Below are 57,671 nucleotides of genomic sequence, written 5' to 3' on the forward strand. Positions count from 1 at the left end.
AAGGGTTGGTAAATCTATTAATGTCGAAGAGGGTTAGCCAATTGATGCGTGGACCAACTGTTACCTGAAATGATTCTGTAATAGGAAAGGAGTAGTATAAATCAAAGACTGTTAACCTATCAAGTTGGGTACCAGCAAGAAAATCTCCTAAAGGCAATCCTAAAGTACTAATTCCGCCAGAGCCGTACTCGGTAGTGACAGGGGTTCTAGAATTACCAGCAGCAAGTTGCAGTACTAGAGAGTCTTTACCAGTAAAAGATGTGTTAAGTCCCAGAACTGTTTGATAACTGAAAGTGATATTAGGTTTACTGTTAACTAGTTCTACCTCAGGTATGCCACCCACACGACGCCCAGTTTCTCTTTTCACAGAACCATTGGTGGTGGCTCCAACAATATTAAACGAAACCAAACCATTCAGTTTAGTTGTTGTGGAGAATTCATTGGCCTCTAGTTCAGCAATATGAGTTTCTAAAGTATCAACTCGACCCCGTAGTGTAGTTAATTCAGCAGTAAACTCCTCTTGCAGTCTTCGCAGAGTTTCTAAATCTTCTGTTGTAACTTTGTCAGATGTACCAGCAGGAATAAATTCCTTAATACGATCAAGCACAGCATTTAAACTTGCAGCAAATTCATAGCGTGTTAGCGCCTGATTACCTCTAAACGTGTTATCTGAATATCCAGCGATTCCGCCGTAGCGTTCAATCAAAGACTGTAGGGCAGTGTATGCCCAATCACTGGGTTGTACATCAGATAGTTCAGAGACATCAGTTATCTGAGTCATTAGAGCATGAATATTTCCTTGCTGTTTGGATTGAATTGAACGATCCAGATTCAAATCATAATCACCAATTTGAGAATTTGCTGCCGATGTTGTTGTTAGTTCTGTGGTATCTAGTTTATCTGGAATTAGAGTTGTAGCGTTTGATGATTTATTTACTTCTGGTGCTGCTAAAACAGAGGAAAAACCTGTTGCAATCCAACTAAAATTACCAGAAATCAAGGTGAAAAATATTATCTGCTTAAAAGGGAAACGTGATTTCACTGCTCTCTCCTTGATCGCACCACTCATATAGCTAAAAACAGGTGTTTTACCTTAATTCACATACTTTAACTTTTGCCAACGTATATTAGTAGACTGGCTCTCCAGCAGCCCAGTACTCATTAGTAACAAAGCGAAAAATATATTTAGGTTCAACAAAGTTTTCCATATCTGGCATAACTTTATCTTGATACTCTGGCGACTTCATCATTTTTTCAATTGCCTGCGTGTCGTCAAACCAAATTTGCTCAACACCGTCAAAACTAGATTCACCAATTGCATAAAAATAATCTTGTACATGGCATTGAACATAACGTCGTATACCAGGTAGATTCAGTACAAGGGAGCTATGAGTTTCCAGCCAATATTGGCGAAATTCAGCCAATGACATACCAGGTTTACGCTTCAGTAGAATAAACATTTTGACTAAGCTAGATTCTTGTTTGAGTGCGTCTTTTTCCTTCAGTACATAATCTTTTGTATCCAAAACGAATATTTGCCAGAATGCAACAAAGTTAGGTTCATCGGGTCTAGCTCCTTGTATATACTCTTTAGACTGAATTGCCTCTAGCATTGCATTCTCATTTTCAAACCAACTTTCACTTACTCCACCACTAAAAAGATCATTTCCTTGGTCTTCTAAAAAGGGAATTTTAAAAGAGATAAGGTAAGGCTTTAGGTGAGGCATTTTTATTGCTAGAGGTACATGATTTTCCTTCCAGTGACGTTGAAATTCTTCTTCGGTTATTCCTGGCTTAGGAGGAACAAAAATCATTCGATGAATCATAATATGGTTTCCTTATTAAGTAAATTGTTGCTATTTCAGAATAATTAATGATGTCAATAGATACTCATTTCAAGTCAAAAATGATGCATTTATGCGTCTGAATGCGGATTTTCGGCTTTTGGAATTTGTTTGATATTCTTTTAAGAGGATCAACAAAGATAAGAACACTTAGACTTACAGCACTTCCGTTAGCTATGAGGTACATCCTAAAATCTGAAAGCTTTGATAGGAGAGGACAAGAAGAAAAACCGTATTGCATAATAGCCGGAAGCGCTGTAAATAAGGTTTGTACTTTTGTTATTAGAAATAGCAAACAAGCTTTATAATCCAATCTAAGTTAGCAAAAGCACCTTTTTAAACATAAGTGATTTTTCTAAAATGACACATAATTTTACTCTGAACGTTTTAAATTTTAGAGAGCAAAAAGCACCACTACAAGGGTAAATATTTAGGGTCAAGTTTGGATTTTTTCGATATTAAAATTAGATTGATTACACGCCGGAGTAAAAAAAACTATAAAATCTATTGAAGATATATTTGTTTGCAATAGGTCTCGTTGTTTTGGAATTAGCTTACCAATGACAAAATTTACTAGAGAAAATTAGATTAGCAGACTACTAGCAAAAGAATACAAACTATTTATGAAATATCCACCCTTGTTATAATGCTTGGTGCTTATTAAACTTATAGCGTTTCCCTCTTCTAAGAAACAAGGCAGGAGGCAGGAGGTCACTGAGCGTAGCCGAAGTGAGGCAGAAGGCAAGAGGATTAGACTTGTTTCTTCCATCCATAACGGAAGCGAGCGCGTCCGTAAACAGCTTTTGTCAAAGTGGAAAAACCCAATCGCTAAAAGCTTTTCGCAGCTTTACTTTTCACCTTTTGGCTATAGATTTTAATTTATATTAGAAAATAAAGCCTCAAACCTTTGTGAAATAAAAGTTCCAGAGCCTGATTTAGATTATTGTTTTCTGAAAGTGACAGAAGCTGTTTACGAGCGATCGCCCGTAATGGATGTAAAGAAACAGAAATATTTCTTAGAAAAGGGATATTCATCAATAGTCAGCCTTTAGAGCTTTGTCTATGCTCAGAAAAGCTACCAAAAAAAGTTAGGAAATTAGTCAGTTGGAGGTAACTGTGTGAATATTGGCATTATCGGTTCAGGAAATATCGGAGGCAGTCTAGGTAATATCTGGGCAAAGAAGGGTCACAAAGTTATGTTTAGCGGCTCGCGCGATCGGCAGAAACTGCAAGAGGTAGCCAAGTCTGCCGGTGAAAATGCCAGCATAGGTAGTGTGGCAGAAGCGGCACAGTTTGGCGAAGTAATTCTCCTTGCTGTACCCTGGCTCGCAGTTGAAGACGCTCTTGCTTGTACCGGGACAATTGAAGGGAAAATCCTGATCGACAGCACGAACCCAATTGAGTCAAATTGTAGCGGTCTTTTGGTGGGATGGACAAATTCTGGCGGCGAAGAGGTAGCCAAGCATGTAAAAGGTGCTCGGGTTGTCAAGGCTTTCAACATTGTTGCAGCCAGCATATTTCAGAGCGAATCCCGGCTGTTTGGCTCGGAGCGAGCAGTCCTCTTCTACTGCGGTGACGACAAAGTAGCTAAGATCGTAGTCGCTTCTTTGATTGAAGACGTTGGGTTTGAGCCGATGGATGTAGGACCACTGAGCAGTGCACGGTTTTTAGAACCAATGGAACAATTGTATGAGCAAATTGTGAAGTCAGGTGTCACGAAGGAATTTGCGTTCACGTTAGCCCGTCGTTGAAGAATTGATACTCCCCTCCTTGAAAGGGTATTTGTCAATCAAAAACTGCCATTGCTGTGCTAAATAGTGATTTTTTGTGATTGGACAACTCTTAACTTAAGGCTTCACCACTTACTAGCAAGACAGCCTAAAAATAGAAAATACTGACAGCATCTTGAAGGAGATAACTTATGAAGGCATATGTAATTAAAGACACATTTGGCATAGATTCTCTCATCTTTACAGAGCGACCTGAGCCAATTCCTGGCCCTAATCAATTGCTCATCAAGTTGCGGGCAGTTTCACTGAACGCCCGTGACTTGATGGTTGTGAAAGGCGTATACACTCCTATTAAACCCTTACCTCTGATTCCTGTCTCTGATGGTGTTGGAGAAGTGATTGCAGTTGGAGAAGGTGTTACGCGTGTAAAGATCGGAGATCGGGTGGCTAGCATCTTCATGCAGAAGTGGCTTGCTGGTAAATTGACAGCAGAAAAGGCTCAGTCTGACTTGGGCGGATCGCAAGATGGGATGTTAGTGGAGTATGCGGTACTGCATGAGGATGGTGTTGTGCATGTACCTGAACATCTGTCAGATGAGGAAGCTGCTACACTACCTTGTGCAGGAGTTACAGCTTGGCACGCCCTGATTACAGAGGGTGACGTGAAAGCAGGAGAAACTGTACTCTTGCAAGGCACGGGAGGCGTCTCTATGTTCGCCTTGCAGTTTGCCAAAATTGCAGGTGCACGTGTAATTGTGACATCAAGTAGCGACGAAAAGTTGGAGCGAGTACGTCAGTTGGGAGCTTCCGATGAGATTAACTACAAGCGGACACCGAACTGGGATGAAAAAGCCCGGGAACTTACCGGAGGCGTCGGTCTAGACCACATCATGGAAGTAGGCGGTGCTGGAACTTTTGCAAAGTCTCTGCGTGCAGTTCGTCTTGGTGGTCAGATTAGCTTGATCGGTGTTCTCACGGGTATGGCGGCAGATTTAAATATCGTCCCAATTGTTCAGCAGAACGTGCGGGTTCAGGGAATACACGTCGGTCATCGTGATATGTTCGAGGATATGAATCGGGCGATCGCACAGCATCAGTTACGACCGATAGTAGATCGAGTATTTTCCTTTGATGAGACACCTGAAGCATTTGAGTATATGGAAAAAGGTGCACACTTCGGCAAAATTTGTATCCGCTTTTAATGTCTTGAAAGAGTGTCGTTGTAGCGGTGGGTGAGGGCGCAATGGCGGTTCCATTTATCTACAGGACTTACGCACAGGTCACGGAAAATCAAACCACAGAGAACGCAGATAACACAGAGGAATAAGAGTTAGAGAGGTTTTTTGCGTAAGTCCTAATCTATTTTAGCAAGATTTAAGCATGATAGACTTACAAAGTTTACGCCAGGTGTCCCTCTTTGCGCAGTTAAATGATCAGGATCTCCACTGGTTAGCAGAACACGGTAGCGACCTATGGCTAGAACCAGGTAAGAAATTCCCAAAAGAAGGAGAGCGTGCTGATTATTTTTACGTCCTTTTAGAAGGCAAGCTTCGGATCACGAAAAATTTCGGCGGTCACGAGATGTATTTGGCTACTTACGAACCTGGAACCCCCTTTGGTGAGGTTCCTTTGTTTACAAACAAGCCTTACCTTGCTAGTGCTTGTGCTTTGCAGGAAAGCCATCTCTTCCGATTGAACAAAGACGCTTTTTGGGAAATGCTTACCAATCTTCCTTCGATTACCCGTAATCTTCTGAACATCATGGGGGAACGAATGCAAGTCCTAGAGTCAACCTCACAACAACGTGAAAAACTTGTTGCACTTGGCACGTTGGCGGCTGGTCTTGCCCATGAAATGAATAATCCTGCTGCTGCTAGTTGTCGAGCTGCCGAGCAATTACAAGAAACCCTTGAAAGGTTGTCATCATTCGCACTCAAGCTCAGTCAACAGCCGATAACTAAAGAGCAAATGGCGTATATTGTGAACTTACAGCACCACACGATCAAGCGTGCCACACCAGCGCCTTACATTGATTCACTAACACAGAGCGACCTAGAAAACGAGGTTGCAGACTGGCTAAAGACGCACAGCGTAGATGATGTATGGAAACTCACTCCAGCCCTAGTACAAGCTGGGCTAAACACTGAATGGCTAGACACTTTTGTAGAACATGTAACTGCCGACTTGTTAAGCGATGCCCTGAAATGGCTTGAGGCAACACTAACAGGAGTTGAACTTTTAAACGAAATCGAGCAAAGCACGACACGCATTTCTAAGCTAATCAAGGCGGTTAAGGATTACTCGTATATGGATCAGGCTCCACTACAGCAAGTGGATGTGCATGAGGGGCTGCAAAGTACGCTGGCAATTCTCGGTTACAAGCTTAAAAGAAGCGTGGTTGTAACCCGCCAGTACGATCTAAGCTTGCCCAGGATCTATGCTTATGGCAGTCAACTCAACCAAGTATGGACTAACCTAATTGACAATGCCATCAATGCGATCCAAGGAAATGGGCAGATTTGGATACGCACATCAAGAGAAAATGACAGCTTGCTAGTGGAGATTACCGACAATGGAGCCGGAATTCCGCCTGAGATTCATTCACGCATTTTCGAGCCATTTTTCACAACTAAGGGAGTAGGAGAAGGCACAGGTTTGGGTCTGCATATCGCCTACCGCATTGTTGTTACACACCATCAAGGTGACATCAGCTTCATTTCCCAACCTGGATGTACTTGTTTTCAGGTTCGCTTACCTATAGAACAATCACACTAGTAGTCTGCCAACCCAAAAATGTGCTTGTGAGGACTGGGAAAAGGGTAAGGGATTTAAACCCTTTCCCCCTTCCCCTTTACCCTTTACCCCGCCAAGTGAACTTGCCAGACTACTAGAACCACTGGCGCGATCGCTTATCAAATATCCAAAGTTTTATACTTCTGGAATAGCACCACAAAATACAACCTTGTCCCAAAAAATTGTCCCTTGTAACTATGTTTCATAACTTGTAGACTGAACGCATAGTCATGGCAAACGGATCTTAACTTAGAAACGCCCAATCATTAAGGATTGTAGACCTGAAAATATTTATCCTCATCTACCAATGTTTGAAGGGAGCAGTCTGAGCATTGCGATGGTTTATGTGACAACTTCCAACAAAAAAGAAGAGTTTGCCAGTGAGGATGAGCGCTTCTTTTTAGGTAATAACAGCATAAAGGAAGTTCTTGGTGGAAGCTTATAGCAGTTAGCAGTCAGTATTCAGCCTTAAACAAGCTGTTTGTCAGGTTGCAATGTATTTTTTTGAACTACGAAGAAAATTTCTGACACACAAAAAGGAGCAAGTTGAAAATGAAAGCATATGAAGTTCAAAATGTCGCTGGAGTGAATCAATTTAAGCGGACTGAATTACCACAACCAAGCCCCGGTTGTAGACAAGTCCTAATCAAAGTAAAGGCAGTTTCTATCAATGACCGAGATCGGATGATTGCCAAAGGTGTATATCCGTTCGCTTTAAGTTTGCCATTAATTCCTCTAAGCGATGGAGTGGGAGAAGTCGTAGCCTTGGGCGATGGTGTGACACGGGTAAAACTAGGCGATCGCGTCTGTGGAAACTTTGTCCAAAAATGGGTTTCTGGAGAACTAAGCGAGTGGATGACCAAGTTTACCCTTGGTTCGATATTACCGGGCTTGTTGGCAGAATATGCTGTTTTAGATGAAGAATCACTAGTGCAAGTACCAGAACACCTCACCGACGAAGAAGCTGCTACGCTACCCTCTGCTGCTCTCACCGCGTGGCACTCACTCTTGACAGAAGGGGGACTACAAGCTGGTGATACAGTTCTTTTACAAGGCACATCTGCTGTTTCACTGTTTGCTTTGCAATTTGCCCATTTTGCGGGTGCAAGAGTCATTATCACCTCCAGTAGTGACGCCAAACTGTCACGTGTCAAGGAGTTGGGCGCATCAGATGTCATCAACTACAAACAAACCCCTGATTGGGAGGAGCAGGTATTGCAGTTAACTCAAGGACGTGGTGTTGATTACGTAGTTGAAATGAGTGGTGGTGCTTCCTTGGCTAAGTCAATGCAAGTGGTACGTTTAGGTGGAACGATTCTCATGGTAGGAGCACAAGCGGTTTCAGATGCCGGAATTAATGCATTACAATTCATTCTCGGCCGCATCCGATTACGTGGCATTTTGACTCCTGGACATCGTGAATCTTTTGAAGCTATGAACCGTGCTATTAGCATCGCTAAACTCCGTCCTATCGTCGATAGTGTCTTTGAGTTTGAGCAAGCCCAAGAAGCGTTTGATTACATGAATCAAGGCAAGTACTTTGGCAAGATTAGCATTAGAGTGTAGGAAGTATAGCGGTTACTTCGGATTACTGCAAAAAACTGGGATGCTCCTGTGTTACTTAACTTTTTCATAAAAACCAAATTGGCATTATGATAAGAACCTCTGCACTATTTTCTAATCATTTAATTGGTGGTTGATATATTCTTCTAGTCTAAAAAGCAGAAATAAACTCATGAATGCTTTCAAAAATTGGAAAACCCTTAACTGGTCTGAATATGGTGCAGAGTTGGTGGGAACTGCTTTTAATCTCTTGATTGGATTCAGTATCATCACCTTCAATTTTGGCAAAGGCTTACCTATGGAGCATCTCATCCCGGCAGTGAGTCCTCGTTTATTAATTAATGGTGTGATCTTTGCTGGAAGTGGTGCATTATTTAGTATTTCACCTTTAGGTAAACTTAGTGGGGCGCACCTCAACCCATGTTTATCATTAGCGTTCTGGTTGCAAGGCAAAATGCATAAACATGACTTAATTGGATATATTTTTGGTCAATTTATTGGCGCTATTCTGGGCACATCTTTAGCATTAGCTTTGTGGAAAAATTATCTGGTCAGCGTCAATTATTGTATCACTTCACCTGGAATAGGTTATCCATTGTGGTATGTATTTCTAGCTGAAGTTTTCATGACATTTCTGTTAGTTCTGTCTATCTTTATCTTCTTGAGTCATCATCATTTATTGCGCTGGACACCTTTAATGGTATGGCTTCTAGTGGCAACTATGGTGTGGCTGGGAGCGCCCATTTCTGGTACTAGTTTGAATACAGCACGCAGCATTGGCCCTGCTTTATTAGCATGGTCTTGGCAAAACCAATGGCTTTATTGTATTGCATCTCCATTAGGAGCATTAGTTGCCGTAAAAATTTTTGACCTAATAGCTATGGGTGAACGCGAAGTCCTGACAGGGAAACTTTTTCATGTTCCCAACTATCGTTGTATTTTTAAAAATGTTAAAGTACCACATCTACCAAAGCATGGGTAAATTTAACCTAGAAACAACAAACTTGGTATCAAAGCTTGACTAGCAAAAAATCTGGCAGATATCCCTCTTCTATTACTTTCAACAGAGAATAATCTATAAGCTTGATTGGTTTCTACTTTCGTAACAAATAAGTCACAATTATACGATGCTGCAAAGCAGCTAGCGCGATCGCACAATTCCTCACTATATCTGAGGCTCACTAAAGGGAGGTATTTTTTCTCCTTCGAGTGACAAAACAGGGATATAGAAGAATTTAGTAGTCAAAAGTCAAAATTTGTAAAGAATCTAGTCAGATTGATAGATTCATTCAGCAAATATTTTCCTGATTCTTAAACTATTTTGACTTTTGAATTCTGACAAATATTCTTTTAGTTGAAAGTCATTTATCAACCTTAGAAAACATCAAAATACTCTAAAAGGAGAAAGTCAATGAAGAAACTAGAAGGTAAGGTAGCTTTAGTAACAGGTAGTAGCGGAGGAATTGGTCAAGCTATTGCTGTACATCTCGCTGAACAAGGTGCAGATGTTGTGATTGATTACCGCTCTCATCCTGAAGGCGCTCAAGAAACTCTGTCGAAGGTAGAAGCAGCTGGTAGCAAAGGTTTAACTGTTAAAGCTGATTTAAGTGTAATTAGTGATATTCGTCAACTTATAGACCAGGGTATTCAATACTTTGGCAAGTTAGACATTCTTGTGAACAATGCTGGTATTGATGGTAGAAATGCTGATTTCTGGAACATCACCGAAGCCGACTATGATGCAGTCATCGATCTCAACCTCAAAGGTACATTTTTTGCCACTCAAGCGATAGTGCAGCACTTCATAGAAACCAAGCGAACTGGCAAAATCATTAATATTAGCTCCACTCATGAGGAAATAGCATTTCCCCACTTCACCGGCTATTGTGCCAGTAAAGGTGGCGTAAAAATGATGATGCGTAACCTAGCCGTTGAGCTTGGGCCTTTGGGAATTACAATTAACAACGTGGCTCCTGGAGCAATTGAGACACCAATCAATAGTAAGCTGTTAAATGACCCCGAAAAATTAGCAGCACTGTTAAAAAACATTCCCTTGGGTCGCTTAGGTAAGCCAGAAGATATCGCACCTATAGTTAGCTTCTTAGCCTCAGCCGATGCTGATTACATCACAGGCGCAACCTTCTATGTAGATGGAGGATTGAGCCGGAACTATCATGAGCAATAGGTAAGCTAGAACACTAGTAGTCTGTCAACCCAAAAATGTTAGGTGGAGGTTGGGTAAAGGTTAAAGGGAAAAGGGTAAGGGATAAAAAACCTTTTTCCTTTCCCCTTCCCCATGAATTACGAATTACGAATTACGAATTGGTATTACCTCCCACGGTATACGCAGTCTTGACCCCAATCACCTACAATATCAAGGTTACTATGGTGGAGATCAGCTTCAGCGAGATAGTGTTTATCACCAGGGAACGATTTGGGGCTGGCTGATTGGGCAATTTGTTTTAGCCCACCTACGTGTTTTCAATGATCCAGCCCAAGCTCGGAGTCTACTTGAGCCAATGGCTAATCATCTATGCGATCGCGGCGTAAGTAGTCTCAGCGAAATTTTTGATGGCGATGAGCCACTCACTCCACGAGGTTGTATTGCTCAAGCCTGGACGGTGGCGGAAGTTCTTAGCGACTAGATAGCAACACAACCTACCACAGAAAATTTTGAGTTTTAAGTTTTGCAGTCAGAGAAAAAGTATTATTTAAGACATTCAAAACAACCTTGTGCTAAAGATTTTTAATCCAAAATCCAAAATCCCTATGACTCAAGAAGAAGCAAGATTAGCAGCAGATCGCGATCGCACCGCTTATTGGAAACGATGGGGTTCTTACCTGAGTGAACGGCAGTGGGGAACAGTGCGCGAAGACTATAGCCCTAATGGTACCGCCTGGGAATTCTTTCCCCACGACCATGCCCGCTCCCGCGCCTATCGCTGGGGAGAAGATGGAATTGCGGGAATTTCCGATAATCATCAGCGACTATGTTTTGCGATCGCTCTCTGGAATGGTGAGGATGAAATTCTCAAAGAGAGGCTTTTCGGTCTCACAGGAAATCAGGGGAATCACGGGGAAGATGTTAAAGAATACTACTTCTATCTGGATAATACCCCGACTCATTCCTATATGAAATATCTTTATAAATATCCCCAAGCAGCTTTCCCATACAGTCAGCTCGTAGAAGAAAATCGGTGCAGAGGTCGCCAAAACTCGGAGTTTGAATTAATCAACACAGGTATATTTGACCAAGACCGTTATTTTGATGTATTTGTTGAATACGCCAAGGCTTCACCCGACGACATTTTGATTCAAATCACTGTGATTAACCGAGGACCGGAAGCAAAAACGTTGCATTTATTACCAACGCTTTGGTTTCGCAACACCTGGTCTTGGACTGGTAATCAACAAGAAAAGCCGTGGTTAAAAATTAGCCAATCTAACTCTGACCTCAGCACCATCGAAGCTTATCACCCCTCTTTAGAAACTCGATGGCTGTACTGTAATGAAACTCCAGAACTACTATTTACAGAAAATGAGACTAATAATCAAAGATTGTTTGGGGTCAACAATGCTTCGCCATACGTTAAAGATGGAATAAATAATTATGTAGTGAATGAGGAAAAAACAGGGGTCAATCCCAATCGGATCGGCACTAAATTTGCAGCTCGTTACCAATTAGAAATTGGTGCAGGCGAAACCAAGACAGTGCGATTACGATTAAGTGACGCGCAAAATTTAATTGCACCATTCGGTACGGAATTTGATACAGTTTGGCAAGAGCGCCAGCGCGAGGCAGATGAATTTTATCAGCGAATTTGTCCGTTGCCGATGTTAGAAGACAGGCGGAATGTGCAGCGGCAAGCATTTGCTGGAATGTTATGGAGCAAACAATTTTACTACTATGTAGCCGACCAATGGCTAAAAGGCGATCCAGCTGGGCCGACGCCGCCAGCATCACGGCTCAATGGCAGAAACCATGAATGGTTTCATGTATTTAACGACGATGTACTTTCCATGCCCGACAAATGGGAATATCCTTGGTTTGCGGCTTGGGATTTAGCTTTTCATGTAATTCCGCTCTCGATGATTGATCCCGACTTTGCCAAGCTGCAACTGAGTCGCTTGACACGAGAGTGGTATATGCATCCTAACGGCCAGCTACCGGCTTATGAATGGGCTTTTGGTGATGTCAATCCGCCCGTTCATGCCTGGGCAGCATGGCAAGTTTATCAGATTGAGCAAAAAATCTATGGTCGTGCAGATAAAAAATTTCTGGAGAGCGTCTTTCAAAAATTACTGCTGAACTTTACTTGGTGGGTTAACCGGAAAGATTTTGAGGGTAAGAATATCTTTCAGGGTGGCTTTCTAGGCATGGATAATATTGGTGTCTTTGATCGCAGTGTTCAACTACCAACTGGTGGATATCTGCAACAAGCAGATGGTACAAGTTGGATGGCGATGTATTCTCTGAATATGCTAACGATCGCCTTAGAATTAGCAAAAGAAAATTCTGCCTATGAAGATATCGCCAGCAAGTTTTTCGAGCATTTCTTGTACATTGCTGATGCGATGAACGGCGTTGGTGATGCCGAAATAGCGCTATGGGATGAAACTGATGGTTTTTACTACGATGCTCTACATTTACCAGATAGTCATCAATTCCCGATGAAAGTGCGATCGCTGGTGGGGCTAATTCCATTATGTGCCGTGAGCATTTTAGAATCAGAAACCTTAGATCAGCTCCCAGGCTTTAGAGAGCGGACGCAATGGTTTCTGAAAAATCGCCCCGATCTGACCCGAAATATTGCTTGTATGCAGAAAGAAGGTATCGGTGAGCGCCGACTGCTAGCGATCGCCTATCCAGATAAACTCCGTCGCATCCTAGAAAAAATGTTAGATGCAACAGAATTTTTCGGACCTTATGGTATTCGCTCTGTTTCTAAAGTTCATGCATCCGATCCTTACGTTTTAACAGTAGATGGCCGGGAGTATCGAGTTGATTATGAACCTGCTGAGTCTAGTACAGGGATGTTTGGCGGTAATTCCAACTGGCGTGGGCCAATTTGGTTTCCCATTAATTATCTACTCCTAGAATCACTACAAAAGTTCTATCGCTACTTTGGAGACGATTTCAAAGTTGAGTGTCCCACCAGTTCAGGTCAAATGATGACGCTCAAGGAAGTATCAATTGAATTAGCTCAAAGACTAATCCAAATTTTTCTCACAGATGCTTCTGGTAAACGACCTTTTTATGGTGGAACAGATAAATTTCAAACTGACCCAAATTGGCGTGACCTGATTCTGTTCAATGAATACTTTCATGGAGATAATGGCGCTGGTATTGGTGCTAGTCATCAAACTGGTTGGACAGGTTTAATCGCCAAATTAATCCAGCAATGTGCAGAACAGGTTTTGTCAGAATAAAACTTCGTTGTAATATCATGTCCGCTTGATTGCTTATTAAACCCGAAGAACCCCACCTCGCCAAAGCTGCGCTTTGTCTCCCCTCCCCGCCTGCGGGGAGGGGGTTGAGTTATTTTATTATGGGTAATTTGGCGGACATTATATCACTCAATGCAGTTCAGATACAGCACTTTGCAAGTAAATGAAGTATACCCCTCCCCCACCCTCTCCTTGCAAAGGCTACGGTGTATACACAAGTCCTAAAAACTTTGACTTTCCTCGTTCCCAGGCTCCGCCTGGGAATGCATTCATTGAGTCTCTGATATCATGTCCGCATAATTAGTTATGCTAACCACAGTCATTGCACCCCACACGCCAGTCGCTCATGGGGGAAACCCCCAAGACCGCGCTGGCTCCCCTTAATCCCCTCCCCGCAAGCGGGGAGGGGAGACAAAGCGTAGCTTTGGCGGGGGTGGGGTTCTTCGGGTTTAATAAGCAATCAAGCGGACATGATATGACTCAATAATGGAAAATCAAGCTTTTTCTACTTGTGTGTACACCGTAGCCTTGCCATATTTAATATTTGAAAATGCTAGTCTTTACCTACTTATTTATTATCTAAAAAATACAAACATATCCCCAAAATTTAACCCTTGAAACTATACTATACACTCATTAATATTAACTCTTGTAAAGCAATTAATAGGCAATTAAATTTCCAGAATAGTTAGATTGGTGACTTATTTTTTCGCCAAGTTTACTCAACAATTACTTAAACCTAATCAAGAAAAAGATGGAAGAGTAGATAATACAAGCTACAAGCATGTTTGAAGGCAATATTGTAATGAAAATTTCATGAGTTATTTAACATAAAAATAGCCATTAATAAATTGCTAAACACATCATTGCAAAACACAATAAAGAATTTTTTAGTGGCTAAAATAGTGCTAAATGACTCATCAGTAAAATACTGTCAGGACAGAAAGACAAATGACTTTAACTACAGATAGATATCAGGTTGAACTAGCAATACCTGATTACCAGTTAGAATCGGGATGTTCACATCCTTTCGGTGCAGTACCAGACAAAGATGGAGTAAACTTTTCCCTCTTTTCAGAACATGCTACCTCTGTGGAACTCTTATTGTTTGATCGGGATGATGCTCCGCAGCCAACAAAAATTATTCAGTTAAACCCAAAGATTAATAAAACCTTCCACTTTTGGCATATCTATGTTAGAGGGTTAAAAGCGGGCGCTCACTATGCTTATCGAGTTAATGGTAATCCTGATTTACACCGAGCAGGACACCGCTTTAATAAGAATAAGGTACTACTTGACCCTTATGCTAGAGGAAACACCAACACTCTTTGGCAGCGCAACGATGCTTTAGGGACAAAAGATAACGTGACTACATCTATGCGTAGTGTAGTTATTGATATATCTGATTATGACTGGGAAGGCGATCGCCCGCTCAATCGCTCAATGAGTGACACCATCATTTATGAGGTACATGTTGGCGGATTTACCAAATCATCATCTTCCGGCTGCAAACACCCCGGCACTTTTTCTGGGATCATAGAGAAAATCCCTTACCTCAAAGAGTTAGGAATTACAGCGGTTGAACTCCTGCCAATATTTGACTTTGACGAAAAGAACATTCTTCGAGAAGTCAACGGTAAGGAACTAAAAGACTACTGGGGATATAACCCCCACAGTTACTTTGCTCCAGAAGCTTCATATTGTGCTTTTCCTGATGTTGGAAATCATATCAGAGAGTTTCGAGATTTGGTTAAGGCTTTACACAAAGAAGGAATTGAAGTCATTCTAGATGTAGTCTTTAACCACACCGACGAAGGCAACCATGAAGGCCCAACCATCAGTTTCAAAGGACTTTTTAATGATATCTTTTATCACCTAGTGCATGGGGATAAGCAGTACTACATGGACTACTCCGGGTGTGGCAATACTGTTAATTGCAACCATCCCATAGTAGAAAAGTTAATTGTAGATTGCCTGGAATTTTGGGTGAAAGAGATGCATGTTGATGGTTTCCGCTTTGATGAAGCCTCCATCCTATCTCGTAGCCAAGACGGAGTACCAATGATCCATCCGCCAGTGATTTGGCACATTGAAACATCAGAAACACTAGCTGACACCAAAATCATTGCCGAGGCTTGGGATGCCGGTGGGCTTTATCAAATTGGCGATTTCCCTGGATATCGTTGGGCAGAATGGAACGGACGTTTTCGAGATGATATCCGGCGCTTTGTCAAAGGAGATCCTGGAATGGTTGGAGCAGTTGCTTGGCGACTAGCTGGAAGTGCTGACTTATATCAATCAAGCAGACATTTACCCATTAACAGCATCAACTTTATTACTTGTCATGATGGGTTCACCCTCAATGATTTAGTTTCGTACAACCACAAGCACAATGAAGCCAATGGTGAAAACAATCGGGATGGTGTCAATGACAATTTGAGTTGGAATTGTGGGGTTGAAGGAGAAACTGACAATCCAGAAATTGATGCATTACGTCGGCGACAGATTAAGAATTTTGCAGCCATTCTCATGCTCTCTCTAGGTGTACCCATGCTTGTGGCTGGTGATGAAGTTAGACGTACCCAAAAAGGTAACAATAACGCTTACTGCCAAGATAACGAAATTAGTTGGTTAGATTGGAACCTTGCCGAGAAGAACGCTGATATTTTCAGGTTCTTCAAAGGGATGATTAATTTACGCAAATCCTACTGCCATTCTGCCTTACGTCGGAGTTATTTTTTCACTGGTGAAGTTAACGAACGTGGGTTGGCAGACATTTCTTGGCATGGTTGTAAGTTGTTTGAACCAGGTTGGCAAGACTCTCATGCTAGAGTTCTCGCATTGACTGTTGGCGGCTTTGAAGGAGAAGCAGATATTCATATCATGCTCAACATGTATTGGGAGGATCTCGACTTTGAAATTCCTTCTATGAAAGGAAGAAGATGGTGCAGAGTCGTAGATACTGCTCTTCCTTCGCCAATGGATATTGCAGAGCCAGGGGAAGAAACTATAGTTTCAAGTAACGTCTATCGTGTTAAAGAGCGTAGCGTTGTTGTTTTGATTTCTAAATGGTTTCCAGTTAATGAATTTCCAATTCGGAGTGAATTCAATGACTAACATAGGCTTTTCGTTTTCGGATTTGATTGCTGGGTATGTTATCGGTTTTGATTCAGGTAAAGGAGATTTTGGTACTTTTGAACTTAAAACCTCAGATGGCAGGAAATTTAAAGTAGCATTGACATCAATGACCTATGCTGAACTAGTACGCAATTTAGATGAGCCTTTCTTTGATTGCACTAGCCAAATAAGTTCAATGCTCGTTCCAAATTGCTATCTTTTCGCCTATGGCATTTTTTATCCTGAAGCAGGTGAACATAAATTTGAAGCTAAACACATAGTTTTTCTGGGTAGAACAGAAAATGAGTATCTTTTTGAAAGACCAGATTGGTGGGTCAAGCAGATACGAAGCCTTGGCGATTTTTACCTCAAAGCTCAGTTTGAAGATGGCGAAATTGATTATCGAAAATATCGCACAGGTATCGGTTTAGTTGGTTCCAAAGAAGATAGTAATCGTCAGGAAACTGACACCATTTCTCGCCTAGTTTACGGTTTTGCTACAGCCTACATGATGACTGGGGACGATCGCTATCTTGAAGCTGCGGAAAAAGGTACTGAATATCTGCGCCAACACATGCGTTTTCTAGATGAAGGCGAAGGAATTTGCTATTGGTACCATGCTGTTGATGTGAACCCAGGTGGTAGCGAACAGAAAATATTCTCCTCAGAATTTGGGGATGATTATGACGCTATTCCAGCTTACGAGCAAATTTATGCCCTAGCTGGCCCCACCCAAACCTATCGGATAACAGGCGATCCCCGCATCATCAAAGATATCGAGTTGACGATTAATCTGTTTGACAAGTATTTCTTGGACAAGACAGAGAAAGGAGGATTTTTCTCTCACATCGATCCGATTACTCTCAGCCCCCACGCTCAGACTCTAGGCCACAATCGGGCCAAGAAGAACTGGAACTCGGTAGGTGATCATGCTCCGGCTTATTTGATCAATCTTTGGCTAGCGACTGGCAAAGAAGAATACGCAAATTTCTTGGAGTACACCTTCGACACCATTGAAAAGCGGTTCCCAGATTATGACCATAGCCCATTTGTCCAAGAACGTTTTTATGAGGACTGGACTCACGATACAACTTGGGGATGGCAGCAGAATCGAGCAGTTGTAGGTCATAACCTGAAAATTGCTTGGAACTTAATGCGGATGAACCACCTGAAACCAAAAGAAAACTATGTGGCTCTGGCAGAAAAGATTGCAGAAATCATGCCAGCAGTCGGTAGCGACCAACAGCGTGGTGGGTGGTACGATGTCGTGGAACGCACCTTAAAACCAGGGCAAGAGGTACACCGCTTTGTCTGGCATAATCGGAAAGCTTGGTGGCAACAGGAACAAGCTATCTTAGCCTACCTGATCTTAAATGGCTCACTTGATAAACCTGAGTATCAACGCCAAGCCCGTGAAGCGGCAGCTTTCTATAATGCTTGGTTCCTCGATTACGTAGCTGGGGGTATCTACTTCAATGTTCTGTCCAATGGGATTCCCTACTTGTTAGGAACGGAACGAGGCAAGGGGAGCCACTCAATGAGCGGTTATCACTCGTTTGAGTTGGCCTACTTAGCTTGCGTTTATACAAATTTGCTGATTAATAAACAGCCAATGGATTTGTACTTCAAACCAAAGCCGGGTGGCTTTAAGGACAACATTCTGCGAGTTGCACCAGATATCTTACCACCAGGCAGTGTACGGATTGGCGATGTATGGATCAATGGGCAAAGGTATGCCGATTTTGATGCTGCAAACCTGACGGTAAAACTGCCGATTACTCAAGACGATCTCAAAGTTAGAGTCAGGCTTCTCCCGACTCAAGTATCTTTCGACGCAACGCTGTTAGAAGTGAGTAATGGTACTGCTAAAATCTCCTTAACTGGGTTATTGGATGCCAATGGTGTGGTACATTTTCAGGAAGCGATCGCCAAAGCTACAGAACAGCCAATCAATCGTCTAGTCTTACTGCTACAAGAATTAGAATGTATTACTACTGCTGGTCTGAGGTCTCTGATTTTAACTAAGCAAAAACTGGGTTCTCATGTTGAACTCTATATAGTTGGGGCACCAGAGAACGTGAAACAATTCCTGATGATGAGTGCATTTTGCGACAGCGTAACTGTTTTGGATCAGTATGAAACTGCTGAGATGGCTAGTGTGTAGATTGCGTTGAAAGACGTTTTAGTAGTCCTAAAAATTGGATAGCAAATACACAGTTTCAACAAAGAGAGTAGAGTTTATCCAAAGCTATTAGGACTAGGCTCAATACAGTTCGGTTAAGGAAAGTTATTTGTTAAAATGAGTAAAGGGAGCAGGGGGAGCGGGGGGTCTGGGGAAGTTTTTCTCCCTGCACTCCTAGCCTCCCTTACTTATTCAAAGAGTATTGGGACTATGCTTTGTCTTTGACACAACTGCAACTAAATTCTGTATAAAAATACTAAATCTGTTTAGTAGAATTCATCTCAAAACCTTGTACAGAGTTGGCTTTGCATTTGAGAAAAAATCTATTGGAAGGGGTAAAACTTAGACTATCTTCCCTTGTGGCAAAGATATTTTCCATCAAAAGCTACTCAGGACTCTTGGCTGTATTGTTGTTATATAACAACCGATTTTAAAGCCTGAACCCTAACAAAAGTGTCAGTCAATAGTTCTAAATATAGTCATAAGACACTCAAGGCTTAGGATGAGGCAAATAATTACAAATATCATCCCCAGAAAGGAGCTATTTTGGTTAATCCTGTACTACTTACTGTTGACGATGACCCCGGAGTTCTACGAGTCATAGAGCGAGATCTCCGACATGAGTATGGCGATCGCTTTCGGGTACTACGAGCCAACTCAGGTGCAAATGCTTTAAGAGTATTGCAACAGGTAAAATTACGTAACGAAACAGTTGCGCTCTGTGTAGTAGACCAGCGGATGCCACAAATGTCGGGCGTGCAGTTCCTGGAACAGGCTATGCAAATTTTCCCGTCTGCAAAACGAGTTTTACTAACAGCTTATGCAGACACCGATGCTGCTATCTCTGCGATAAATACAGCAAAGATTGATTACTATCTTCTCAAACCTTGGGAGCCGCCACAAGACCTTCTGTATCCAGCTCTGAGCGATTTATTAGACGATTGGATTTCGTCATACCGCCCACCCTTTGAAGGTATCCGCGTTATTGGCTCTCGTTGGTCGCCCAAGAGTCATCACATTAAGGACTTCTTGGCCCGCAACTATATGCCTTATCAGTGGTTGGACATTGAGGTAGAAGAAGAAGCGCGTGAGTGGGTTAGATATGCTCAATGTAATACCGCGCATTTGCCACTAGTAGTTTGCCCTGACGGTTCGTATCTCATACAGCCAACGCACGCCGAAATTGCTGAAAAAATCGGGTTGAAGATGCAGGCCCAAATGCCCTTTTACGATTTGGCGATCGTGGGGGCTGGACCAGCTGGTTTAGCAGCAGCAGTCTATGGAGCTTCTGAAGGTCTACGCACAGTATTGATTGAAAAAGAAGCTCCAGGGGGTCAAGCAGGGACGAGTTCCCGGATCGAGAACTATTTAGGCTTTCCCCAAGGAATTCCTGGATCGGAATTAGCTCGCCGCGCCGTTACTCAAGCTAAACGATTCGGAGTAGAGATTCTCTCGCCTCAAGAGGTAATTGACATTCGCTTGCAAGATTGTTATCGCATCATTAAGCTGAAAGATGGGACAGAATTAAGCTGTTACGCATTGCTGATTGCGACAGGTGTTTCATATCGTAAGCTTAATGTGCCTGGGATTGAGAATGTGACTGGGGCCGGTGTATACTACGGTGCGGCAATGACCGAAGCACTCTCCTGCCAAAATGAAGATGTTTATGTAGTTGGCGGAGCTAACTCAGCCGGGCAGGCTGCGGTGTACATTTCTAAGTATGCTCGCCGTGTGACTATATTGGTACGCGGCAACTCACTGGCTACAAGTATGTCAAAGTACTTGATAGACCAAATCTTAGCAACAGACAATATCACGGTACGGTTTCACTCTCACATTGTCGAGGTTCATGGCCAGACTAACCTAGAAGCAATTACGATCGCTGACACTAAAACCCACGAAAAGGAAACTATTCCCACAAAGTTGCTGTTCATTTTAATTGGCGCCAACCCACACACTGATTGGCTGGCTGGAATTGTGGACAGAGACGAACAAGGGTTTATCTTAACTGGGCCAAGCTTGATACCCGATAAACGATGTTCAAAGGCATGGAAACTGGATCGCCAACCCTTTCTGCTGGAATCGAGTGTACCAGGCATATTTGTAGCTGGAGATGTGCGTAATGGGTCTGTGAAGCGAGTTGCTTCTGGCGTCGGAGAGGGTGCGATCGCTATTCAGTTCATCCATCAATATCTCAGTAAGGTGTAATTATGTTAGATGCTTTGCGTCAAGTGTCACTTTTTGCACAATTGACAGATGAGCAATTGCAATGGTTATCTGAACACGGCTGCGAACTATGTCTGGTTTCGGGAGAATACATAGCCATTGAGGGAGAACCACTAGACTATTTCTATGTACTGATCGAAGGCGAAATTGAGTTTACTAAAAAGGTCGGCAATGCAGAAAAACACGTCATGAGTTTTGGTGCTGGAACATATACAGGTCATGAGTTGATTTTATTAGATGTTCCTCACTATCTTCTCAACGTGCGTGCCGTGAAACCGAGTTATATGTTGAAATGGCACACAGATACTTTCTGGGAAATGCTGACAACCTGTCCGTCGATTACACGTGACCTTTTAATCATCACGGCACAACGGGTGCAAATGTTGGAATCTATGTCACAACACCACCAAAAGCTAATTGCACTGGGTACTTTAGCAGCTGGACTAGCCCACGAGTTAAACAACCCAGCAACAGCCGTTGTTCGAGGTGGGAAGCACTTGCAGAAAATCTTTCAACAATTGCCATACCTTGGACTCCAACTCAATCACAGGCAGATGACAAAAGAACAACTGTTGTTTCTTGACAACTTGTTGCACTCAGTAATTGTACGTGCCAAAACACCCTGCGACTTAGAAAATTTACTTGCGCAGAGCGATCGCGAACAAGAAGTGACAGCCTGGCTGGATTTACACAACGTGCCTGATGGCTGGAAAATTGTTTCTTCCTTAGTCCGGGGAGGACTGGATACTCAATCCCTGGATACTATTGTGGAGCATTTACCCCCAGGATCACTCGCTGAAGTTCTAGCTTGGCTCGAGGCCACACTCACAGGAATTGAGTTGTTGGACGAAATTGACCAAAGTTCGGGGCGCATTTCCGAACTGGTCAAAGCTATTAAAGAGTACTCCTATATGGATCAGGCTCCGATGCAGGAGGTGGATATACACCAGGGAGTTGAAAGTACGCTGACTATTCTTGGTCATAAGCTCAAGGGTGGCATTAGTCTAACGCGCGATTATGACCGGAGCCTACCACTAATCTTGGTGTATGGTAGCGAACTCAACCAGGTATGGACGAACTTGATTGACAATGCGATTGATGCAATGAGTGGACAAGGACAAATCAGGATTCGCACAGCACGAGAAAATAAGTGTGTGCTAGTAGAAATTGCCAACAATGGTCCAGCCATTCCGCCAGAGATCCAAGAGCGGATATTCGAGCCTTTCTTTACCACCAAGGGGGTGGGTCAGGGAACAGGCTTAGGTCTAGTGATTAGTTACCGAATTGTTGAAAAGCATAAAGGCGAGATCCGCTTGTTCTCCGAACCAGGAAACACCCGTTTTCAGGTTATTCTGCCCATATCTTTGGTTGAAAAAACATCTGAATGCCATCAATGCCAATTTATACCATCTGATGATACAACTATTCAATTTATACACAGTTGATTAAGGAGTGTGTGGGATGAATAAATGGTTGAAATCTCCTGAATTACGTATTAGTGAAGATAAGGAAGAAGAACGGCACGCGACGTGGTTGGAACTCTTTTTTGATCTATTTTTCGTAGTTGCGATTTCGGAACTTGCTCACAATTTGAATCGGGATGTATCACTATCGGGCTTCCTTGGCTTTTTGATGCTCTTTGTGCCGATTTGGTGGTCTTGGATTGGAGCTACGTTCTACGCCAATCTATTTGATACTGATGATTTGGGACACCGACTCCTGACCGCTTTACAAATGCTTGCAGTGGCGGCACTAGCTGTGAACGTACACGACGGGTTGGGTAAAAGTTCAGTTGGTTTCGCTCTTTCGTACGCTATTGCTCGGGTGTTGCTTGTCCTTGAGTTCTTACGTGCTGGAAAGCATATAGTTACAGCACGACCACTAACAACCCGAATCGTGAGCGGTTCTGGACTAGGGGCATTGCTTTGGCTGGTGTCGGCATTTGTACCAATACCACTGCGATTTGGGTTTTGGATCTTAGCGCTGACAGTAGAATTTGGAATAGTATTGACAGCAGGAAAGGCTGTGCATGTGGAACTGGCTCCCCACGCTTCACACTTGCCTGAGCGTTTTGGCTTATTTACCTTAATTGTGCTAGGCGAGGCAGTCTTAGCGGTAGTTAATGGGGTCGCACAACAGCAGTGGAATTTCTCATCAGCATATACTGCCGTGTTTGGCTTGACTATTGCTTTTAGTTTGTGGTGGCTGTATTTTGACAACCTTGGTGGTTCAGCAATCCAGGCTGCTCGTGCTTGCCGCCACATAAGAGCTTATCAGACTTGGGTCTATATGCACTTACCTTTGGTGATTGGTATTGCCGCTACCGGAGTTGGGGTGGAGCACGCTCTAGCAAGTGATACAGGTCTGGTACTGGCATCTGCTGAACGCTGGCTTATTTGCGCTAGCTTGGCGCTGTGCTTCTTTACCCTTGGAATCATCTATCTTACAGGTGTGAGCACTGACACCAGACTACGCTGCAAAGTCCGAGCGGGGTATCGCTTTGTGGCAGCAACTGTTATTCTGATTCTCGCTGTAGTTGGCGCGGGTTTGTCAGGTATGGAGTTGATTGGGCTTATAGCTGTGGTTGGTGCTGTTCAAATTATCCTCGAGCTGCGTCAGACTACTAGTTTTTTATAACAATACTTCGGACAAAATTAGGCAGCAATAACTCGGCAACCCGTACATCTGATCCCACTGTCTCTGTCAGGCACAGCGATCGCAACAAGGTGGGAAGTTAGGCAGTTAGTTACACCAGGAGCAAAGCGCACTCTCAATGTTACCAGCGAGCGATGCCTACGGCGGCAGTGCTACGCAACGTTGCATCAAGGACAGTCGCCTGTTCCATACCAATACCTTCACCACATATTTGGGTCTGAATCCTAAGGCTTCACGCAATGCTTTAAAGTAATGAGTTTCATAGTGGATGAAAAATGAGTATTTACTCATTACTCATTACTCATTACTTATTACTCATTACTCCTTCTTAAGAGCGCCTTTAGGTCGGTGAGGATGTCAAAATTCAATAGCTTTAAAAGCTGTAGCGCTTATCCCGCATAGCTTAGAGCTTTTCTTAGTGCCATTCCAATCTGACTCCTGATTTCTGAATTCTTCTTCAAATCAACAATTTTCTCCTGATGTTTCACACGCACCAATACTCACCCAGGTGCTAGAACCGTCTTGCCAATGTTCTTTCTTCCATATAGGGGCATTGTGTTTGAGCGTATCAATAGCATATTGGCAAGCTTCAAACGCCTCACTTCGATGAGGAGAACCCACAGCTACTAAAACGCTGATTTCCCCAACTTGCAAACGTCCAACACGATGATAAATCGCGACTCGATTCACATCAGGCATAGATAAGCGAATATCAGCAGCAATTTGATAAAATATCCGCAACGCCATTGGTTCATAAGCTTGATACTCTAGAGCAATCACAGGTTTACCATCGGTTTGATTGCGAACCATACCACTCATCACAACCACAGCACCATTGGCTGAATCGTCAGATTTGGCGTAGATTTCTTCCAGAGATAATGGCGCAAAGGTAATGGCAAAACTATCTTCGGCTCTTGGTTTAACAGCAGAGGTAAGTGTGGTTGTCATAACTGCGTTGATATTATATGGGTTTTTTCTATTGTCTCTGAAGAAAGCATTACTAGTCTATGTTGAGTGGCTAAGATGGATGGAGCAATTACCATTCGCACATTGCAAGATATAAATCCGCTTTTGCCGATTATTGCTGTAAGTGGACTAGTAAAAAGTGAAGAAGTACCGATCGATAAAACGGCTGAGTATACAGCCTTTTTACCTAAACCTTATACAACGCAAGAATTATTGAAAACCCTACATGCAGTTATTAGTCATTAATCTGCATGATCTAGACGATCGCACTCATATCTACCTTTAATCTCTTGATTGAAAAAGCTGCCAATTGAGTCCGAGGAATGTAAATCTTCCCAAGTATCCTCGTCTACGCCTAAGTACTGATAAACCGCTCCACTTTGAAACTCAACTTGCAAAATCTGTTCGTTGCGATCGTAGCCTACAGCCATAGCCATTGATGAGACAACTGGTAGCATGACGATTGGTTCTTCTTCAAAGGGTAATGCAGTCGTTTCGGCAATCGCTTCGTTGAGTTCTTGCAATCCTTCATAAGCTTGTATCGGTGCCGGAATTTCTAAAAACTCTAGTTCGTTGCCTCGATCGAGCAACAACTGCAAATATCCATCAGAATGAGCGATCGCTACTAAACTGCTCAAGTCTATCTTAGATAGCTTCATTTATTTTCTACTCTCCTATTGGCGTAGTCGGGAGTGGTAAAGTTTTATGCAATATCAAGCACTTCTATAGTACATTTATACTAAATAATCACTTAAGTGTCAAGTTTTTCTCCTAAGAGAGAATTTTAGGTATGTAGAGACGCTTTAGCAAAGCAGCACGCAGTGTTTTTCTCTGACATTCGGGGAAATACTTGTGATTAGGCTTGGGTGAATGAGCGTATTTGAGTCACCTGCCGCAGAAATCTCTGCTTTGTGAGGGGAACTCAACAGGCGAACTCAAAAATTGCATAAATGTTCAACTTGCCTCAGTTAAGTAGTTGAGAATTTCAACCAATCCTTGTTGTGTCTAGACTCAACTGAGTCTCTATTGCTGTTTGTATCACTCAATTAGCTCACCCTTTTGGGTGAGTCATAGATCAACCGATCAGATGACCTGACTGAAGGAAGTTGAGATTAATAATAAAGAGGACTCTATTACTAAGGAACACCGATTGCATTTTACCTAAGTATAACTTATGAAACTTACTACCTTAATAAATTCTGCACTGATTTTTGCTTCTATCACTCTTGTACCTGGAATCGCTGGCGCTCAAACAGCTACTACTAACAACAGTGAAACAATAGCTGTTAACTCTAATAATTTATCCACTAACGCGACTTCTGCGAATTACCTCCAGCCTTTTAATCTAGTTACTTTTGCTTATCAAGGAGGTCTGCAACAACACGGTATTCCTAGCGGAGAAGCGCTAGTACTTAAAACTCTGAATAAAAATATTCTTGCGAAAGATTTGGTTAAAGCTGCTGTGAATGCAGATAAATTACCATCACAAGTTTTAAACGATCAAAATTATTTAAGTGCTGTTAATTTAGAACTCAACGTATTACCAGATTATGCTGCTGCTGATTAATTTGATTTTTCTTGTATCTTTTGAGAAAGCTAAGTTTTTCAGTATGGTATATTTGTATGCTTGTTACTAAGGATAAATAAAAGCCTTTTATACATAGTGATTGCAGTGTATTAAAAGTATACAAGAAAGCTTGATATTGAAGAATAATTTCTAAATTTTGACATAAGTTATATTTATCCTGTGCTAAAGCCATAGAAAATTGTATAATCGACAGCTTATCGAGCAAAAATTTCTATAGAGAATGACAGAAGTAATAAGATCCGGGGGCCTAAATAATATTGAGTCCATTGAGTTTGAAGAGCAGTGCTTAGAAAAAGCCAGAGAAACAGGCGATCGCAATGCAGAAGTCATTTCTTTGGCAAGTTTGGGCAATGCTTACCAGTCACTAGGTGAGTACCACCTAGCAATTGAGTTTTATCAGCAGTGGTTAGATATAGCTAAAGAAATAGGCGATCGCTTAGAAGAAGCCAAATCTTTATCTGGGTTGGGTAACGCTTACCAATCACTGGGAAAATACCAGCGAGCGATTGAATTTTATCACCAGTGGTTAAGTATTACCAGGAAAATAGGCGATCGCACTGGGGAAGGCATTTGCTTGGGAAGTTTGGGTAATACTTATGAATACCTGGGTAAGTACGAGCAAGCGATTGAATTCTATCACCAGTGGTTGAGTATTACCAAGAAAACAGGCGATTGGACTGGGGAATGCATTTGCCTGGGAAGTTTGGGCAATACTTATGAATCATTGGGATCTTACCAACTAGCAATTGAATTTTACCAACAATGGTTAGGGCTGGCAAAATTCATCAGCGATGCCTACGGCGGGCAAAGCCAACGCAATGCTGAAAGCATGGCCTTGAGCGGATTGGGCAGTGCTTATAAGGCTTTAGGAAAGTACCAAAGGGCGTTGGATTTTTATCAGCAATCATTAGAGATTAGAAGGGATCTTAATGACCTAAATGGGGAAGCAAATGCCTGGTTTAATTTGGGTTTGGTATTAGAAAAAATCAATCGAGAATCAGAAGCGATGGCTGCCTTTTGCAATGCTCGTGAAATTTATCATGCAATGGGACTCGATGCCAGTCTGCAAGATTGTAACCATGCCATTGAGTTTCTTTCTCAAAATATTGCCAGCACACCATCTACTTTCTGGTTAAGGAGATGGTTAAGTCATTTGTCGCAGTTGATCAAAACTGGTTCTAAATAAAGAGTGGTGAGTTTCGAGTTAAAAGACCCTTTTAATCAGGACTCACCAGGATACTTATTGAATACTACTACTGAGTTCTTGCGATCAAAAGAAAGCACAGAAAACGGGTCTTTTCGATTCCCCATTTCCATCCCAGGAGTGCCTACAGGCATTTGAGGAACAGATAAACCAACAACATTTGGCTGTTCTCGAAGTAGACGTTTGATGTCGTCGGCTGGGACGTGTCCTTCAATTACATATCCATTAACAATTGCTGTGTGGCAAGATGACAAGTTATCCGGCACGTTGTACTTTTGTTTGACTGTTTCGATGTCAGTTGTTGAAAAATCTGTGATTTTAAAACCCTGTGCCTTTAAGTGATCAATCCACCCGCCACAACAGTTACAATCGGGACTGTGATATACAGTAGCATTTAGCACTGTTGATTTTGATGGTGTCTGTTGCTGCTGGATGTGCCTACTGCTAAAAACAGCTTGAGCATGACTCGTAGGAGCAGTGCTTCCTAAAATGCTCAACACTCCTAATGTTAGAACCACTATTTGCACAGTGGCAGACATCAAGATGGGAAGTAACCATTTTTGCCAGCAATAAATCAATTGTTTGTGCGACATCTGATACTTCCTAAATACAACATTGCTTCCAAAACACTCTGCGCTCCTGTGCGTTTAGAAAGACTACGATTTTACATAAAAGAGATATGAGTAAAATTAAATATGTGTTATCCATAACCCTTGTAGAAACATAGCAGTGCTACGTCTCTACATTCATTTTTGCTCATATCTCTAAAACTGTACTATATCCTATAAAGCAAAAGCGATTCCTTATTAGTCATCATATTTTCATGAAAACAAATGGAGCGATGTCTACGACGGGTGGTTCCTGAGCGCAGCTGTTGGCGTGGTAACAGAGCGTAGTCGAAGTGCAGCCTCTCGCAGAGAAGGGCTACGCCTACGCCTTTCTTGAGGTGATCGTCCCATGATTGATATTTTGGTGGCTAGTCACTTCAAATACTGTTCGGTTAAGAGACGCGATGAATCGCCGTCTCTACAATAATCAGTCTACAAGTCTGAAATAATTCGTAATTCAATTGTTAATTACGAATTACGAACTTGTACTGAGCGTAGCCGTTGGCGTGGTAACAGAGCGTAGTCGAAGTGCAGCCTCTCGTAGAGAAGTATTACGAATTACTTAAAGACGTGATGGTGTCAAAAAACTAATTGTTTGTGGCTTAAAACTCGATGCACTATCCCAATAATTAACCTGGTTAATATTCACCTTCAACAAAGCAATATCAGGTTCGTCTAGTCCTTTAGGAAACCAGGTTTGAAGTTCCGGCTTCCATAGCTCTCGCATCTTGTTGCGGTCTTTTACAAGTTGTGCTGTACCTGAGATAGAAACGTATCGCTGCTGTTCGGGTGATGAGAAACTAATATTGACCTGCTCATGGTGTTCAATTTCAGTCACCTTATAGGAACCAGCATAAGTAAAAAACCAGAGTATACTATCAGAGTTAATCTCACCACTCTTTGACATAGGGTAACTATGCAAGCTGCCATCATCATCGACTGTGGTAAACATACCATAATCAATATCTTTGATTAGCTCATGCAGTTTTTTAATCTGTTGATCGCGGTCTGTAGAAGTTGCCATTGTTTGTGCTTTTTTCTCTATTTGTCTATTTGTTTGTTGTCTAGGCTGCAATTTTTAATTACAACCAGATTTAATTCTGAATAATGTTATTTTTTAGTATTGACCTTTTTAGTTTAAATTGCGTGAGCCTAAAGGCGTAATTCTAATAAAAGTAGGTTTTTTAGTTATATCTATAGAGATATTTGTTGAGAATTGACTATTCTATGCATAGAGAATTTTTAGGTAGAGCCAGGTTAATTTTGTGCTTATTTCTTTAGACATAAATTTGATAAATTTTGTACTAAATTCAAAGTGCCTCTGTAACTTTAGGATGATGAAATCATAATTTAGGCAGCAATTGCGATCGCTCTGGTATTGCTAAATTAACAAAGTAAATGTGGTAAGCAAGAGTATCTATTTTTACTTTGCAGTACTCTTCTCATTCATAGCACGCTATGCATATTGGCAAATTTTGTATTTACAACAATCCAAACCGGAATTATTACTAGTTGGATTGTAGAAGATAGTTGTGATAATTTAAACATTAACCGCAATTAGAGGTTGAGAATGACGAGTACATCCAACGTCCAGATTACCATCGCCTTGCAATAGCCTGATTTAGATAATGATGAACTGCAAGACCAAACGCAGAGACTATTGCAACAGATGCTGGAACTGGATGAAGTAGAAGACGCTAGTCTTTTCCGTAAAGCAGAAATAGAGGCAGCACAGAAATTTGTAGCAGGATAGAGTATTTCAAATGGCCAAAGTAGCATTGCTGATTGGGGTGAGTGAATATGAGCCTGGGTTAAACCCGCTACCTGCTGCGGTAAAAAGCCAGAAATCTACACAAGTAGAGAAGGCTTTAAGATTCGACTTACAAAAGTTCCGCAAGGCGATCCTAAACAGAAGTATCGTAAAGAAGTGGCGCGATACAGTAGCCGTGGCGATGTTTCTTTTGTGGGTCGCAAGACTTTGGACGCGCTCAGAAGACGCTTGGGAATATCCGAAATAGAAGCAACTGCAATTGAAGATGAGATGTTAGCAGTTGCTCGTCAGGAATTTAGACAAAAGTTACAGCAATATGAGCGGGACTTTACTGAAGCACTTCAATTGATGTAGATACGTTTTTAGAAGAGGTAAAAGCAGATGAATTCCCGACTCAGTTTTTATCAAAGCGAGTAACTCAGGTAATTCCAGAAATTAAGCCAGTCAAAACTGCTAAATTTCTCCCACAGTGGATAGTTCCATTAATATTTGTCGTAGCAGCAGGTTTTTTAGGATTGTTCGTCAAGCAACTGCGAGGAACCTCTCCAATTTTTTCCAATCCATTACAAACTCAAAATCCTACCATCGAAGCAACACCCGCACCGCGATCGCTGGCTAATCTTTCTCCTGGTTGGGTAATTCAAACTAACAATGACATCTCCTTGGGAAACAATCAATCACTCCCCCGTGGGACTTTTTTAGAAGTTATTGAGAAAAAATCAAATCCAAATCCTACTTCTGGCAGTTTTTTGGTGTCTATGCGAGTCTGTGCCAATAAAAGTACCCAAACTCCAGCTAATCCTAATAACCCAGTTGTAACTATCCCTGTTCCCCGAAATTCAAAACCTTGGCCAGCAACAGTATTGCTAAACTCCTCCCAAGTCAACCGTTTTGGCGTTGTTTTACAATCAGACGCACCAAATCCATGTATAACTGTGACGCAACCGCCAGTTACCGAACCATCTGACACTAGTCCAACTTAATCAAATAATCGATATAACTACAGGCTTGAGTACTGTATAATTTCAATAATTTTATTAATCACCTCTGTTAATTTTTCAGATTTTATTTGACCTGCTTGATATAAGATAATTTGTTGATCGGCAGTAAAAATGCGATTTGGTCGAATATTACTTGGCTGATTTAAACTCCCAAAGTTAAAATCACTATTGTCCACTTCAATAGCATAGATATCACTAACTGATTGACTAGTAATTTGGCAAAGAATCAGGTCATTACCTGGAAGTGTAGCAATAACTAAAGCAGGTCTGCGTTTTGTCTGAGTTAAGTCTGAAAAGGGAAATGGAACAATAACAACATCTCCTTTTACAAATCCTGCCATGCTGTATCTTCCTCTGGTTTTAACCAATCTTTTTGCAGTGATGATTCACTCATAATGCTGATTTCTAAAATTTTATCTTTTTGGTACTTTGCTTGTAAGAATTGAACAAAATCTAAAATTTCCTGTAACAGAGGTTCAGGTAATTTTTCTAGTTCTTGTGTAATCTGTTCTTTAAGCATAATTGTCTGATTATGTGTTTGGGCAATATCTAAAATAATATTTATCATATCTATTTTTGAATGAAAATATAAAATCAAATAAATCCTTGCAACTGTAAAATTTTATGTAACACCAGTAGCGATCGCAGATCGTCATGACAATAGTTATTTTGCGATCGCTACTCATGACTTGTTATTTACGTATTAAAGTATTAAATTTTACGCAGTAAAGTATTTTTACCATAAAATGTTAAAATTATACCCTATGAATGAGCCTCTTCAACCCATAGCAGGAGTATCACTTTCCATTCAGCGTCTACTATAAAGAACTAGGAAATCAAATTGCAGGATATCTGCCTTTTAAATTATGGACTGGAAGTACAGGTGGAAAAATGGTTATCGACCAAGCCGAGACGAAGCAGCAAAAAATCCTCATTTGTTAGATGAGAATCAGTTCGAGAACGAACAAGACCGAAAGCTTGCTGAAGAAACTGCAAGGAAGCATTTGGGCGTACCTGCACCAACTTTAGACGAAGATAAATCAATACTACCTCATGCGGCTTCGCCTAATGAAAAGGTTTAATACTAACGATATAGGCATTTTTTGTCTATATCTGCTCCATACCATTATCAAGTTTAACAAAATGCAGATTTCTCAACTTTTCAGTCGCTTAAACAATAAAAAATTTAGTAAGTTACTCACTCAGACAGTAGCTTTAGGCTTAGGCGCTATCGTTCTATTTTCAACTACTAATGCTAATGCTGCCGAGCAAGTTGTTTTAAAGTATGGTACTTTTCAGGGGCAAATATCGGTTGAAGAATTAACTCAGTTTACAGAAACTGGCGAAACTACTCCAACATTAAGAGCTTATTTACAGGCGGCGCAACAAGATCCCGCAGTAGCTCGTAAGGCACTGAAAGCACCAATAAAAGCTGATGCTGCCTTTTTAAATAGCTTACTAGCTAGTTGGGCTGGGCCAATTTTAGTTAACCAAATTGGTGAGGTAGTTCATCCTCCAGGAGGAGAACTAAATCAGGAGGCATTGCGAAGCGCTTTAAGTACATCTATTCAACAAAATGGTGAAGTTACACTAATTGGAGCTATTCAAAATTATCCAAATACTTCTGTTGAACTTGAAGGAGATCGTCTCATCTCTGTTTATGAACGCCTTAGCAGTCTTGCAAAACTCTTATAATGATTACTTACAGACAATAGATTTATCATGAGATGATTTGTTTAGTGTCTCAAGAGTGATAGATTTTAGTCACTATTAGAATTAAGTTAATACTGAAGAGTCTATCGTAGGGTTCATACTCTGTTACTTAGAAATTCCCTAACCTAAATGTAGAGTTTAGTCTAAGAATAGGAAAATGATTTTTATGACAACCGATATTTCTAGAGATATTAACAAGAATGTGAATGGGTCACTGATAACAGGTGTTCTCTTGAGTATTTTAGGAGTTATTGCGATCGCAGCCCCTAACTTCACCACCATATTCGCCGAAACTTGGATTGCAGCAATTTTGATTTTCGCCGGATTTACAAAACTAGTTTATGCCACGCAAACCCGCGAACGAGGAGGTTTTCTTTGGAAACTTCTTTTGAGCGGGCTTTATATTGCCACCGGCATCATGCTGTTTGTTTACCCTTATACGGGTGTTTTGACACTGACTCTGTTACTTGGCACATTTTTGTTGACTGAAGGCACATTCGAGTTAATTCTGGCATTTAAGTTGCGTCCACAACAAAACTGGACGTGGATATTAACTAATGGCATTATTACCCTCGTGTTAGGTGCAATGATTTGGTTCCAGTGGCCCTTCAATGCGCCTTGGCTAATTGGGACATTAGTTGGTGTCAGCATTATTTTTAGCGGCATTTCACGCGTGATGCTGGCGTTGAATGGGCGTTCTACCTTAAGTGTGCAATAGGGATTGGAGAATGGGGACTAAAGAAAAGTTTTCTGAATGCTTAATCCCCAGCACCCAATACCCAAAAAAGTTTACAAGATATTGCAGCAGCGATCCGCCAACAAAATTGCTAAATTAACTAAGGAAATCAAATCAGGCCAGCTAGCTGCAATCAACAATGGTATCTATTGCTACTCCCTTCTCGGATATTCAAAACCATTGGGCACGTTCATTTATTACAGCCTTAGCCCAACGCGGTATTGTCAGTGGGTTGCCTAATGGCACTTATCGCCCTGATAATTCACTTACCCGTGCTGAATTTGCCGCTATTATCGCCAAAGCATTTGGGACAGTTTCCAAGAAGCGGCAGTATGTTCCCTTTGTTGATGTACCCACAAATTATTGGGCAGCAGCAGCCATCAAAACAGCTTACGAAAAAGCATTTATTAGCGGGTTTCCTGATAAAACTTTCCGTTACGCTAACCGAATTACTAGAGTAGAAGTCTTAGTTTCCTTGGTAGCAGGCTTAGAAATTGCTACCAAGATAAAACCTGAACTCCTCTCAAAACTCTCACAAATTTATCAGGATTCTGTTCAGATTCCTGAGTATGGTAGAAACCACGTAGCTATTGCCACCAGCGCTGGATTGGTGGTTAGTTTTCCAAATATTAAATTACTCAATTCTAATCTCGCAGCTACTCGTGCAGATGTGGCAGTGATTATTTATCAAGCCTTGGTGTATTTAGGTCAGGCAGAAAAAATTGCCTCTAGTTACCTAGTACAGCCGCCAATATTAACGCCAATACCGACACCAACTCCAACTCCAACACCAACGCCAACTCCAACACCAACACCGACACCAACACCAACACCAATTCCAACTCCAACGCCCACACCTATCGGTAGTGTTAGGGTAAATCATAGCCGGGAATTCCGGGGGGCATGGATAGTATCTGTGTGGAATGGTGATTGGCCTTCCAAAGCAGGACTTTCTGTTGCTCAACAAAAAGCAGAACTTACCGAAATTATTACTAAATTACAAGCGTTAAACTTCAATGCTCTGATTTTCCAGGTGCGACCGGAGGGAGACGCTTTATATGAATCTCAATTAGAGCCTTGGAGTGCTTGGATTACAGGAACTCAAGGGAAAGCACCAGAACCATTTTATGATCCTTTAGCGTTTGCGATCGCAGAATGTCATAAGCGCAATATTGAACTCCATGCTTGGTTTAACCCTTACCGCGCTAGCACCTCCACCGACCCAGCAAAAACAGTCCGTCCCCACATCGCAGCTACCAATCCAGAAAGCGTTTATTTGTGGAAAACTCAACGCTGGATGGACCCAGGACTAAAAATAGTTCAGGATAGGGCGTATAACGTAATTCTCGATGTAGTGAAGCGCTACGATGTTGATGGCATTCACTTAGATGATTATTTCTATCCATATCCCATCGAGGGACAACCTTTCCCCGATGATAAAACCTACGCTGCATATAAAGCAGCTGGTGGTACACTCAGCCTTGGCGACTGGCGACGAGACAATGTTAACAAAATGGTACAGCGCCTTTGGCAAGGAATTAAAACAACCAAAACCGACGTTAAATTTGGTATAAGTCCCTTTGGAATTTATCGCCCCGGCCAACCCGCTGGTATTACTGGGTTGGATGCTTACAACGTACTCTATGCTGACTCAAAGAAATGGTTAGAAGAAGGCTGGATTGATTATATAGCTCCTCAACTTTACTGGCGCACAGACCAACCACAACAAAGTTATTCAGCGTTGCTAAAGTGGTGGACACAGGTAAACACAAAACAAAGACACGTTTACGCTGGCAACAATCTGACAGAACCAAGCAACAAGAGTCGGGAGAGTGATGAGATTGAAAAGCAGGTGATAGTTACTCGTAGTCAAGCTGCACAGTTATCACTAGGGAATATCTTTTTTAATGTCGGTGTTTTGACAGAAAATAGTCAGGGCATTGCTGATAAATTCCAAAGTTTGCTGTATAACAAACCTGCGCTACCGCCAACTTTGCCTTGGCAGGATACAACACCACCATCTCCACCCATTGGATTACAAGTCAATAACCGCAAACTGAGTTGGCAGCCTGGAGATAATCAGCCAGTTCGTTCCTGGACACTTTATCGGCTGAGTGGCGATACTTGGACAATTGTGCGAATTTTGTCTGCTGGCACAACCTTCGCTACCGTCCAACAAGCGGGAACCTATGCCGTGTGTGCAGTGGATAGATTAGCCAATGAGAGTACGGGAACAGTTATTACAGTTAGTTGAACATAAGGATCGTGGATTTAATAACCTGTGTAGGTTGGGTTGAGTCTGCGAAACCCAACGCCCCAGAGATGTTGGGTTTCGTGCCTCAACCCAACCTACAAAAGTCGATGTTATTTAATTCTTATTCCTAACGTAACTGCGGAATTAAAACCATCATTACCCGCTCAAACACTAATGCTAGAAATTTTTTGAATAATTAACTCTTATAAAAAAATCTGTTTTTAATCTTTTCATAACTTAAAATTAACCAAAATTTATCCGGTATTAGCTCTAGACTTTCTGAAGTAAGCATTGTACAAAAAAGCTAGTTAGTACAGGATGTAAATTATATGAGTCGAAAAGCCAGCAAAGTGTTGAAACAGTCTGGGGTGATTCCTTACAGAGTGAACAATGGTAAAGTTGAAATCTTGCTAATTACAACCCGTGACTTTCAACACTGGGTGATTCCGAAAGGAGATATCCCTAATGGCATGAGTCCGCCTGATTCCGCAGCTAAAGAGGCGTGGGAAGAAGCAGGGATAATTGGGCAAGTAGATGGAAATGAACTGGGAACTTACAAGTACCGCAAACAGGGCAAAATTTACTGTGTCAAGATGTATTTACTATCAGTCGATATGCTGAGTGAAGATTATCCAGAAGCAAGTAAAAGAAAACGGCAGTGGGTAGAAGTGAATAAAGCTATCAGGCGGGTTAAGTTTAATTCACTCAAACGAATCCTTAAAGGTTTTTTCCAGGTAAAATCCCAATTTTGTTCATTACGATGTTAATTAGTGGACAGAATAAATCAAACTATATTATGCAATATAAAATCAATTAAAGGGTTGCAGTCAAACACTCCAAGCCTTACTAAAAAACTTTGTTTATTCACGCCCACTTACTTAAATCTATAGTAAAGCTATCCAAGTTTTTATACCGACAATTCCATCAGCGTGCAATTTCTTAGATGTTTGGAAACTAACAATTGCATCTTTAACTGACCGAACAATTTTAGATTTTAGATTTTGGATTAAAATGAAAATCTAAAATCGAGTGACTCAGAAAAACATCTAAATTCAATATTCAACCGAATTAAATATTATCTGTTGCCTCAATCAAAGCACTACGAATTCCTGGTTCACTCATCGAGTGTCCGGCATCAGGAACCACTATAAATTCCGCTTCCGGCCAAGCCCGATGTAATTCCCAAGCTGATATCATTGGGCAGACTACATCATAGCGTCCCTGAACAATTACAGCCGGAATATGGCGGATACGGTCTACATTTAACAGTAATTGATCTTCTGTTTCCAAAAATCCCTTATTCATAAAGTAATGGCATTCAATCCGAGCAAAAGCTGAAGCAAATTCACTCTCGCCAAACTTTTGCATAAGTTCTGGGTCTAAAAACAGTCTACTGGTACTACCTTCCCAAATTGACCAAGCACGCGCTGCTGTTAATTGAATTTCTAAATCTGGATTGGTCAAGCGTTTGTAGTATGCTGCGATCAGATCGTCACGTTCATCTATGGGAATCGGTTTGAGATATTCTTCCCAAGCATCAGGAAAAATATAGCTAGCACCCTCTTGGTAAAACCAGCACAATTCTTTTTGTCTCAGCATGAAGATCCCACGGAGAATTAATGCTGTGCATCGAGAGGGATGGGTTTGACTGTAGGCTAATGATAAAGTGCTACCCCAACTACCACCGAAGACAGCCCACTTTTCTATACCTAAATGTTGGCGCAGTTTTTCGATATCACTGACTAAATCCCAAGTGGTATTTTCTCGTAATTCAGCATGGGGCGTACTTTGACCACAACCGCGCTGGTCAAACATGACTAACCGCCATTTTTCTGGGTGGAAATATTGCCGATAAAAAGCTGGACATCCACCACCAGGCCCCCCATGCAGCAAAACGATGGGTTGACCTTGCGGGTTTCCTGATTCTTCAAAATGGATAGTATGAAGGTCGGAAACCTGTAAACTACCTTCTAAGTAAGGCTCGATCGCTGGGTAAAGTTCTCGCATTTTGCATATTTTATCAGTAATGTTGTGATGGCGATCGCTATGTCTTAGTGAAACAACTTCGCTTCTGTAAAATGTGGCTTTTAACCGCCCTTTCATCTAAAAATTGCCAAAAGCCCTCACCCTAAATCCCTCTCCCAAGTTTGGGAGAGGGACTTTGAAATTTTCACCTTGGAACTGGTACTTGATTAATTACCGACGCAATTACTGCATCCATTTGTAAACCATCCAGCATCGCTTCTGGTTTCAATATGAGACGATGACGTAGCAACGGTGATGCAACTGCTTTTACATCATCTGGTGTTACAAAATCCCTTCCCGCTAACCATGCTATGGCTTGAGATGTCTGCAACCAAGCACCGGTAGCGCGAGGTGATGCACCCAAAGTCAAATCAGGATATTGACGCGATATTGTCACCAATGCCAACAAATAATCAACGATCGCTTCTGATACTTTAACTTCTTTGACTGCTTGTCGTGCTTGCAAAATGTCGGCTACTGTTGCGATTGGTTTCAAACGGCTAATATCCAAACGTCGTGCGGCAAAACCCGCCTGACGATTGAGTAACATTTGCTTTTCAGCAGCTTTATCGGGGTAATCTACCACCAGCTTAAATAAAAATCTGTCTAACTGTGCCTCTGGTAAAGGATAAGTACCCTCAAATTCCAGGGGATTTTGTGTCGCAATTACCCAAAATAAATCTGGTAAAGGCAAACTTTCACCATCCAGTGTTACCTGCATCTCCTCCATCGCTTCTAGCAGCGCCGCTTGTGTTTTGGGCGGAGTACGGTTGATTTCGTCCGCTAGCAATACTTCAGTAAATATTGGCCCTTTTTTCAAAGTGAAATTGCGGCTATTCAAGTCAAAAATATTAGTACCAGTAATATCTGAAGGTAAAACATCTGGTGTTAATTGAATCCGGCGAAAATCCCCTTGAATTAACTGCGCTAGCACCTTTACTAAAAGGGTTTTCCCAGTTCCCGGTACTCCTTCTAAAATTACGTGCCCACCCGCTAGCAGTGCTACTAAGAGTTGCTGTATTAAGCTAGATTGTCCGACAATTACTTGATTAAGACCTTGACCAAGCCGAATTAAGATAGGATGTGTTTCACTCATATTTTTTATTGATAAATAACCAACGCAGAGTACAATTTCGCAAAAATAATTACGAATTATGAATTACGAACTTGTACTGAGTTTCGACTGCGCTCAACTACCGCGTAGCCGTTGGCGTGGTAACAGAGCGTAGTCGAAGTGCAGCCTCTCGTAGAGAAGTATTACGAATTAATCTAATGGTTCGCCATTTCCCCAACCAGCTTAACAGGTCTCGTTCACTGATGGGTTTTTTGCGAGATTGTAGCTTTAAAACTGCATCTAGTTCTGCTGCACTTGCGCCTGTTTTTTCCATCCAGAAATCGATCAAGGCTTGAGGTTCTAAAAGTACTTGCCCTAATCCCAAGGCTTTTTGGAGTTGTAGTTGTTCTTGTTTACCCACCATTTCAACAACAAAGTCGGTGGTATCAGCTTTCTGCAACACCCCGGCTAAAGCTTGGATGTATGCTTCGCTATTATCTACAACTGGTGTATCTAAAGCTACTGGTTTACCAAAGCGGCGATTCTGCGCCCAAACTAGCACTAATAGCAGGATACCTACCTGTATCAAGATTGGAAGTAAAGGAGTTTTGGCAAAAAAGCTAGATAAATCTCCTTCGTTTTCTTTCTTTCTGACATCGGCATCTTTATAGCCGTGGATGTATTCATCGACAAAGACTGTGTTACTTTTTTCAGTAACCAAACTAGCTAAATACTTGAAATTACTTAAATAATCTTGGTAAGCGTTGGCGGCTAAATAAGGAGTGGTAGAAAAAATCACCTTTCCTTTTTTGTAATTTTCTTTCCAGACAACAGCACCAAAGCGATCGCCTAAATTAACTTGCTGGGAGTTAGCTTTTTTATATCGTCTACGTGTATCAATTTTAATATCACCTTCAGGAGATTTTTGCATAGTGCTAAACTCCGCTTCTGTAACCCGCGCCTTTGCACCCAAAATTACCAAAGTATTTCCTTTTTCTACCCATTCCCGCTCTTGACTATCCAGTGTGGTTTCTCTGGGATAGCCGCCTACTTGTAGGAAGGTAACTGGGCTGTTCTCTGGCTGAATATCACTAAAAGGCTTTTGCCAGCGCTTAATAGAAATTCCCTGTTGTTGCATAAAAGCATACCAAGCACCATAGCCATCAGAGTTATGGTTATAAGTAGAGCCAGCGTTAATTTTAGTATTATTGGGAGCCGCGAACAAACTAAGTAAAACGATCGCAGCGAGTGCGATCGCTCCCATCCAAGCAAGGCGATTTGGACGTTTCATTTTCGACTTTCATAGCCTTTGAATATCAATGTTAATACTTACTTATTTTTCAGTTAAAGTCAAAATATACTTTCTTTAACTTCTTGCAGCGATCGCCTGTTTGATGAATGCTTCTAAATTTTGGGTAGCAGTGGGATTGTCAAACAGAACCTTGCTTGAGAGTTTTAGGGCTTCACGAACTGAGTATCGCCAATCAAGAGAACCTAAAGAATTGGTGTAATAATGTCTAGGCATGAGTTACAACTGCGATTCTTAGAAATAGTGTAAATCCTGCATCTGGCTGCATTATCGCTTATGTTTTAAAGGAGAAGATTGTTCGTGCTATTTGAGCGGTGTTGTATGGACGAGAATGAAAAACGAATCCTTGACTCATGGCAGATGAATGCTAAATTATGGACACAAGCAATTCGTAATCAACAAATTGAAAGCCGTGCGATCGCCACAGATGCCGCTATACTTAAAGTGATAACTCAACTTAATCCAAGAACATTCTTAGATATTGGATGCGGCGAGGGATGGTTGTCTCGACAGCTTTTTTCTTTAGGAATTGATGGCTGGGGTGTTGATTTTTGCACCGATCTTATTGAGACAGCAAAGGATAGTGGTGATTCTCGCTTTGTTGTCTGTTCGTACTCGGATCTTACATCACAAAGATTTAGCACCATTCACTATTTCTCTTGCTTGATCTGCAACTTTTCAATTCTAGGCGAATGCGCTCTTGATGAGATCGCTAAGGCGGGTCATAGCCTGTTAGAGGACAAGGGCAAAATAATCATTCAAACACTTCACCCGATAATTGCTTGTGGTGACTCTACATATTCCAATGGGTGGCGCGAAACTTCATGGCAACCAAATGCGGATCAACCCTTTTACCCTACTCCTTGGTATTTCAGAACCCTGGAATCATGGATCAACGAATTTCAGACTTTGAATTACCGATTGCTAAATTTATATGAGCCATCCGATCCCAAGACAAATAAACCGATTTCCATTATTTTTGTCTTAGAACGGGAGTAAAGTATTAAACACATTCGCTCTCTTTAGCTATCTGCGCCTAAAAAAGCCACCTTTGCCGCAGAGATAAATTGCTAATGCTCAAGTGCCCTCATACCGAGGCTGAAGCAGAACTAAAGCTCCCCTTCTAACTGTTGGGCTACCAGTCTGGCAAATAACCCTGATTGGGCAATCAATTCTGAAAAATTACCTACCTGCACGATATGACCAGCGTCAATAACATAAGTAGAACGATGTGGAAAAACCAACACCGGGATTTGCTGTTAATGTAAATGATCCTACAAGCTCATTTGAAGGCATAAAAGAGAGGTTTGAAAATTCACAAGCTTAAGATACCCGTTTCATCTAGAGATTGTAACTGGTTGAGCAAATCTTGGTAACTGGATTGCTTGAAGTAGTTGGGAATGGAAGAAGAACCGTTTAAACTCAGTTCATCCCAAATCAGTGTTGTAACTGATCCGTTGCGGTCTGCCAATCTGGATATTGTTTGCTTCAAAGGCTAGCCGCACCCTTAAACGGAACTCTCGCCCAACATTCCATTGTTCCATCGGTGCCGTTTTAATCCAGACGCGGACTAACATTCCTGTGTGGGAGAGGTCATCAATCCCCAGCACTTCAGGCAATTCTGGTAAGCGATCGCGCCATTCTGGTTCGTTATACAATTCCTGGGATACTTGCCTGAGAATTTCTAAAACATACTTCGGGTCGTTTTCATAGGCCACCACAATAGAAAAGTCTACCCGCGACCAAAGGCGGGTTAAGTTGTTGACATCAGTGATATTGCTATTAGGAATGGTAATTAACTGACCTTCGCCATTGCGTAGTTGAGTCACGCGCAGGTTGAGATTTTCCACCAGTCCGCTTTTATTCCCAATCTCAATCACATCTCCCACAGCAAATTGATCCTCCATCAAAATCAAGCAGCCATTGACCAAATCTTTCATTAAACTTTGAGAACCAAGGGAAATTGCAATACCGATAACAGCACCCCCTGCCAAAATTGAACTAGTGGGTACATTAAAAATGTCTAGAGTCCGCAAGATACCGAAGGTAATGAAAACAAAAGCGATTAATCCTTTTAGTGCCCCGGAAACTGTTGCAGCTCGCAGGGCAATCCGTTGAGTTTCACTCAAAGGGAGAGAGGGATGGGTTGTCCAGACATCGGTGATGTAGTCAATTAAGCTTTTGCCAATACGAATGACAACACTGATGAAAAACCAAATAATCAGCAGCGCCAGGGGACGCGCTAAAGCATCACTCCACCATCTCATCAGGTAGGGGACGCGAGACATGATGACCACAATCCCGATGTACCATACGAGAATAAACGCCCAAAACAGTAGCAAGGTGAGAAAAGAATAGATCCCCAGTTGGCGCTTGAGAGTGAACTGTCGCTGGATGATTTTTAGAAATTGCGATCGCTGATGGGCGATGGTGTGTGCCTCTGGTTCGCTGGTGTCGATTGCTTGAATATTGGCCGATGTTTCTGCCTGAGAGCGTTTGACCGCAGCCTCTTTTGCCTCAGCCATATGCTCTTGATAACGAGCTTGCAATATCGTTTGTTTGCGAATTAGAGTTCGCCGCAGGAACCATAACACAACACTGCCCAACACCAAGCCGATGCTGATTTGTATTGCCTGCCCAACCCGTTGAGACAATACCTTAGGTGAGAAGAGTCGCTCGATGCGTTCCACTTCTGCTTGTAATATTTTTTGCCACTCCTGGGACAATTCCTCCAGTGTTTTCCCATAGTAGTCAGCATCTGGCTCTGTCACTGTCACCAGCCTTAAAGAACGGGTCGTTTGATCGTCATTGAGCTGGAGGATTAGGCGGTTATTCAGGGTGGCAACAGAAATTATGGGAGTTTCTTTGGCTTTGTCGGCTCTATCGAGCGCTCGCATCAGCCGTTGCGTAATTTCTTCAGCACGTACTTCCACAGGAAGACTTCCCTCCGGGGGTTGGTCGCGATTAAAAACAGTGGGAGAGACAACCTTAAATAAAAGGTTTTTGTCTAGTGGTGAATTCACGTTGGCAATTTCATATTCACCGAGACGGGTGACGCCTTTAGGGGGTTTGTGCGGATCGTTAGAAGCGGCGGTGGGTGATGAGGCCAGTTGACTGTGGGCGATCGCACCCCAGCCAAACACCATTGCGATCGTCACCACAATGATTAGCACAAACCGAATTGTTAGACGCTGCAAGCGATTAAACGAGAGTATAACCATAGAGAACTATTGCCCAACTGAATATCAGAAGCTCATACTTCTTTGGCACTGCCTGATTGAGATTTTTGAATGTGGCAATAGTAGCATTTAAGTTGGGAGCTTTACGGGCAAGGGTTGCTTATTCGTAGACATAGCCCACCGCTATTATTTCTGATTCTTCTAAGTATCGACCCACTAGTTTGATACCTTGGGGTTATCCTTCTGGAGAAAAGCCACTGGGTATTGCCAAAGCAGGAAAACGGGCTGAAGAAACTATTCCGTTTGAAGTTAGCATCCCAAATTTAGCAACAACTCTAGACAATCTCAAGGATATCAGCGATCGCTTCAATCAAACGAAAGAAAGCATTCAGAAAGAAGTTCAATACGTCAAAAAGTTTCGGTTTATTACGGCTTTTTGCTTTATATATATTTTAAAAAAATTCAACTAAAATGTGGTTTATCCTACTACTATTATTTAACTTCTTGAAGAAAGCAGAAGGTAAAAAGTAATTACAGGCATTTAAACAAACTGTAATTAAAGACCACTAAATAATTTGATTTAGTGCAGGTATTAAAGTAAATTTGGGCAAGGCAAAAAGGCATACATTAAAAATTTTTTCTTCCCTTCTGCCCTCTGTCTTATCCCTTGCCCGCAGGACAGATAATATTTCCAACAATCAGAGTAACTTATGTTGATGTTGCATTTTACCAAGATAAGTAGATTGTCTCAATTAGTGACTTTTGCTGCTTGTGGCATCCTCTTGAGTATAGCTTCCATTACTACGGAACATTCATCAGTTTTTGCACAACAAAAAATTAAACCCACTACTACTCCTTTGCTGATATCACAAACACGGCAACTCAGAGCGGAGTCAGGGCCGGATGATAAAGGTCGTTGGCGATTCTATAAGCCTAACGATGTCTCAGACGATGCAATGCAAGCCCAAGGTTGTACTAACGTTGGTGTTGGTGGTTCGAGTGGTGCAAATTGGCGCTGTCCTCGCGAGAGGATTAGGGTAGAAGCGGATGGTGATTCCCGTAGTCGTGATTCTCGCTACGATGATGATGATTCTCGGAATCGCGATTATCGTTACGGAGCCTCTACACGGCAACTCAGAGCAGAGTCAGGACCGGATGATAAAGGTCGTTGGCGATTCTATAAGCCTAACGATGTCTCAGACGATGCAATGCAAGCCCAAGGTTGTACTAACGTTGGTGTTGGTGGTTCGAGTGGTGCAAATTGGCGCTGTCCTCGCGAGAGGATTAGGGTAGAAGCGGATGGTGATTCCCGTAGTCGTGATTCTCGCTACGATGATGATGATTCTCGGAATCGCGATTATCGTTACGGAGCCTCTACACGGCAACTCAGAGCAGAGTCAGGACCGGATGATAAAGGTCGTTGGCGATTCTACAAGCCTGAGAATGTCTCAGACGATGCAATGGAAGCCCAAGGTTGCACAAACGTTGGTCTTGGTGGTGCGAGTGGTGCAAATTGGCGCTGTCCCCGCGAGAGGATTAGGGTAGAAGCGGACAATAGACGTTAAGATTAAGGGTTTAGAATATCTGACTGTCTGATTGGTATATAAAACAAATTTGAAAGCTTGAATCCTAACAAAATTCTTAGTCCATGAGCTTAAATATACCGATTAGACAGTCAGGAGAAACTCATGCCAGGTGGATATATTAAGCGAAATAAGCTACTAAGTAGGTAGACATAATTAAATATAAAATAAACTCCTAGTTTGTAGTGAGCGATTTATCGCTTAGAGCAAGGATTATCAATACTAAAGTCCTTACTACAAACAATAAATTTATTTATGCCTAGATACTTAACTACAATAAGCCAGACTGCTTAATCCAGGAGTATTCACTAAGTCAGTATTAACCATCCAACCATTACCAGATAACTCTCCAGGGAAACTTCTGGAAAGGTCGATTTCTACCCAAATGTAATTTTCAGATTTATATGACTTAACTATATTACCTGTAACCAAGTTCACAAACACAACTGTATTTGGAGAAAGTGTTGTAATAAAAGGTTCTTTTGTACTTGGTTGGCGACGTATAGTTTCCTGTCGTACAAGTTGCCGACATACACTGCCAATAGTAGGTTTACTCGATACATTTTGAGCGTTGTTATTCGGCTGACAAAACCTCAGCGCAGCAGTTTGAATAAACCCTGAAGTTGGAGCTTTAATTCTGACAAATCTATCTCCACTAACGGGGATATATGCTAAAGTAACTCTTGTTTTAGCCGACAATATTCTGATAGCATGGGATGATGTTGAAGGTTCTTTGAAAATTGGAGTATTTACTTTAGTTGCACGACAACTTGACTGTGCAGAATTAAAGGGAGTCTGCGCGATTTGAGCAAATACAGGTACACTCAGAGCAAATGTAGCAATATTTACTAGAGTAAAAATATACAATAACTTCTGAAATTCCACGTTTTTTCCTCAATATTAGTTATGAGAGACTGTACATTAGATTCGGAACTTATAAACTCTGATGTTAAAAGAGCCTAACCAAATTATTTTTAACTATTAGAATATCATATAATGACTTATTAATACTAATTACTAACTACGCGCCATCTGTTAATTATGAATAAATCCAAGAATAGTGGAATAGTTGAACAGTTTGTTAATACAGTGATGGGGGTAAAACCTGGGAATCAACAACAGTCTCTAAACACATCAATTGCTACTACACAAGAACTAGATATCAGAGCAGTTTTAGCTTATACACTAGGGACTATCCTACAAATATTAGTCATGAGTCTCGTGTTACTGGGAATGGAAAAATTAGTAATGTTCATTGATAACAATTCTTCTTTTCCCAGTTGGGTTAGCACTTTATTGACTGGATTATTTTTTGCTCTATTAAGTATCCGTTCTCGAATTTTTTCTCTTTTAGATAATACTCGTTCTCGTCAGACCTATGACCAGGTAATCAGACCAAGATGGTCGCCTCCACCTTTAGTATTTCCCATAGTTTGGATGATAATTGCCGTTTTGCGGGTAATTTCTTCTGTATTGGTTTGGCAGCAAATGAATCACCAGTTTTTAGTGCTGCCTTTAATTTTGTTTGTGGTACATCTGGCTTTAGGGGATACTTGGAATACGATTTTTACTGTCGAACGGAGATTAGGTGCTGCTGTACCTGTAGTTATTTTAGGCCCTTGGTTATCTGCTATAGTGGTGACGGCAATTTATTGGCAAACTAATCCTATAGCAGGAATGACTTTATCATTTTCTTGTGTGTGGTTAACTGTAGCTGCTGTTTTGGTATTTAGAATTTGGCAATTAAATGGATCTGAGCCATTGTATCCTTTAAAATTAGCACCTGTGGATCAATAAATACCCAAAATTCACCTTGATACGAAAGCAAGTAAAAATTTTACTTGACTTTTCAGTACCGCATTCAACATACATAAAAAACGGTAGAGGAATTAACAATCTACCGTTTTTTCAACTCTTTCAGGGGGTTGGTTTCTAAATCAATTTTATCGAAATCTTTTCTTAATCATAATGATAAGCATCGTCAAGTTTTAAATAGTGCCGAAAGTAACACCCTGTTGTTTGAGCCACTTCCGGTATGCTATAGAATAGCGATCGCTCGGTAAATGTACTTCTGATTGCAAATCTAAAGGTAAGCGTCGGGGCTGCTGGGACTCGACAATGGCGATATCTTGACTAGCAATTTGATTTTGAATATCTAGATACACTTCCACTTTTAGTTCGCGGACACTGTTTACCATTAACCAATATTGCACCACGCACTCATCTTCATCGACTGGCGTAATTGTATAGAAAATATTTAAACGATGATCTCCAGGCCCAAGTTTAAAATATGCCACTAGCGGACGGAAAATGTGGTAATCGTAAGTGTTGAAAATCAGTGGTGCAGAAAGAGGATTACCGGAATTAAAATCTAGTTCCCACAAACCACATTTGAAACTAATCCCATCTGGAAGAGACTCTAATTCATAGTGCGTCAACTCAGGATGACTGGCGTGGGCAAATAATCCCGAATGCATAATTGGGAAGTGTGCCGGATCGATAAAATTTTCCAGCACCCGCAGAGGGCTAGAGTGATAGTAGTAAGGGCCACAGAAAATCTTCTGATAGACCGGATCGTACCACTCAGAAAACGGAGCTATGTCTTGTTTTGGTGTCCCTAAACAAACCCAAAGCAGATCGTAACGCTCTTGAATTTGGTAAGTTTTAACACAAGCTTGGGCGGGGGGCGATTGTTCGGGATTAGCGGGAACTTGTACACATTTTCCCTCGCTATTAAAGGCTAAACCGTGGTAAGGACAAACAAGAGTCTCTTTATTAACATATCCTAGAGAAAGACGGGCACCACGATGAGGGCAAACGTCTTGCCAAGCTAAAACTTTGTCGCCATTATGCCAAAGCACTATATTTGAGCCTAATAAGCGCTTGTGCAGAACTGTTCCAGGTTGGAGGTCTTGCGATCGCGCTATTACATGCCAATCATTCAGCAAAATCTGGTCTTGCACCATGAGTATCGACACCCGTCAGGTCAAATACCTATATCTTAATCATCCTGCGAAAAAACTATCAAAGCACTTTTAGGATTTGTTAACAGATAAATGTGCGATCTCCACGTATGCAAAAACTCAAAGTGCCGGAAAATTCAGGTTAATGCATCTGGGTTATTTTGTTGAAACTGAGGTGAAGCTCCCTTAGATTGGTTAATTTAGCGATCGCATATATCTAAATTTAGTTTCTAGCTGCCTCTGTCATTATACTTGCGATCAATTTTTGGCATTGTTTACATTAGGATTTACGCATAAACATTCTCTAGAAAAATTGGATGCAAAGTTTACTATTAACGTTGCCAGTCATACATTAATCGTCCATGACGATCGCGCACAAGTTCCCATTCTCCATGACGATATCGTTGTCCGTGATAACGTATAGAGCGATAGCGTCGTCTATAATAATGTCGTCGATTCCGCTGGCGTTGATAATAATATCTTCCAGTTCGTTGCCGTCTATGATAACGTCGTCGAGTCCGTCGGTGAGCTAACAAAAACTCTTCACTTTGCTCTCCAACTAATTTTGTTTGTACGTCAATACTCTGCTCATTGAGAACATCATTGCGAGTATTCTCTTTGGCTTCAACCAAAGTAGATGGATAAATGAAGGCTAATAACAGGAACGCAATTGAGGATAGCTTTTTGAAACGGTTCACGTTTTTGCTTTTCCTAAACTATTGGTAATCATTTTATTTAATACTTAAGTTTAGTAATTATATAGTTCAAAATTCACAAACTTGATGAACGCAAATGTAATTGAAAGTACATATAGCAATTCCCAAATCCTCAAAATAGCACGCTCGGCAATAAGTCTCTGGTATAGTTGCTTTGTATTTTCAAGCATTTGTATTTGTGGGAATTGCAAGATACAAATACGATCGCCGACACGTAGATCGCGCCAAGATTGATTTATTGTCATTTTTGAATTGTTTAGTGTATGTTGGTTTTCAGCCAGCATAACCTGTGAGATGAGTTTCAAAAATCCTTTCAAACAAAACCACTGAATAGTCAGTGATAGCATTATTGTTAGAAATTTTGGGTTTTATAAACAATGGCATACATTCCAAAGGATGCAGAGTGGTATATCGCTGAATTGGTGATCGAGTGTAACGTTGAGGGAAATCCATATAATGTTGTTCATGTAAATATTGTTCTTGTCCGTGCTTCTTCACCAGAAGAGGCTTTTGAGAAAGCCGAAGAACTTGGTTATCAGGAGAACAGCACATATCTCAATCCCAAAAGTCAAACCGTAACTTTTACTTATAGAGGCTTACGGCATCTCGATGTGATTCATGATGAATTAGAACATGGTGCTGAACTGATGTTTGAAGAAAAAATTGGTATACCTGAAAGCGAGTTACAACAAATGCTGACTCCAAAATCTCAGCTAGCTATTTTTCGTCCGTTAAAACCAATAGATCCATCTAAGCCAGACTATAGCAGTAAAGAAATTATGGATGAAGTCGCAAAAATGATGGGTGACGATGGTATTATTGAAAGACTTTAAATGCTTCAGCCCAACAATTCAAGAGCAAGCAAGATATGCTGAATCAATTAAGGGACTTGCGTGAAAATAAAGTACCAAAAAACCGATTTTCGACACTTCGACTGCGCTCAGTGCATCGCTGCGCTCAACTCTCGACAGTTGAGGGTTGGGACACTATTAACCCGCAGATCCCTAAGCACTGTTGTAGCAAAGAATGCTCTCCCTAGCTATAGTTAATTAGTTTTTTGCAGATTGCTAATTGTCAAAAATATTTCATCATCAGCGATCTGGCTATTATAATCAATGTTAATTTGAGTTGGATAACCAAATATTGGATCGTATTGTACAGTCAAGTTTGCTGCTTTCCGAATCAGCGCATCCCTGATGATGTCAAAGAGTTTAGGAATTGTATTATATTGTTTAAACAGTTCTGCATCAGCTGGCTGTTGAGTTGCTTTATAAGTAATAGAACTTGTGACTCGATTACGTACTTTAATAATTACTGGTTCTGTGGCTTTAGGTAAACAAAAGCAACTTCTAGTGAATTCATAGCGATAGTTAGAGATTTTTTGCCGTCTCCATAATCGGTAATTAATCTTAAATTGTTCTAAGGCTAAACTATTAGGCGCGGGCGTTTTGGCTACCTGTATAGGAGGAGGTTGAGATATTACAGGTGCACTAAAACCTAAAGATGCCACTAAAACAGCACTAATTGCAATTGGTAAGCGCATATAAATCCATTTTTAACTGCAACTGTTTACTTTAACGTAGCTTCAAGATGATTGCCAAAACATTGAAATTATTTGTGACACTCAAAGCTGATATGGGGATTTTCAGATTTATATCATGTCCGTATAATTAGTTATGATTTCCACAGTCATTGCACCCCACCCCCAGCCCCTCCCGAAGAGCGCGGAGGGGAGACAAAGCATAGCTTTGGCGGGGTGGGGTTCTTCAGATTTAATCTGATTCCATTAAGATAGATTCAAGTTCCCAGGAGCAATATCTCCTGAACATGGGTTTAGATTTTGGAAAAACCCTTTGTTCTTCACATCGGGTTATCAGCTGTATATGTTTTCTGAAGTTAAAAAATGTCTCATGTTAGCCGTACCTTTGGCAGCAGCACAACTGGCTCAATCTGCTACTGGTTTTGTGGATACGGTAATGATGGGTTGGTTGGGAAGTCAAACCATTGCATCTGGAGGTTTGGGAACTGTTATCTTTACTTTTTCTCTGTTGATTTTTACTGGTATCGTTTCTGCTGTCAGTCCGTTAGCTGCCCAAGCATACGGAGCCGGAAATAAAGAAAAAGTTGGCACAATTGTCCGGCTTGGACTAAGGATATCTCTGGTGCTAGGAATACCAATTACATTGCTACTTTACAATGGAGGCGCTTTACTACTTTTACTAGGACAGGATGCTAAGACAGTAGCACTAGCAGAGATTTATTTAAGAGCGATCGCACTGGGTTTTATTCCTGGTTTGGGCTTTGCAGTACTTAAAAGCTTTCTTTCTGCTCTATTGCAACCGCAATTAGTCATGGTGACAGTGGTTTTGGGTACTCTGTTGAACATCACAGCTAACTATGTGCTGATGTTTGGCAAACTGGGATTCCCGGCGCTGGGTTTAGCTGGTATCGGTTGGGCAAGCACACTTTCACTTTGGAGTATGTTTGTGGCTTTGGCAGTTTATATATATAATCAGCCTCGCTTTGCAGTTTACGGTATTTTTCGATCTTCGTCTCACAAAGCTTTTCCTCTAGAGCATCGCCGAATCGTTGGCGAGATTTTGCAGGTTGGATTGCCCATTGGGGGTCTGATTACGGTCGAAGCCGGACTGTTCACTGTTGTCACTTTGTTGATTGGACAATTGGGAACAAATGCCCTCGCTGCCCATCAAATTGCTTTACAAACAATTTCGATATCATTCCAGATGGCAGTAGGCATTTCTCTAGCGACAACAGTTCGTGTTGGACAGTTAGCCGGACAGAATGACCTAGTTGGCAGTCGTCTAGCTGGATATGTAGGCATTGCCATTGCAGCTTTAGCTATGGGTGTAGTAGGCATTGCATTTTGGCTAGTACCAAAGTCAATTATTTCTCTTTATATTGACATCAACAATCAGAACAATGCAGATGTGGTTGCCCTCGCGGTGAAATTGCTAGCAGTCGCGGCCATTTTTCAAATAGTTGACGGTGTGCAAGTTACTGCCGCAGGAGCATTACGCGGACTCAAAGACACTCGAATTCCGATGCTGATTGGCATTTTTGCTTATTGGTGTGTTGGTTTATTCACTGGTTATACTTTTGGGATCTCGTTGGGATCTGGAGCTATTGGTCTTTGGTGGGGATTGGCTATTGGTTTAGCGATCGCTGCAATCATCCTAACTTGGCGGTTTAGCACCAGGAAAACTAATAACTATTGAAGAAGAAGTCAGGAGTCAGAATCAATATGCGACGCTCGAAGCACTGCATAGCCTTAACTGAAAGTCAATTTTATTACGAATGTCCATTCGGATTGCTATAGCTTCAAGAGCTATATCTTTCGATCGGTAGTGGATAAGCTTAGTTAAAATTTCTGGCTATAGTAATGTAATATGATTATCTGGATGATGTCTGGTTGAAATCTATAACCTGAACAAAATCTAAATTACTCAAGCTGGGAGTTGGGAAACTCCGGTGAAATTCCGGGACTGTGCCGCAGCTGTGATGGGATGACCCAAGTCAGAATGCCAACTCTCAGGATGTCCTCAAGACACACTCACCGTCTACTCCCTGCGTTGCACGGGGAAGGAGTTCTAAGTTTGGTTTCTGGATTTGCCACTTGTCCTGGCTTGTTTTATGCTACTCCCGCCGCAGATGGGATATTATCTCGCGTTAGAATACCAGGTGGAATTATTAGTAGTCAGCAGTGCCGTGCGATCGCAGATATAGCAGAACAGCACGGTGGCGGCTATCTAGATGTGACTAATCGAGCCAACCTGCAAGTCCGTGAAATCCGCACGGGGATAAATGCTGAGGTTCTGAAGTACTTACAAAATATGGGATTGGGTTCTGACAATACTGTTGTAGACCAAATCCGCAATATTATGACCAGTCCAACTGCTGGTATCGATCCCCAAGAATTAATCGACACTCGTCCCTTTGTCCAAAGTTGGGATGATTATATTGCAGCACATCCGGCGCTTTCGGGACTATCGGCAAAATTTAGCGTTTGCTTTGATGGTGGTGGAATAATTCAGGTGTGCGATCGCTTGAATGATATCGCCTTTGCAGCTGTCTTACTTAACGACAATGTTTACTTTCGCCTCTATCTGAGTGTCGGCGAGAAGGGTCAACCCCCCAGCGATACGGGAATTTTGTTACCACCAGAGGACTGTTTGCCCGTCTTAGCAGCTTTGGCGGATGTCTATCTAGCTTATAGTCATACTACGAGTCAGCGGCGGCTACGTTTGAGAGAGTTATTGAATACTTTGGGTTGTGAAAATTATCTCCAAAAAGTTGAGCAGCGTTTACCTTTTTCTCTTTTGTACAGTGAAATAAGAAAAGACCTAACTTCCCTGCGAGGGAAGGGGGAGAAATTCTCCCCTCTCCTTGCAGGAGAGGGGTTGGGGGAGCGGTCAGATGCGAAATATCAGCATATTGGCATCCATCCACAACGTCAGCAAGGCTTATTTTACATTGGTGTCGTCTTGCCCCTGGGCCGATTGGAAAGTAAACAGATGCGGGGTTTAGCAGATTTAGCAGCAAAATACGGCAGTGGAACTCTCAGGCTAACCCCTTGGCAAAATTTGCTCCTTACAGATATTCCTCTGCAATGGGTTGCTGATGTCCAAAGTGAAATTGCTTTATTACAATTAGATTCTTCTGCAACCAATATCAAGGCTGGATTAGTTGCCTGTTCTGGAAAAAAGGGTTGCGCCGCTTCTGCCACTGACACTAAAAGTCATGCGTTGGCATTGGCAGAGTATCTTAAAACTCGCGTTACTCTCGATTACCCAGTTAATATCCACTTCACTGGCTGTGAAAAATCTTGTGCCCAGCATAGCAAAAGTGACATTACTCTCCTCGGCGTCACCATTGAAGCTGAAAATGAAACTGTAGAGGGATATCACATTTATGTTGGTGACAGCAATCAGAAATTCGGACGTGAACTATATCAATATGTAACTTTTGCCGAACTACCTGCATTAATAGGACGGATGCTATATGTATATCAAATTCAACGTTTAAATTCTGATGAGTCCTTTGGAGAATTTGCTAATCGATATGCACTAGCACAATTACAGCAATTATTTAATAAACACTTAGAAAATGGAACCACAGATAAATACAGATAGTTGATTCCTCCCTTTCTCTGACTCTGCGTTCTCTGTGCCTCTGCGGTTAATTAAATTAGGTATTCTTCTATTAAAAAAGAAGTATCTATACTAACTAACAAATCAATCCAAAATTTAAAATCTAAAATCCAAAATTGAATGTCCAACTATATCCGAGATGCCAACGAGATTTACCGTAATTCCTTTGCAATCATCCGGTCAGAAGCGAACCTAGATGTATTGCCACCAGATGTAGCAAAAGTTGCTGTGCGTCTAATTCATGCCTGTGGAATGACGGATATTGTCACTGACTTGGGATATTCACCAACAGCAGTACAATCCGCAAGGGCAGCACTGGCAAATGGAGCGCCAATTCTGTGCGATTGCCGAATGGTTGCCGATGGCGTTACCAGACGACGGTTGTCTGCAAACAATCAAGTTATCTGTACCCTCAACGAGCCAGAAGTGCCAGAACTTGCCCAGCGTATGGGTACTACAAGGTCAGCGGCAGCCCTAGAATTATGGCGATCGCACCTGGAAGGCTCAGTAATTGCAATTGGGAATGCGCCCACAGCACTGTTTAGGCTGTTAGAAATACTCGATGCAGGAGCGCCCAAACCTGCGATTATCTTGGGCTTTCCAGTGGGGTTTGTCGGTGCAGCGGAATCAAAAGCCGCACTGGCAGCAGATAGCAGAAATGTACCATTTTTAACCTTACACGGTCGGCGCGGTGGAAGTGCGATCGCGGCAGCAGCAGTTAACGCCCTGGCAACGGAGGAAGAATGAATATGCAACCCAAAGGTCGTCTTTATGGAATTGGTGTCGGCCCAGGCGATCCCGAACTATTGACTCTGAAAGCGCTGCGGCTATTACGTGCGGCTCCTGTGGTAGCTTATCAATCAGCTACAGATAAAGAAAGTATTGCTAGAGCGATCGTGGCGCAATATCTTCCTGGCAATCAAATCGAGGTACTATTTCACCTCCCCCGCGCTTTGGAACCAGAAAAGGCCAAGTCTATTTATGACAACGAAATTCAACCAATTGCCGACCATTTAGCAGCCGGTCGAGATGTTGTAGTGTTATGTGAGGGCGATCCATTTTTCTATGGTTCCTTCATGTACCTGTTCACGCGGCTATGTGACCAATACGAAACAGAAGTTGTCCCCGGAGTTTCTTCACTGATGGCTTGTCCGGTAGCCTTGGGTGTACCTTTCACCTACTACACCGATATCCTCACAGTCTTACCCGCCCCATTGCCAGCAGAAGAACTGACTACACATCTGCTGATGACCGATGCAGCCGCAATTATGAAACTAGGTCGTCACTTTACTAAAGTACGAGATATTCTGCATAAATTAGGGCTAGCGTCACGAGCAAGATATATTGAGCGGGCATCAACATCACAGCAACGCATCATCCCCCTAGATGAAGTCGATCCAGCCGAAGTACCCTATTTCTCAATGATTGTAATTCCAACTAAGAATCGACTATAGACTGACCTTTTCTTTTCGGTAAAGGTATTGTTGAACCGATGATTTAGACTTTACCATAAAGAAATACTTCAATAAAATTTGATGGTTCCTAATAGCACCTTTACTCCTGACACGATCGCTGCTGGCTTTCATGCCCTATCTGACCCCCTACGAATTCAGGTCTTAGAACTGCTACGCTCTCAAGAACTATGCGTCTGTGACCTGTGCGACCACCTGGGAACCACTCAATCTAAACTGTCTTTTCACCTCAAAACCCTGAAAGAAGCGGGTTTAGTTCGCGCTCGTCAAGAAGGGCGCTGGATTTACTACAGCCTCAATCTACCGCAGTTCGTTGCCTTAGAGCAGTATTTAGCAGAATTCCGCCGCTTTAGCCCCATATTACCTATTCGTCCCCCCTGCGAGAGTTAAAAATCCATCAATTTTTTTTGTAATGTTTTGTTTCCATCTACCTTTGTAAGTATTGACAAATCAATTTTTTTTGAAATGATAAAGATATGCTCTTGAGATAACTTACAGGGATGGTGTCTATGAAGACAACAGCAAAGAAATTGGCGATGCCTGGTTTGGGCTACGCCTACGCAGTAGGATTGTTGGCTTTGACAACTAGTTGCACAGCAACATCCACATCCAACCCATCCGCTCAAACTCAGCAGTCACCTTCTGTAACAGAGGTAAGGGATTCTGCTAAGGCTGCAACCACAACAATAAAAATTGATGGTTCCAGCACAGTTTATCCGATTACGCAGGCGATCGCTAAAGACTATCAAGCCGATCCAAAGAATCAGGTGCAGGTTGCAGTTAACATTTCTGGTACTAGTGGCGGGTTTGAGAAATTCTGTAATGGAGAAACCGATATTAGCAACGCTTCTCGACCGATTTTGAAGGCAGAGATGGAAGCTTGCAAAAAAAATGGTGTGACGTATATGGAGTTTCCCATTGCTTTTGATGCGCTTACCGTCGCCGTCAATCCGCAAAACAATTGGGCAAAAGACATCACAGTAGCAGAATTGAAAAAGATTTGGGAACCCTCAGCCCAAGGGAAAATCACTCGCTGGAACCAAGTACGTGCATCTTGGCCAGATCGGCCACTTAATTTGTATGGTGCTGGGAAAAAGTCTGGTACTTTTGACTATTTTACAGAAGCGACTGTAGGTAAAGCTAGAGTCAGTCGTAATGACTACACAGCCAGTGAAGACGATGAAGTATTGGTGGATGGCATTAGCAAAGATCCAAATGCTTTGGGTTACTTTGGCTATGCCTATTACGAAAAATCCCAAAATAAATTAAAAGCGCTGGCAATTAACAACGGTAAAGGTGCAGTACTGCCATCACGTCAAACTGTAGAGAAAGTTCAGTATCAGCCCCTTGCTCGACCTTTGTTTATCTACGTTAATTTTCGGGATAACCAAAACAAAGAATTAGTAAACAAATTTGTCGAATTTTACATAGATAAAGCCCCAACAATAGCAAATTCTGTGGGTTATATACCTTTACCAGATGACAGCAAACGCCTCAATTACGTTCACTTGTATCAAGGCAAAGTGGGAACAGTATTTGAAGGAGAAGCAGAAATGAACTTGACAATTGGTGAGTTATTACGAAAAGAAGCTAAGTTTTAGCAATTTCTTTTATTTTTAGGTTTATTCCCATGAGTCAGAATTCACAAGGTAGTACAGCCCGGATACAAGCAGGAAGCAATCTAAGTTTTTTTGAAAAATATCTCACCGTTTGGGTATTTTTGTGTATTTTTGTCGGAATTGCACTAGGTAGATTGTTTCCAGGGATAGCAATATCTCTTGATGCAATGAGTGTGTATCAAGTGTCTATTCCCATCGCAGTATGTTTGTTTTTCATGATGTATCCCATCATGGTGAAGATTGACTTCACACAAGCAGCAAATGCTATCCGCGCCCCAAAACCTGTGATTCTTACCTTAGTAGTAAACTGGTTAATTAAACCATTCACAATGGTAGTATTTGCTCAGTTTTTCTTAGGATGGTTATTTCGTCCTTTGATTACCGGAACTGAGATCATTGGCGGTAGCGAAGTAGCACTGGCAAACTCTTATATTGCTGGTACTATCTTACTAGGAATTGCTCCTTGTACAGCAATGGTACTGTTGTGGGGATATCTTTCCTACGGCAACCAGGGACACACCTTAATAATGGTGGCAGTAAATTCTCTGGCGATGCTATTCTTATACGCACCATTGGGTAGATGGTTATTAGCGGCGAATGATTTAACCGTACCCTGGCAAACTATTGTTTTATCAGTAGTAATTTATGTTGGATTTCCCCTAGTGGCGGGAATGTACAGCCGTTATTGGATTTTTAAATACAAAGGTACAGAGTGGTTTGAAGGACGATTTTTAAAGTATCTGACTCCAGTTTCAATTACTGCTCTCTTGCTAACATTGGTACTGCTATTTGCATTCAAGGGCGAATTAATTGTTAAAAATCCCTTGCATATCTTATTAATTGCCGTACCACTATTTATCCAAACTAATTTCATTTTCTTGATTAGTTATGTAGCAGCATTGAAGATGAATTTATCCTACGAAGATGCTGCACCCGCGGCATTAATTGGAGCAAGCAATCATTTTGAAGTTGCTATTGCCACTGCTGTGATGCTATTTGGTTTAAATTCAGGTGCAGCACTGGCTACAGTGGTAGGTGTTTTAATTGAAGTGCCAGTAATGTTGATGCTGGTTGAGCTTTGTAAGCGCACAGCAGCTTGGTTTCCACGGGAACCGGAAAAAGCAACATTGCAAGATCCGCGCTGTTTTGGTGTCTTAAAATGACCACAATCTTTAGAGTCAAAG

General features: G+C 41.7%; 53 protein-coding genes, 1 pseudogene and 1 riboswitch (1 of these 55 only partly in view). Of the genes and pseudogenes, 35 read left to right on the forward strand and 19 right to left on the reverse strand.

Translation table 11 applies throughout. The features are described from left to right. Both RMX69_RS05525 and RMX69_RS05530 read right to left on the reverse strand, forming a co-directional pair. A protein-coding gene (locus RMX69_RS05525) for an iron uptake porin (protein ID WP_322636748.1) crosses the window boundary here: on the reverse strand, nucleotides 1-1,042 show its 5' portion. Its footprint begins 776 nt before the window's first position; the window shows 1,042 of its 1,818 coding nt (coding positions 1-1,042); its start codon is at nucleotides 1,040-1,042; its stop codon lies off the left edge, out of view. A gap of 85 nt (nucleotides 1,043-1,127) precedes the next feature. Then, complete coding sequence (locus RMX69_RS05530) at nucleotides 1,128-1,826, reverse strand: EthD domain-containing protein (RefSeq protein WP_322636749.1); 699 nt, start codon at nucleotides 1,824-1,826, stop codon at nucleotides 1,128-1,130. A 1,136-nt stretch (nucleotides 1,827-2,962) separates the two neighbouring features. Between RMX69_RS05530 and RMX69_RS05535 the strand changes: the two genes are divergently transcribed. The 13 genes and pseudogenes from RMX69_RS05535 (at nucleotide 2,963) to RMX69_RS05595 (ending at nucleotide 23,540) form a co-directional block, all read left to right on the forward strand. Then, nucleotides 2,963-3,595, forward strand: a complete 633-nt coding sequence (locus tag RMX69_RS05535; RefSeq protein ID WP_322636750.1) for an NADPH-dependent F420 reductase — start codon at nucleotides 2,963-2,965, stop codon at nucleotides 3,593-3,595. Between the two features lie 170 nt (nucleotides 3,596-3,765). Next, the gene (locus RMX69_RS05540; RefSeq protein WP_322636751.1) at nucleotides 3,766-4,776 is read left to right on the forward strand and encodes an NAD(P)-dependent alcohol dehydrogenase; all 1,011 of its coding nucleotides are present in this window, start codon (nucleotides 3,766-3,768) and stop codon (nucleotides 4,774-4,776) included. A 205-nt stretch (nucleotides 4,777-4,981) separates the two neighbouring features. After that, nucleotides 4,982-6,349 carry an ATP-binding protein gene (locus tag RMX69_RS05545; RefSeq protein WP_322636752.1) on the forward strand — a complete coding sequence of 456 codons (1,368 nt, stop codon included), beginning with the start codon at nucleotides 4,982-4,984 and terminating at the stop codon, nucleotides 6,347-6,349. Between the two features lie 570 nt (nucleotides 6,350-6,919). Then, nucleotides 6,920-7,933, forward strand: a complete 1,014-nt coding sequence (locus RMX69_RS05550) for a zinc-dependent alcohol dehydrogenase family protein (protein WP_289797840.1) — start codon at nucleotides 6,920-6,922, stop codon at nucleotides 7,931-7,933. A 169-nt stretch (nucleotides 7,934-8,102) separates the two neighbouring features. Beyond that, nucleotides 8,103-8,912, forward strand: coding sequence for an MIP/aquaporin family protein (locus tag RMX69_RS05555; RefSeq protein ID WP_289797841.1), 810 nt, complete (start codon nucleotides 8,103-8,105; stop codon nucleotides 8,910-8,912). A gap of 429 nt (nucleotides 8,913-9,341) precedes the next feature. After that, the gene (locus RMX69_RS05560) at nucleotides 9,342-10,115 is read left to right on the forward strand and encodes a glucose 1-dehydrogenase (RefSeq protein ID WP_322636753.1); all 774 of its coding nucleotides are present in this window, start codon (nucleotides 9,342-9,344) and stop codon (nucleotides 10,113-10,115) included. Between the two features lie 133 nt (nucleotides 10,116-10,248). Then, a pseudogene (locus tag RMX69_RS05565) lies at nucleotides 10,249-10,575 on the forward strand (amylo-alpha-1,6-glucosidase); the annotation flags it as partial. Between the two features lie 124 nt (nucleotides 10,576-10,699). After that, a complete protein-coding gene (locus RMX69_RS05570; protein WP_322636754.1) occupies nucleotides 10,700-13,360 on the forward strand; it encodes an MGH1-like glycoside hydrolase domain-containing protein in 2,661 nt (886 codons plus the stop codon). Nucleotides 13,361-14,329: 969 nt separating this feature from the next. Continuing rightward, a complete protein-coding gene (gene glgX / locus RMX69_RS05575) occupies nucleotides 14,330-16,495 on the forward strand; it encodes a glycogen debranching protein GlgX (RefSeq protein WP_289797845.1) in 2,166 nt (721 codons plus the stop codon). Further along, nucleotides 16,488-18,659 (forward strand): AGE family epimerase/isomerase, encoded by a 2,172-nt coding sequence (locus RMX69_RS05580; protein WP_322636755.1) that lies wholly within the window; start codon nucleotides 16,488-16,490, stop codon nucleotides 18,657-18,659. Before glgX ends, RMX69_RS05580 begins: the two co-directional genes overlap by 8 nt. Nucleotides 18,660-19,223: 564 nt before the next feature. Continuing rightward, nucleotides 19,224-20,885 (forward strand): FAD-dependent oxidoreductase, encoded by a 1,662-nt coding sequence (locus RMX69_RS05585; protein ID WP_289797847.1) that lies wholly within the window; start codon nucleotides 19,224-19,226, stop codon nucleotides 20,883-20,885. Nucleotides 20,886-20,887: 2 nt separating this feature from the next. Beyond that, entirely contained in the window at nucleotides 20,888-22,348 is a 1,461-nt protein-coding gene (locus tag RMX69_RS05590) for an ATP-binding protein (RefSeq protein ID WP_322636756.1), read from the forward strand. Between the two features lie 16 nt (nucleotides 22,349-22,364). Then, the gene (locus RMX69_RS05595) at nucleotides 22,365-23,540 is read left to right on the forward strand and encodes a low temperature requirement protein A (RefSeq protein WP_289800039.1); all 1,176 of its coding nucleotides are present in this window, start codon (nucleotides 22,365-22,367) and stop codon (nucleotides 23,538-23,540) included. 480 nt (nucleotides 23,541-24,020) lie between these two features. Here RMX69_RS05595 and RMX69_RS05600 read toward each other — a convergent pair whose 3' ends face one another. Beyond that, nucleotides 24,021-24,506 (reverse strand): molybdenum cofactor biosynthesis protein MoaE, encoded by a 486-nt coding sequence (locus RMX69_RS05600; RefSeq protein ID WP_289797850.1) that lies wholly within the window; start codon nucleotides 24,504-24,506, stop codon nucleotides 24,021-24,023. Nucleotides 24,507-24,581: 75 nt separating this feature from the next. Between RMX69_RS05600 and RMX69_RS05605 the strand changes: the two genes are divergently transcribed. Further along, complete coding sequence (locus tag RMX69_RS05605; RefSeq protein ID WP_322636757.1) at nucleotides 24,582-24,770, forward strand: response regulator; 189 nt, start codon at nucleotides 24,582-24,584, stop codon at nucleotides 24,768-24,770. On the opposite strand, the gene RMX69_RS05610 is transcribed toward RMX69_RS05605, so the two are convergent. Further along, a complete protein-coding gene (locus RMX69_RS05610) occupies nucleotides 24,767-25,183 on the reverse strand; it encodes a KTSC domain-containing protein (RefSeq protein WP_289797851.1) in 417 nt (138 codons plus the stop codon). The genes RMX69_RS05605 and RMX69_RS05610 overlap by 4 nt on opposite strands. Nucleotides 25,184-25,698: 515 nt before the next feature. On the opposite strand from RMX69_RS05610, the gene RMX69_RS05615 reads away from it, so the two are divergent. Further along, nucleotides 25,699-26,091: a hypothetical protein gene (locus tag RMX69_RS05615; RefSeq protein ID WP_322636758.1), complete on the forward strand. Its 393-nt coding sequence runs from the start codon at nucleotides 25,699-25,701 to the stop codon at nucleotides 26,089-26,091. Nucleotides 26,092-26,332: 241 nt separating this feature from the next. Continuing rightward, on the forward strand, nucleotides 26,333-27,298 hold the full coding sequence (locus RMX69_RS05620) for a tetratricopeptide repeat protein (protein ID WP_322636759.1): 966 nt from the start codon (nucleotides 26,333-26,335) through the stop codon (nucleotides 27,296-27,298). 35 nt (nucleotides 27,299-27,333) lie between these two features. On the opposite strand, the gene RMX69_RS05625 is transcribed toward RMX69_RS05620, so the two are convergent. Both RMX69_RS05625 and RMX69_RS05630 read right to left on the reverse strand, forming a co-directional pair. Beyond that, nucleotides 27,334-27,909 carry a DUF411 domain-containing protein gene (locus RMX69_RS05625; RefSeq protein WP_322636760.1) on the reverse strand — a complete coding sequence of 192 codons (576 nt, stop codon included), beginning with the start codon at nucleotides 27,907-27,909 and terminating at the stop codon, nucleotides 27,334-27,336. Between the two features lie 577 nt (nucleotides 27,910-28,486). After that, entirely contained in the window at nucleotides 28,487-28,948 is a 462-nt protein-coding gene (locus RMX69_RS05630; RefSeq protein ID WP_322636761.1) for a pyridoxamine 5'-phosphate oxidase family protein, read from the reverse strand. 903 nt (nucleotides 28,949-29,851) lie between these two features. Between RMX69_RS05630 and RMX69_RS05635 the strand changes: the two genes are divergently transcribed. Together RMX69_RS05635 and RMX69_RS05640 are read left to right on the forward strand one after the other, a co-directional pair. After that, complete coding sequence (locus tag RMX69_RS05635; RefSeq protein WP_322636762.1) at nucleotides 29,852-30,049, forward strand: hypothetical protein; 198 nt, start codon at nucleotides 29,852-29,854, stop codon at nucleotides 30,047-30,049. Between the two features lie 161 nt (nucleotides 30,050-30,210). After that, the gene (locus tag RMX69_RS05640) at nucleotides 30,211-30,678 is read left to right on the forward strand and encodes a hypothetical protein (protein WP_289797858.1); all 468 of its coding nucleotides are present in this window, start codon (nucleotides 30,211-30,213) and stop codon (nucleotides 30,676-30,678) included. A 17-nt stretch (nucleotides 30,679-30,695) separates the two neighbouring features. Here RMX69_RS05640 and RMX69_RS05645 read toward each other — a convergent pair whose 3' ends face one another. Then, entirely contained in the window at nucleotides 30,696-31,037 is a 342-nt protein-coding gene (locus RMX69_RS05645) for a type II toxin-antitoxin system PemK/MazF family toxin (protein WP_322636763.1), read from the reverse strand. Next, nucleotides 31,022-31,264, reverse strand: a complete 243-nt coding sequence (locus tag RMX69_RS05650) for a DUF2281 domain-containing protein (RefSeq protein WP_322636764.1) — start codon at nucleotides 31,262-31,264, stop codon at nucleotides 31,022-31,024. The genes RMX69_RS05645 and RMX69_RS05650 overlap by 16 nt, the downstream gene beginning before the upstream one ends. A gap of 298 nt (nucleotides 31,265-31,562) precedes the next feature. Here RMX69_RS05650 and RMX69_RS05655 point away from each other — a divergent pair, with 298 nt between their 5' ends. The 5 genes from RMX69_RS05655 (at nucleotide 31,563) to RMX69_RS05675 (ending at nucleotide 36,166) form a co-directional block, all read left to right on the forward strand. Continuing rightward, nucleotides 31,563-31,778 (forward strand): bromodomain-containing protein, encoded by a 216-nt coding sequence (locus RMX69_RS05655; protein WP_289797860.1) that lies wholly within the window; start codon nucleotides 31,563-31,565, stop codon nucleotides 31,776-31,778. Nucleotides 31,779-31,839: 61 nt separating this feature from the next. Then, nucleotides 31,840-32,391 carry an alpha/beta hydrolase gene (locus tag RMX69_RS05660; protein WP_322636765.1) on the forward strand — a complete coding sequence of 184 codons (552 nt, stop codon included), beginning with the start codon at nucleotides 31,840-31,842 and terminating at the stop codon, nucleotides 32,389-32,391. Between the two features lie 184 nt (nucleotides 32,392-32,575). Further along, a complete protein-coding gene (locus tag RMX69_RS05665) occupies nucleotides 32,576-33,127 on the forward strand; it encodes an HdeD family acid-resistance protein (protein ID WP_322636766.1) in 552 nt (183 codons plus the stop codon). A 157-nt stretch (nucleotides 33,128-33,284) separates the two neighbouring features. Further along, nucleotides 33,285-35,399 (forward strand): glycoside hydrolase family 10 protein, encoded by a 2,115-nt coding sequence (locus tag RMX69_RS05670; RefSeq protein ID WP_322636767.1) that lies wholly within the window; start codon nucleotides 33,285-33,287, stop codon nucleotides 35,397-35,399. 329 nt (nucleotides 35,400-35,728) lie between these two features. After that, complete coding sequence (locus tag RMX69_RS05675) at nucleotides 35,729-36,166, forward strand: NUDIX hydrolase (RefSeq protein WP_289797864.1); 438 nt, start codon at nucleotides 35,729-35,731, stop codon at nucleotides 36,164-36,166. A gap of 117 nt (nucleotides 36,167-36,283) precedes the next feature. Here the strand turns inward: RMX69_RS05675 and RMX69_RS05680 are convergent, their stop codons facing one another. The 5 genes from RMX69_RS05680 to RMX69_RS05700 form a co-directional block, all read right to left on the reverse strand. Further along, nucleotides 36,284-36,418: a peptidoglycan-binding domain-containing protein gene (locus RMX69_RS05680; protein WP_322636812.1), complete on the reverse strand. Its 135-nt coding sequence runs from the start codon at nucleotides 36,416-36,418 to the stop codon at nucleotides 36,284-36,286. A 49-nt stretch (nucleotides 36,419-36,467) separates the two neighbouring features. After that, on the reverse strand, nucleotides 36,468-37,406 hold the full coding sequence (gene pip / locus RMX69_RS05685) for a prolyl aminopeptidase (protein ID WP_289800040.1): 939 nt from the start codon (nucleotides 37,404-37,406) through the stop codon (nucleotides 36,468-36,470). Nucleotides 37,407-37,569: 163 nt separating this feature from the next. Beyond that, the gene (locus RMX69_RS05690; protein ID WP_289797865.1) at nucleotides 37,570-38,520 is read right to left on the reverse strand and encodes an AAA family ATPase; all 951 of its coding nucleotides are present in this window, start codon (nucleotides 38,518-38,520) and stop codon (nucleotides 37,570-37,572) included. A 97-nt stretch (nucleotides 38,521-38,617) separates the two neighbouring features. Further along, nucleotides 38,618-39,769 (reverse strand): DUF4350 domain-containing protein, encoded by a 1,152-nt coding sequence (locus RMX69_RS05695; RefSeq protein WP_322636768.1) that lies wholly within the window; start codon nucleotides 39,767-39,769, stop codon nucleotides 38,618-38,620. Nucleotides 39,770-39,844: 75 nt separating this feature from the next. Then, the gene (locus tag RMX69_RS05700; protein WP_322636769.1) at nucleotides 39,845-40,003 is read right to left on the reverse strand and encodes a hypothetical protein; all 159 of its coding nucleotides are present in this window, start codon (nucleotides 40,001-40,003) and stop codon (nucleotides 39,845-39,847) included. 105 nt (nucleotides 40,004-40,108) lie between these two features. Between RMX69_RS05700 and RMX69_RS05705 the strand changes: the two genes are divergently transcribed. Then, nucleotides 40,109-40,786: a class I SAM-dependent methyltransferase gene (locus tag RMX69_RS05705; RefSeq protein ID WP_322636770.1), complete on the forward strand. Its 678-nt coding sequence runs from the start codon at nucleotides 40,109-40,111 to the stop codon at nucleotides 40,784-40,786. Nucleotides 40,787-40,896: 110 nt separating this feature from the next. Here the strand turns inward: RMX69_RS05705 and RMX69_RS05710 are convergent, their stop codons facing one another. Continuing rightward, a complete protein-coding gene (locus RMX69_RS05710; RefSeq protein WP_322636771.1) occupies nucleotides 40,897-41,034 on the reverse strand; it encodes a hypothetical protein in 138 nt (45 codons plus the stop codon). Nucleotides 41,035-41,214: 180 nt separating this feature from the next. Further along, nucleotides 41,215-43,008, reverse strand: coding sequence for a mechanosensitive ion channel family protein (locus tag RMX69_RS05715; RefSeq protein WP_322636772.1), 1,794 nt, complete (start codon nucleotides 43,006-43,008; stop codon nucleotides 41,215-41,217). Between the two features lie 179 nt (nucleotides 43,009-43,187). Here RMX69_RS05715 and RMX69_RS05720 point away from each other — a divergent pair, with 179 nt between their 5' ends. Then, nucleotides 43,188-43,436 (forward strand): hypothetical protein, encoded by a 249-nt coding sequence (locus RMX69_RS05720; RefSeq protein WP_322636773.1) that lies wholly within the window; start codon nucleotides 43,188-43,190, stop codon nucleotides 43,434-43,436. 273 nt (nucleotides 43,437-43,709) lie between these two features. Then, on the forward strand, nucleotides 43,710-44,531 hold the full coding sequence (locus tag RMX69_RS05725; protein WP_322636774.1) for a hypothetical protein: 822 nt from the start codon (nucleotides 43,710-43,712) through the stop codon (nucleotides 44,529-44,531). A 285-nt stretch (nucleotides 44,532-44,816) separates the two neighbouring features. Here RMX69_RS05725 and RMX69_RS05730 read toward each other — a convergent pair whose 3' ends face one another. Continuing rightward, nucleotides 44,817-45,434, reverse strand: coding sequence for a hypothetical protein (locus tag RMX69_RS05730; RefSeq protein WP_289797873.1), 618 nt, complete (start codon nucleotides 45,432-45,434; stop codon nucleotides 44,817-44,819). Between the two features lie 156 nt (nucleotides 45,435-45,590). Here RMX69_RS05730 and RMX69_RS05735 point away from each other — a divergent pair, with 156 nt between their 5' ends. Then, a complete protein-coding gene (locus tag RMX69_RS05735) occupies nucleotides 45,591-46,346 on the forward strand; it encodes a TspO/MBR family protein (protein WP_289797874.1) in 756 nt (251 codons plus the stop codon). 191 nt (nucleotides 46,347-46,537) lie between these two features. Here RMX69_RS05735 and RMX69_RS05740 read toward each other — a convergent pair whose 3' ends face one another. Together RMX69_RS05740 and RMX69_RS05745 are read right to left on the reverse strand one after the other, a co-directional pair. Beyond that, complete coding sequence (locus tag RMX69_RS05740; protein WP_322636776.1) at nucleotides 46,538-47,515, reverse strand: aromatic ring-hydroxylating dioxygenase subunit alpha; 978 nt, start codon at nucleotides 47,513-47,515, stop codon at nucleotides 46,538-46,540. 329 nt (nucleotides 47,516-47,844) lie between these two features. Then, nucleotides 47,845-48,210: a hypothetical protein gene (locus RMX69_RS05745; protein WP_289797876.1), complete on the reverse strand. Its 366-nt coding sequence runs from the start codon at nucleotides 48,208-48,210 to the stop codon at nucleotides 47,845-47,847. Between the two features lie 395 nt (nucleotides 48,211-48,605). Here RMX69_RS05745 and RMX69_RS05750 point away from each other — a divergent pair, with 395 nt between their 5' ends. After that, the gene (locus RMX69_RS05750) at nucleotides 48,606-49,061 is read left to right on the forward strand and encodes a DUF4288 domain-containing protein (protein WP_322636778.1); all 456 of its coding nucleotides are present in this window, start codon (nucleotides 48,606-48,608) and stop codon (nucleotides 49,059-49,061) included. A 212-nt stretch (nucleotides 49,062-49,273) separates the two neighbouring features. On the opposite strand, the gene RMX69_RS05755 is transcribed toward RMX69_RS05750, so the two are convergent. Beyond that, on the reverse strand, nucleotides 49,274-49,771 hold the full coding sequence (locus RMX69_RS05755) for a DUF6174 domain-containing protein (protein WP_322636779.1): 498 nt from the start codon (nucleotides 49,769-49,771) through the stop codon (nucleotides 49,274-49,276). Nucleotides 49,772-50,111: 340 nt separating this feature from the next. Between RMX69_RS05755 and RMX69_RS05760 the strand changes: the two genes are divergently transcribed. The 7 genes from RMX69_RS05760 to arsB all read left to right on the forward strand — a co-directional run bounded on the left by RMX69_RS05760 (nucleotide 50,112) and on the right by arsB (nucleotide 57,650). Further along, nucleotides 50,112-51,464: an MATE family efflux transporter gene (locus RMX69_RS05760; RefSeq protein WP_322636780.1), complete on the forward strand. Its 1,353-nt coding sequence runs from the start codon at nucleotides 50,112-50,114 to the stop codon at nucleotides 51,462-51,464. Nucleotides 51,465-51,684: 220 nt separating this feature from the next. Further along, a riboswitch (cobalamin riboswitch) is annotated at nucleotides 51,685-51,794 on the forward strand. Continuing rightward, nucleotides 51,753-53,378 carry a precorrin-3B synthase gene (gene cobG, locus RMX69_RS05765; RefSeq protein ID WP_322636782.1) on the forward strand — a complete coding sequence of 542 codons (1,626 nt, stop codon included), beginning with the start codon at nucleotides 51,753-51,755 and terminating at the stop codon, nucleotides 53,376-53,378. It overlaps the preceding riboswitch by 42 nt. A gap of 138 nt (nucleotides 53,379-53,516) precedes the next feature. Continuing rightward, nucleotides 53,517-54,143, forward strand: a complete 627-nt coding sequence (locus tag RMX69_RS05770; RefSeq protein ID WP_322636783.1) for a precorrin-8X methylmutase — start codon at nucleotides 53,517-53,519, stop codon at nucleotides 54,141-54,143. A 2-nt stretch (nucleotides 54,144-54,145) separates the two neighbouring features. Next, nucleotides 54,146-54,850: a precorrin-2 C(20)-methyltransferase gene (locus RMX69_RS05775; RefSeq protein ID WP_094350610.1), complete on the forward strand. Its 705-nt coding sequence runs from the start codon at nucleotides 54,146-54,148 to the stop codon at nucleotides 54,848-54,850. Nucleotides 54,851-54,931: 81 nt separating this feature from the next. Next, the gene (locus tag RMX69_RS05780) at nucleotides 54,932-55,258 is read left to right on the forward strand and encodes an ArsR/SmtB family transcription factor (protein ID WP_289797880.1); all 327 of its coding nucleotides are present in this window, start codon (nucleotides 54,932-54,934) and stop codon (nucleotides 55,256-55,258) included. A gap of 119 nt (nucleotides 55,259-55,377) precedes the next feature. Beyond that, nucleotides 55,378-56,469 carry a PstS family phosphate ABC transporter substrate-binding protein gene (locus tag RMX69_RS05785; RefSeq protein WP_289797881.1) on the forward strand — a complete coding sequence of 364 codons (1,092 nt, stop codon included), beginning with the start codon at nucleotides 55,378-55,380 and terminating at the stop codon, nucleotides 56,467-56,469. 29 nt (nucleotides 56,470-56,498) lie between these two features. Then, nucleotides 56,499-57,650, forward strand: coding sequence for an ACR3 family arsenite efflux transporter (arsB, locus tag RMX69_RS05790; RefSeq protein ID WP_322636784.1), 1,152 nt, complete (start codon nucleotides 56,499-56,501; stop codon nucleotides 57,648-57,650). The last annotated feature ends 21 nt before the right edge of the window (nucleotides 57,651-57,671 follow it).

The organism is Nostoc sp. EspVER01, assembly GCF_034530635.1.
In the GTDB taxonomy this organism is placed as follows: Bacteria; Cyanobacteriota; Cyanobacteriia; order Cyanobacteriales; family Nostocaceae; genus Nostoc.

Coding starts and splice junctions, on each gene's coding strand:
- RMX69_RS05740 (WP_322636776.1), bottom strand. CDS start 47,515: ATGGTGCAAGACCAGATTTTGCTGAATGATTGGCATGTAATAGCGCGA.
- RMX69_RS05675 (WP_289797864.1), top strand. CDS start 35,729: ATGAGTCGAAAAGCCAGCAAAGTGTTGAAACAGTCTGGGGTGATTCCT.
- RMX69_RS05610 (WP_289797851.1), bottom strand. CDS start 25,183: ATGAAGCTATCTAAGATAGACTTGAGCAGTTTAGTAGCGATCGCTCAT.
- pip (WP_289800040.1), bottom strand. CDS start 37,406: ATGCGAGAACTTTACCCAGCGATCGAGCCTTACTTAGAAGGTAGTTTA.
- RMX69_RS05735 (WP_289797874.1), top strand. CDS start 45,591: ATGAATAAATCCAAGAATAGTGGAATAGTTGAACAGTTTGTTAATACA.
- RMX69_RS05755 (WP_322636779.1), bottom strand. CDS start 49,771: ATGCGCTTACCAATTGCAATTAGTGCTGTTTTAGTGGCATCTTTAGGT.
- RMX69_RS05760 (WP_322636780.1), top strand. CDS start 50,112: ATGTTTTCTGAAGTTAAAAAATGTCTCATGTTAGCCGTACCTTTGGCA.
- RMX69_RS05660 (WP_322636765.1), top strand. CDS start 31,840: ATGCAGATTTCTCAACTTTTCAGTCGCTTAAACAATAAAAAATTTAGT.
- RMX69_RS05715 (WP_322636772.1), bottom strand. CDS start 43,008: ATGGTTATACTCTCGTTTAATCGCTTGCAGCGTCTAACAATTCGGTTT.
- RMX69_RS05705 (WP_322636770.1), top strand. CDS start 40,109: ATGGACGAGAATGAAAAACGAATCCTTGACTCATGGCAGATGAATGCT.
- RMX69_RS05690 (WP_289797865.1), bottom strand. CDS start 38,520: ATGAGTGAAACACATCCTATCTTAATTCGGCTTGGTCAAGGTCTTAAT.
- arsB (WP_322636784.1), top strand. CDS start 56,499: ATGAGTCAGAATTCACAAGGTAGTACAGCCCGGATACAAGCAGGAAGC.
- RMX69_RS05540 (WP_322636751.1), top strand. CDS start 3,766: ATGAAGGCATATGTAATTAAAGACACATTTGGCATAGATTCTCTCATC.
- RMX69_RS05595 (WP_289800039.1), top strand. CDS start 22,365: ATGAATAAATGGTTGAAATCTCCTGAATTACGTATTAGTGAAGATAAG.
- RMX69_RS05785 (WP_289797881.1), top strand. CDS start 55,378: ATGAAGACAACAGCAAAGAAATTGGCGATGCCTGGTTTGGGCTACGCC.
- RMX69_RS05555 (WP_289797841.1), top strand. CDS start 8,103: ATGAATGCTTTCAAAAATTGGAAAACCCTTAACTGGTCTGAATATGGT.
- RMX69_RS05670 (WP_322636767.1), top strand. CDS start 33,285: ATGGTATCTATTGCTACTCCCTTCTCGGATATTCAAAACCATTGGGCA.
- cobG (WP_322636782.1), top strand. CDS start 51,753: ATGACCCAAGTCAGAATGCCAACTCTCAGGATGTCCTCAAGACACACT.
- RMX69_RS05750 (WP_322636778.1), top strand. CDS start 48,606: ATGGCATACATTCCAAAGGATGCAGAGTGGTATATCGCTGAATTGGTG.
- RMX69_RS05625 (WP_322636760.1), bottom strand. CDS start 27,909: ATGTCGCACAAACAATTGATTTATTGCTGGCAAAAATGGTTACTTCCC.
- RMX69_RS05700 (WP_322636769.1), bottom strand. CDS start 40,003: ATGCCTAGACATTATTACACCAATTCTTTAGGTTCTCTTGATTGGCGA.
- RMX69_RS05655 (WP_289797860.1), top strand. CDS start 31,563: ATGGACTGGAAGTACAGGTGGAAAAATGGTTATCGACCAAGCCGAGAC.
- RMX69_RS05590 (WP_322636756.1), top strand. CDS start 20,888: ATGTTAGATGCTTTGCGTCAAGTGTCACTTTTTGCACAATTGACAGAT.
- RMX69_RS05560 (WP_322636753.1), top strand. CDS start 9,342: ATGAAGAAACTAGAAGGTAAGGTAGCTTTAGTAACAGGTAGTAGCGGA.
- RMX69_RS05620 (WP_322636759.1), top strand. CDS start 26,333: ATGACAGAAGTAATAAGATCCGGGGGCCTAAATAATATTGAGTCCATT.
- RMX69_RS05775 (WP_094350610.1), top strand. CDS start 54,146: ATGCAACCCAAAGGTCGTCTTTATGGAATTGGTGTCGGCCCAGGCGAT.
- RMX69_RS05605 (WP_322636757.1), top strand. CDS start 24,582: ATGGATGGAGCAATTACCATTCGCACATTGCAAGATATAAATCCGCTT.
- RMX69_RS05695 (WP_322636768.1), bottom strand. CDS start 39,769: ATGAAACGTCCAAATCGCCTTGCTTGGATGGGAGCGATCGCACTCGCT.
- RMX69_RS05665 (WP_322636766.1), top strand. CDS start 32,576: ATGACAACCGATATTTCTAGAGATATTAACAAGAATGTGAATGGGTCA.
- RMX69_RS05615 (WP_322636758.1), top strand. CDS start 25,699: ATGAAACTTACTACCTTAATAAATTCTGCACTGATTTTTGCTTCTATC.
- glgX (WP_289797845.1), top strand. CDS start 14,330: ATGACTTTAACTACAGATAGATATCAGGTTGAACTAGCAATACCTGAT.
- RMX69_RS05580 (WP_322636755.1), top strand. CDS start 16,488: ATGACTAACATAGGCTTTTCGTTTTCGGATTTGATTGCTGGGTATGTT.
- RMX69_RS05645 (WP_322636763.1), bottom strand. CDS start 31,037: ATGGCAGGATTTGTAAAAGGAGATGTTGTTATTGTTCCATTTCCCTTT.
- RMX69_RS05530 (WP_322636749.1), bottom strand. CDS start 1,826: ATGATTCATCGAATGATTTTTGTTCCTCCTAAGCCAGGAATAACCGAA.
- RMX69_RS05600 (WP_289797850.1), bottom strand. CDS start 24,506: ATGACAACCACACTTACCTCTGCTGTTAAACCAAGAGCCGAAGATAGT.
- RMX69_RS05780 (WP_289797880.1), top strand. CDS start 54,932: ATGGTTCCTAATAGCACCTTTACTCCTGACACGATCGCTGCTGGCTTT.
- RMX69_RS05570 (WP_322636754.1), top strand. CDS start 10,700: ATGACTCAAGAAGAAGCAAGATTAGCAGCAGATCGCGATCGCACCGCT.
- RMX69_RS05550 (WP_289797840.1), top strand. CDS start 6,920: ATGAAAGCATATGAAGTTCAAAATGTCGCTGGAGTGAATCAATTTAAG.
- RMX69_RS05630 (WP_322636761.1), bottom strand. CDS start 28,948: ATGGCAACTTCTACAGACCGCGATCAACAGATTAAAAAACTGCATGAG.
- RMX69_RS05770 (WP_322636783.1), top strand. CDS start 53,517: ATGTCCAACTATATCCGAGATGCCAACGAGATTTACCGTAATTCCTTT.
- RMX69_RS05650 (WP_322636764.1), bottom strand. CDS start 31,264: ATGATAAATATTATTTTAGATATTGCCCAAACACATAATCAGACAATT.